Source organism: Pantoea sp. X-Soil-OKNW-713, from assembly GCF_059730685.1.
In genome coordinates this window covers 4185458-4243128 of the sequence record NZ_AP035995.1, presented here as the reverse complement: position 1 = coordinate 4243128, position 57671 = coordinate 4185458, and the positions used below count along the sequence as shown (strand labels likewise).

Annotated in this window: 51 protein-coding genes, 4 tRNA genes, 3 rRNA genes and 1 riboswitch (2 of these 59 running past the window's edge); of the genes, 37 read left to right on the top strand and 21 right to left on the bottom strand. The window is 56.3% G+C overall.

What is annotated here, in order from left to right:
* From AC6I8R_RS19845 to AC6I8R_RS19815, 7 genes are all read left to right on the top strand, one after another.
* Positions 1–859 (top strand): 16S ribosomal RNA (locus tag AC6I8R_RS19845) (it extends 683 nt beyond the left edge of the window).
* A 74-nt stretch (positions 860–933) separates the two neighbouring features.
* Positions 934–1010: transfer RNA gene (locus tag AC6I8R_RS19840), tRNA-Ile, on the top strand.
* Positions 1011–1118: 108 nt separating this feature from the next.
* Positions 1119–1194: transfer RNA gene (locus AC6I8R_RS19835), tRNA-Ala, on the top strand.
* 204 nt (positions 1195–1398) lie between these two features.
* A 23S ribosomal RNA gene (locus tag AC6I8R_RS19830) occupies positions 1399–4301 on the top strand.
* 105 nt (positions 4302–4406) lie between these two features.
* A 5S ribosomal RNA gene (gene rrf / locus AC6I8R_RS19825) occupies positions 4407–4522 on the top strand.
* The 16S, 23S and 5S rRNA genes sit together here with 4 tRNA genes alongside, the layout of an rRNA operon.
* 74 nt (positions 4523–4596) lie before the next feature.
* Positions 4597–4673 (top strand) — tRNA-Asp (locus AC6I8R_RS19820).
* Between the two features lie 9 nt (positions 4674–4682).
* Positions 4683–4758: transfer RNA gene (locus AC6I8R_RS19815), tRNA-Trp, on the top strand.
* Positions 4759–4927: 169 nt separating this feature from the next.
* On the opposite strand, the gene hdfR is transcribed toward AC6I8R_RS19815, so the two are convergent.
* Positions 4928–5749 (bottom strand): HTH-type transcriptional regulator HdfR, encoded by an 822-nt coding sequence (gene hdfR, locus AC6I8R_RS19810; RefSeq protein WP_021184985.1) that lies wholly within the window; start codon positions 5747–5749, stop codon positions 4928–4930.
* Positions 5750–5870: 121 nt separating this feature from the next.
* Between hdfR and AC6I8R_RS19805 the strand changes: the two genes are divergently transcribed.
* Entirely contained in the window at positions 5871–6209 is a 339-nt protein-coding gene (locus AC6I8R_RS19805; RefSeq protein ID WP_013510966.1) for a MaoP family protein, read from the top strand.
* Between the two features lie 25 nt (positions 6210–6234).
* Here the strand turns inward: AC6I8R_RS19805 and AC6I8R_RS19800 are convergent, their stop codons facing one another.
* On the bottom strand, positions 6235–7755 hold the full coding sequence (locus AC6I8R_RS19800; RefSeq protein WP_021184984.1) for a YifB family Mg chelatase-like AAA ATPase: 1521 nt from the start codon (positions 7753–7755) through the stop codon (positions 6235–6237).
* 328 nt (positions 7756–8083) lie between these two features.
* Between AC6I8R_RS19800 and ilvL the strand changes: the two genes are divergently transcribed.
* The 6 genes from ilvL (at position 8084) to ilvA (ending at position 14642) form a co-directional block, all read left to right on the top strand.
* A complete protein-coding gene (gene ilvL / locus AC6I8R_RS19795) occupies positions 8084–8182 on the top strand; it encodes an ilv operon leader peptide (RefSeq protein WP_071783595.1) in 99 nt (32 codons plus the stop codon).
* Between the two features lie 149 nt (positions 8183–8331).
* Entirely contained in the window at positions 8332–9978 is a 1647-nt protein-coding gene (gene ilvG / locus AC6I8R_RS19790; protein ID WP_208724385.1) for an acetolactate synthase 2 catalytic subunit, read from the top strand.
* Entirely contained in the window at positions 9975–10232 is a 258-nt protein-coding gene (gene ilvM / locus AC6I8R_RS19785) for an acetolactate synthase 2 small subunit (protein WP_013510963.1), read from the top strand. Before ilvG ends, ilvM begins: the two co-directional genes overlap by 4 nt.
* A gap of 18 nt (positions 10233–10250) precedes the next feature.
* Entirely contained in the window at positions 10251–11180 is a 930-nt protein-coding gene (gene ilvE / locus AC6I8R_RS19780) for a branched-chain-amino-acid transaminase (RefSeq protein ID WP_013510962.1), read from the top strand.
* Positions 11181–11240: 60 nt separating this feature from the next.
* Positions 11241–13091 carry a dihydroxy-acid dehydratase gene (gene ilvD, locus AC6I8R_RS19775; RefSeq protein WP_021184982.1) on the top strand — a complete coding sequence of 617 codons (1851 nt, stop codon included), beginning with the start codon at positions 11241–11243 and terminating at the stop codon, positions 13089–13091.
* 3 nt (positions 13092–13094) lie between these two features.
* Positions 13095–14642 (top strand): threonine ammonia-lyase, biosynthetic, encoded by a 1548-nt coding sequence (gene ilvA / locus AC6I8R_RS19770; RefSeq protein ID WP_021184981.1) that lies wholly within the window; start codon positions 13095–13097, stop codon positions 14640–14642.
* Here ilvA and ilvY read toward each other — a convergent pair whose 3' ends face one another.
* Entirely contained in the window at positions 14643–15524 is an 882-nt protein-coding gene (gene ilvY / locus AC6I8R_RS19765) for an HTH-type transcriptional activator IlvY (protein ID WP_013510959.1), read from the bottom strand. It abuts the gene before it with no gap.
* A 160-nt stretch (positions 15525–15684) separates the two neighbouring features.
* On the opposite strand from ilvY, the gene ilvC reads away from it, so the two are divergent.
* Entirely contained in the window at positions 15685–17160 is a 1476-nt protein-coding gene (gene ilvC, locus AC6I8R_RS19760) for a ketol-acid reductoisomerase (RefSeq protein ID WP_021184980.1), read from the top strand.
* Between the two features lie 248 nt (positions 17161–17408).
* On the opposite strand, the gene AC6I8R_RS19755 is transcribed toward ilvC, so the two are convergent.
* The 3 genes from AC6I8R_RS19755 to AC6I8R_RS19745 form a co-directional block, all read right to left on the bottom strand.
* Positions 17409–18743 carry an MFS transporter gene (locus AC6I8R_RS19755; protein ID WP_021184979.1) on the bottom strand — a complete coding sequence of 445 codons (1335 nt, stop codon included), beginning with the start codon at positions 18741–18743 and terminating at the stop codon, positions 17409–17411.
* Positions 18744–19019: 276 nt separating this feature from the next.
* Positions 19020–20027 (bottom strand): inner membrane protein YhjD, encoded by a 1008-nt coding sequence (gene yhjD, locus AC6I8R_RS19750; RefSeq protein ID WP_021184978.1) that lies wholly within the window; start codon positions 20025–20027, stop codon positions 19020–19022.
* Between the two features lie 39 nt (positions 20028–20066).
* Positions 20067–20966, bottom strand: coding sequence for a LysR family transcriptional regulator (locus tag AC6I8R_RS19745; RefSeq protein WP_497832715.1), 900 nt, complete (start codon positions 20964–20966; stop codon positions 20067–20069).
* 115 nt (positions 20967–21081) lie between these two features.
* On the opposite strand from AC6I8R_RS19745, the gene AC6I8R_RS19740 reads away from it, so the two are divergent.
* Complete coding sequence (locus AC6I8R_RS19740) at positions 21082–21840, top strand: SDR family NAD(P)-dependent oxidoreductase (protein WP_208724383.1); 759 nt, start codon at positions 21082–21084, stop codon at positions 21838–21840.
* 83 nt (positions 21841–21923) lie between these two features.
* Here AC6I8R_RS19740 and AC6I8R_RS19735 read toward each other — a convergent pair whose 3' ends face one another.
* Complete coding sequence (locus AC6I8R_RS19735) at positions 21924–22772, bottom strand: PhzF family phenazine biosynthesis protein (protein WP_415173610.1); 849 nt, start codon at positions 22770–22772, stop codon at positions 21924–21926.
* Between the two features lie 113 nt (positions 22773–22885).
* Between AC6I8R_RS19735 and AC6I8R_RS19730 the strand changes: the two genes are divergently transcribed.
* Positions 22886–23509, top strand: coding sequence for a glutathione S-transferase family protein (locus AC6I8R_RS19730; RefSeq protein WP_021184975.1), 624 nt, complete (start codon positions 22886–22888; stop codon positions 23507–23509).
* On the opposite strand, the gene AC6I8R_RS19725 is transcribed toward AC6I8R_RS19730, so the two are convergent.
* Entirely contained in the window at positions 23476–24966 is a 1491-nt protein-coding gene (locus AC6I8R_RS19725; protein WP_021184974.1) for an aminotransferase-like domain-containing protein, read from the bottom strand. The genes AC6I8R_RS19730 and AC6I8R_RS19725 overlap by 34 nt on opposite strands.
* A gap of 135 nt (positions 24967–25101) precedes the next feature.
* On the opposite strand from AC6I8R_RS19725, the gene AC6I8R_RS19720 reads away from it, so the two are divergent.
* The gene (locus AC6I8R_RS19720) at positions 25102–25689 is read left to right on the top strand and encodes a LysE family translocator (protein ID WP_208724381.1); all 588 of its coding nucleotides are present in this window, start codon (positions 25102–25104) and stop codon (positions 25687–25689) included.
* 40 nt (positions 25690–25729) lie between these two features.
* Here the strand turns inward: AC6I8R_RS19720 and mqo are convergent, their stop codons facing one another.
* Entirely contained in the window at positions 25730–27343 is a 1614-nt protein-coding gene (gene mqo, locus AC6I8R_RS19715; RefSeq protein WP_021184973.1) for a malate dehydrogenase (quinone), read from the bottom strand.
* Positions 27344–27852: 509 nt separating this feature from the next.
* Positions 27853–28308: a carboxymuconolactone decarboxylase family protein gene (locus tag AC6I8R_RS19710; RefSeq protein ID WP_021184972.1), complete on the bottom strand. Its 456-nt coding sequence runs from the start codon at positions 28306–28308 to the stop codon at positions 27853–27855.
* A 64-nt stretch (positions 28309–28372) separates the two neighbouring features.
* Here AC6I8R_RS19710 and pdxR point away from each other — a divergent pair, with 64 nt between their 5' ends.
* On the top strand, positions 28373–29815 hold the full coding sequence (gene pdxR, locus AC6I8R_RS19705) for a MocR-like pyridoxine biosynthesis transcription factor PdxR (protein WP_497832714.1): 1443 nt from the start codon (positions 28373–28375) through the stop codon (positions 29813–29815).
* An 81-nt stretch (positions 29816–29896) separates the two neighbouring features.
* Entirely contained in the window at positions 29897–30541 is a 645-nt protein-coding gene (locus tag AC6I8R_RS19700; protein WP_415173615.1) for an FMN-dependent NADH-azoreductase, read from the top strand.
* Here the strand turns inward: AC6I8R_RS19700 and AC6I8R_RS19695 are convergent.
* Positions 30531–30773: a DUF1158 domain-containing protein gene (locus tag AC6I8R_RS19695; RefSeq protein ID WP_036626745.1), complete on the bottom strand. Its 243-nt coding sequence runs from the start codon at positions 30771–30773 to the stop codon at positions 30531–30533. The two genes, AC6I8R_RS19700 and AC6I8R_RS19695, sit on opposite strands and share 11 nt — an antisense overlap.
* A 386-nt stretch (positions 30774–31159) precedes the next feature.
* Here AC6I8R_RS19695 and mntP point away from each other — a divergent pair, with 386 nt between their 5' ends.
* The 11 genes from mntP (at position 31160) to AC6I8R_RS19640 (ending at position 42494) form a co-directional block, all read left to right on the top strand.
* Complete coding sequence (gene mntP / locus AC6I8R_RS19690; RefSeq protein ID WP_415173616.1) at positions 31160–31732, top strand: manganese efflux pump MntP; 573 nt, start codon at positions 31160–31162, stop codon at positions 31730–31732.
* Positions 31651–31947: a hypothetical protein gene (locus AC6I8R_RS19685; RefSeq protein ID WP_497829719.1), complete on the top strand. Its 297-nt coding sequence runs from the start codon at positions 31651–31653 to the stop codon at positions 31945–31947. The genes mntP and AC6I8R_RS19685 overlap by 82 nt, the downstream gene beginning before the upstream one ends.
* A gap of 252 nt (positions 31948–32199) precedes the next feature.
* The gene (dgcN, locus tag AC6I8R_RS19680) at positions 32200–33207 is read left to right on the top strand and encodes an N-acetyltransferase DgcN (RefSeq protein ID WP_021184967.1); all 1008 of its coding nucleotides are present in this window, start codon (positions 32200–32202) and stop codon (positions 33205–33207) included.
* Position 33208: 1 nt separating this feature from the next.
* Entirely contained in the window at positions 33209–34174 is a 966-nt protein-coding gene (dgcA, locus tag AC6I8R_RS19675; protein WP_021184966.1) for an N-acetyl-D-Glu racemase DgcA, read from the top strand.
* A gap of 18 nt (positions 34175–34192) precedes the next feature.
* The gene (locus AC6I8R_RS19670) at positions 34193–36064 is read left to right on the top strand and encodes an ABC transporter ATP-binding protein (protein WP_036626743.1); all 1872 of its coding nucleotides are present in this window, start codon (positions 34193–34195) and stop codon (positions 36062–36064) included.
* A gap of 20 nt (positions 36065–36084) precedes the next feature.
* The gene (locus AC6I8R_RS19665) at positions 36085–37626 is read left to right on the top strand and encodes a glutathione ABC transporter substrate-binding protein (RefSeq protein WP_021184964.1); all 1542 of its coding nucleotides are present in this window, start codon (positions 36085–36087) and stop codon (positions 37624–37626) included.
* 145 nt (positions 37627–37771) lie between these two features.
* Positions 37772–38701: an ABC transporter permease gene (locus tag AC6I8R_RS19660; RefSeq protein WP_021184963.1), complete on the top strand. Its 930-nt coding sequence runs from the start codon at positions 37772–37774 to the stop codon at positions 38699–38701.
* Positions 38701–39585, top strand: coding sequence for an ABC transporter permease subunit (locus tag AC6I8R_RS19655; RefSeq protein ID WP_021184962.1), 885 nt, complete (start codon positions 38701–38703; stop codon positions 39583–39585). The genes AC6I8R_RS19660 and AC6I8R_RS19655 overlap by 1 nt, the downstream gene beginning before the upstream one ends.
* A gap of 2 nt (positions 39586–39587) precedes the next feature.
* A complete protein-coding gene (locus AC6I8R_RS19650; RefSeq protein WP_415173618.1) occupies positions 39588–40634 on the top strand; it encodes a DmpA family aminopeptidase in 1047 nt (348 codons plus the stop codon).
* Between the two features lie 118 nt (positions 40635–40752).
* Positions 40753–41574: a M55 family metallopeptidase gene (locus AC6I8R_RS19645; protein WP_021184960.1), complete on the top strand. Its 822-nt coding sequence runs from the start codon at positions 40753–40755 to the stop codon at positions 41572–41574.
* Between the two features lie 83 nt (positions 41575–41657).
* Entirely contained in the window at positions 41658–42494 is an 837-nt protein-coding gene (locus AC6I8R_RS19640; protein ID WP_497832713.1) for a fumarylacetoacetate hydrolase family protein, read from the top strand.
* 68 nt (positions 42495–42562) lie between these two features.
* Here AC6I8R_RS19640 and AC6I8R_RS19635 read toward each other — a convergent pair whose 3' ends face one another.
* The 7 genes from AC6I8R_RS19635 to AC6I8R_RS19605 form a co-directional block, all read right to left on the bottom strand.
* Entirely contained in the window at positions 42563–44074 is a 1512-nt protein-coding gene (locus AC6I8R_RS19635; protein ID WP_415173619.1) for a serine hydrolase domain-containing protein, read from the bottom strand.
* Positions 44071–44811 (bottom strand): ABC transporter ATP-binding protein, encoded by a 741-nt coding sequence (locus AC6I8R_RS19630; protein WP_415173620.1) that lies wholly within the window; start codon positions 44809–44811, stop codon positions 44071–44073. The genes AC6I8R_RS19635 and AC6I8R_RS19630 overlap by 4 nt, the downstream gene beginning before the upstream one ends.
* A gap of 113 nt (positions 44812–44924) precedes the next feature.
* Positions 44925–45752, bottom strand: coding sequence for an ABC transporter ATP-binding protein (locus AC6I8R_RS19625; RefSeq protein WP_021184956.1), 828 nt, complete (start codon positions 45750–45752; stop codon positions 44925–44927).
* On the bottom strand, positions 45753–46652 hold the full coding sequence (locus tag AC6I8R_RS19620; protein WP_021184955.1) for an ABC transporter permease: 900 nt from the start codon (positions 46650–46652) through the stop codon (positions 45753–45755).
* A complete protein-coding gene (locus tag AC6I8R_RS19615; RefSeq protein ID WP_021184954.1) occupies positions 46649–47659 on the bottom strand; it encodes an ABC transporter permease in 1011 nt (336 codons plus the stop codon). The genes AC6I8R_RS19620 and AC6I8R_RS19615 overlap by 4 nt, the downstream gene beginning before the upstream one ends.
* Positions 47659–49254: an ABC transporter substrate-binding protein gene (locus tag AC6I8R_RS19610; protein WP_036626742.1), complete on the bottom strand. Its 1596-nt coding sequence runs from the start codon at positions 49252–49254 to the stop codon at positions 47659–47661. The genes AC6I8R_RS19615 and AC6I8R_RS19610 overlap by 1 nt, the downstream gene beginning before the upstream one ends.
* 22 nt (positions 49255–49276) lie before the next feature.
* Positions 49277–49456, bottom strand: a complete 180-nt coding sequence (locus AC6I8R_RS19605; protein ID WP_036626739.1) for a hypothetical protein — start codon at positions 49454–49456, stop codon at positions 49277–49279.
* Here AC6I8R_RS19605 and AC6I8R_RS19600 point away from each other — a divergent pair.
* Both AC6I8R_RS19600 and AC6I8R_RS19595 read left to right on the top strand, forming a co-directional pair.
* On the top strand, positions 49455–50519 hold the full coding sequence (locus tag AC6I8R_RS19600) for a dipeptidase (RefSeq protein ID WP_021184952.1): 1065 nt from the start codon (positions 49455–49457) through the stop codon (positions 50517–50519). The two genes, AC6I8R_RS19605 and AC6I8R_RS19600, sit on opposite strands and share 2 nt — an antisense overlap.
* 2 nt (positions 50520–50521) lie before the next feature.
* The gene (locus AC6I8R_RS19595; protein ID WP_497832712.1) at positions 50522–51436 is read left to right on the top strand and encodes a LysR family transcriptional regulator; all 915 of its coding nucleotides are present in this window, start codon (positions 50522–50524) and stop codon (positions 51434–51436) included.
* 504 nt (positions 51437–51940) lie between these two features.
* Here AC6I8R_RS19595 and AC6I8R_RS19590 read toward each other — a convergent pair.
* On the bottom strand, positions 51941–53293 hold the full coding sequence (locus tag AC6I8R_RS19590; RefSeq protein ID WP_208724368.1) for an MFS transporter: 1353 nt from the start codon (positions 53291–53293) through the stop codon (positions 51941–51943).
* A 173-nt stretch (positions 53294–53466) separates the two neighbouring features.
* Positions 53467–54369 (bottom strand): GntR family transcriptional regulator, encoded by a 903-nt coding sequence (locus AC6I8R_RS19585; RefSeq protein ID WP_208724367.1) that lies wholly within the window; start codon positions 54367–54369, stop codon positions 53467–53469.
* 135 nt (positions 54370–54504) lie between these two features.
* Here AC6I8R_RS19585 and AC6I8R_RS19580 point away from each other — a divergent pair, with 135 nt between their 5' ends.
* Positions 54505–55533, top strand: a complete 1029-nt coding sequence (locus AC6I8R_RS19580; protein WP_021184948.1) for a zinc-binding alcohol dehydrogenase family protein — start codon at positions 54505–54507, stop codon at positions 55531–55533.
* A gap of 112 nt (positions 55534–55645) precedes the next feature.
* Here the strand turns inward: AC6I8R_RS19580 and AC6I8R_RS19575 are convergent, their stop codons facing one another.
* Positions 55646–56563 (bottom strand): nucleoside hydrolase, encoded by a 918-nt coding sequence (locus AC6I8R_RS19575; RefSeq protein ID WP_497832711.1) that lies wholly within the window; start codon positions 56561–56563, stop codon positions 55646–55648.
* 97 nt (positions 56564–56660) lie between these two features.
* Here AC6I8R_RS19575 and AC6I8R_RS19570 point away from each other — a divergent pair, with 97 nt between their 5' ends.
* The 3 genes from AC6I8R_RS19570 to crcB form a co-directional block, all read left to right on the top strand.
* On the top strand, positions 56661–56888 hold the full coding sequence (locus tag AC6I8R_RS19570; RefSeq protein WP_021184946.1) for a prevent-host-death family protein: 228 nt from the start codon (positions 56661–56663) through the stop codon (positions 56886–56888).
* 9 nt (positions 56889–56897) lie between these two features.
* The gene (locus AC6I8R_RS19565) at positions 56898–57239 is read left to right on the top strand and encodes a hypothetical protein (protein WP_021184945.1); all 342 of its coding nucleotides are present in this window, start codon (positions 56898–56900) and stop codon (positions 57237–57239) included.
* A gap of 44 nt (positions 57240–57283) precedes the next feature.
* A riboswitch (Fluoride riboswitch) is annotated at positions 57284–57359 on the top strand.
* 91 nt (positions 57360–57450) lie between these two features.
* Positions 57451–57671 carry the 5' portion of a fluoride efflux transporter CrcB gene (gene crcB, locus AC6I8R_RS19560; protein ID WP_021184944.1) on the top strand. 157 nt of this gene lie beyond the right edge of the window, so the window shows 221 of its 378 coding nt (coding positions 1–221); the start codon lies at positions 57451–57453; its stop codon lies off the right edge, out of view.

Sequence of the window (57671 nt, the reverse complement as noted above, 5' to 3'; positions counted from 1 at the left end):
TGTAGCGGTGAAATGCGTAGAGATCTGGAGGAATACCGGTGGCGAAGGCGGCCCCCTGGACAAAGACTGACGCTCAGGTGCGAAAGCGTGGGGAGCAAACAGGATTAGATACCCTGGTAGTCCACGCTGTAAACGATGTCGACTTGGAGGTTGTGCCCTTGAGGCGTGGCTTCCGGAGCTAACGCGTTAAGTCGACCGCCTGGGGAGTACGGCCGCAAGGTTAAAACTCAAATGAATTGACGGGGGCCCGCACAAGCGGTGGAGCATGTGGTTTAATTCGATGCAACGCGAAGAACCTTACCTGGCCTTGACATCCAGAGAATTTGGCAGAGATGCCTTAGTGCCTTCGGGAACTCTGAGACAGGTGCTGCATGGCTGTCGTCAGCTCGTGTTGTGAAATGTTGGGTTAAGTCCCGCAACGAGCGCAACCCTTATCCTTTGTTGCCAGCGATTCGGTCGGGAACTCAAAGGAGACTGCCGGTGATAAACCGGAGGAAGGTGGGGATGACGTCAAGTCATCATGGCCCTTACGGCCAGGGCTACACACGTGCTACAATGGCGCATACAAAGAGAAGCGACCTCGCGAGAGCAAGCGGACCTCATAAAGTGCGTCGTAGTCCGGATTGGAGTCTGCAACTCGACTCCATGAAGTCGGAATCGCTAGTAATCGTAGATCAGAATGCTACGGTGAATACGTTCCCGGGCCTTGTACACACCGCCCGTCACACCATGGGAGTGGGTTGCAAAAGAAGTAGGTAGCTTAACCTTCGGGAGGGCGCTTACCACTTTGTGATTCATGACTGGGGTGAAGTCGTAACAAGGTAACCGTAGGGGAACCTGCGGTTGGATCACCTCCTTACCTGAAGATACTTTCCTTCGAAGTGCTCACACAGATTGTCTGATGAAATTTAAAGAAGCAGTAAAACCCTCGGCAGGCTTGTAGCTCAGGTGGTTAGAGCGCACCCCTGATAAGGGTGAGGTCGGTGGTTCAAGTCCACTCAGGCCTACCAAATTCTCCCGATTTCTGCGTTGTGACAACGACCCGCATACCTGATGTATGCTTCGCGTCGTCACGCCTTGAACTCGAAAGAATTGGGTGAAGGGTTTTGCGAATCATTGGGGCTATAGCTCAGCTGGGAGAGCGCCTGCCTTGCACGCAGGAGGTCAGCGGTTCGATCCCGCTTAGCTCCACCATCAACGACCCCACGTTGATAAAAAAACTTCCGAATGCATTTTCGAGTGCATTGCGAAGTTATTGCTCTTTAACAATCCGGAACAAGCTGAAAATTTGAAACGACACGTTGTTTCATTTCTCCGTAATAAGAAATGAAAACGATGTGTTCGAGTCTCTCAAATGCTTGCAGTCTGCATGCGTTGCAAAACGTCTGTGGGTTGTGAGGTTAAGCGACTAAGCGTACACGGTGGATGCCCTGGCAGTCAGAGGCGATGAAGGACGTGCTAATCTGCGAAAAGCGTCGGTAAGGTGATATGAACCGCAACAGCCGACGATGTCCGAATGGGGAAACCCAGTGCACTTGTGCACTATCGTTAACTGAATACATAGGTTAACGAGGCGAACCGGGGGAACTGAAACATCTAAGTACCCCGAGGAAAAGAAATCAACCGAGATTCCCCCAGTAGCGGCGAGCGAACGGGGAACAGCCCAGGACCTGAATCAGTTTGTGTGTTAATGGAAGCGTCTGGAAAGTCGCGCGATACAGGGTGACAGCCCCGTACATGAAAATGCACATTCTGTGAGTCCGATGAGTAGGGCGGGACACGTGGTATCCTGTCTGAATATGGGGGGACCATCCTCCAAGGCTAAATACTCCTGACTGACCGATAGTGAACCAGTACCGTGAGGGAAAGGCGAAAAGAACCCCGGCGAGGGGAGTGAAACAGAACCTGAAACCGTGTACGTACAAGCAGTGGGAGCCTACTTGTTAGGTGACTGCGTACCTTTTGTATAATGGGTCAGCGACTTATATTCTGTAGCAAGGTTAACCGTATAGGGGAGCCGCAGGGAAACCGAGTCTTAATTGGGCGTTAAGTTGCAGGGTATAGACCCGAAACCCGGTGATCTAGCCATGGGCAGGTTGAAGGTTGGGTAACACTAACTGGAGGACCGAACCGACTAATGTTGAAAAATTAGCGGATGACTTGTGGCTGGGGGTGAAAGGCCAATCAAACCGGGAGATAGCTGGTTCTCCCCGAAAGCTATTTAGGTAGCGCCTCGTGAATTCATCTCCGGGGGTAGAGCACTGTTTCGGCTAGGGGGCCATCCCGGCTTACCAACCCGATGCAAACTGCGAATACCGGAGAATGTTATCACGGGAGACACACGGCGGGTGCTAACGTCCGTCGTGAAGAGGGAAACAACCCAGACCGCCAGCTAAGGTCCCAAAGTCATGGTTAAGTGGGAAACGATGTGGGAAGGCCCAGACAGCCAGGATGTTGGCTTAGAAGCAGCCATCATTTAAAGAAAGCGTAATAGCTCACTGGTCGAGTCGGCCTGCGCGGAAGATGTAACGGGGCTAAACCATGCACCGAAGCTGCGGCAGCGACACTATGTGTTGTTGGGTAGGGGAGCGTTCTGTAAGCCGCTGAAGGTGGACTGTGAGGTCTGCTGGAGGTATCAGAAGTGCGAATGCTGACATAAGTAACGATAAAGCGGGTGAAAAGCCCGCTCGCCGGAAGACCAAGGGTTCCTGTCCAACGTTAATCGGGGCAGGGTGAGTCGACCCCTAAGGCGAGGCTGAAAAGCGTAGTCGATGGGAAACAGGTTAATATTCCTGTACTTGGTGTTACTGCGAAGGGGGGACGGAGAAGGCTAGGTTATCCGGGCGACGGTTGTCCCGGTTTAAGCGTGTAGGCTTGCATTCCAGGCAAATCCGGAATGCTTTAAGGCTGAGGCGTGATGACGAGTCACTACGGTGATGAAGTAACTGATGCCCTGCTTCCAGGAAAAGCCTCTAAGCTCCAGGTAACACGAAATCGTACCCCAAACCGACACAGGTGGTCAGGTAGAGAATACCAAGGCGCTTGAGAGAACTCGGGTGAAGGAACTAGGCAAAATGGTGCCGTAACTTCGGGAGAAGGCACGCTGGCATTAGGTGAAGGGACTTGCTCCCGGAGCTGAAGCCAGTCGAAGATACCAGCTGGCTGCAACTGTTTATTAAAAACACAGCACTGTGCAAACACGAAAGTGGACGTATACGGTGTGACGCCTGCCCGGTGCCGGAAGGTTAATTGATGGGGTTATCCGTAAGGAGAAGCTCTTGATCGAAGCCCCGGTAAACGGCGGCCGTAACTATAACGGTCCTAAGGTAGCGAAATTCCTTGTCGGGTAAGTTCCGACCTGCACGAATGGCGTAATGATGGCCAGGCTGTCTCCACCCGAGACTCAGTGAAATTGAAATCGCTGTGAAGATGCAGTGTACCCGCGGCAAGACGGAAAGACCCCGTGAACCTTTACTATAGCTTGACACTGAACATTGAGCCTTGATGTGTAGGATAGGTGGGAGGCTTTGAAGTGTGGACGCCAGTCTGCATGGAGCCAACCTTGAAATACCACCCTTTAATGTTTGATGTTCTAACGTAGGCCCGTAATCCGGGCTGCGGACAGTGTCTGGTGGGTAGTTTGACTGGGGCGGTCTCCTCCCAAAGTGTAACGGAGGAGCACGAAGGTTGGCTAATCCTGGTCGGACATCAGGAGGTTAGTGCAATGGCATAAGCCAGCTTGACTGCGAGAGTGACGGCTCGAGCAGGTGCGAAAGCAGGTCATAGTGATCCGGTGGTTCTGAATGGAAGGGCCATCGCTCAACGGATAAAAGGTACTCCGGGGATAACAGGCTGATACCGCCCAAGAGTTCATATCGACGGCGGTGTTTGGCACCTCGATGTCGGCTCATCACATCCTGGGGCTGAAGTAGGTCCCAAGGGTACGGCTGTTCGCCGTTTAAAGTGGTACGCGAGCTGGGTTTAGAACGTCGTGAGACAGTTCGGTCCCTATCTGCCGTGGGCGCTGGAGAATTGAGGGGGGTTGCTCCTAGTACGAGAGGACCGGAGTGAACGCACCACTGGTGTTCGGGTTGTCATGCCAATGGCATTGCCCGGTAGCTAAGTGCGGAAAAGATAAGTGCTGAAAGCATCTAAGCACGAAACTTGCCCCGAGATGAGTTCTCCCTGACTCCTTGAGAGTCCTGAAGGGACGTTGAAGACGACGACGTTGATAGGCCGGATGTGTAAGTGCAGCGATGCATTGAGCTAACCGGTACTAATGACCCGTGAGGCTTAACCTTACAACGCCAGAGGCGTTTTGAGTTGAGAGACGCGAGAATTTTCAGCTTTGTTCGAACGGATTGATTCGTATGGCCTGCGAGGGCGGTACGGATAAACAGAATTTGCCTGGCGGCTGTAGCGCGGTGGTCCCACCTGACCCCATGCCGAACTCAGAAGTGAAACGCCGTAGCGCCGATGGTAGTGTGGGGTCTCCCCATGCGAGAGTAGGGAACTGCCAGGCATCAATTTAAGGTATTTACCTGAAAAGGTAACACCGGTTATCAGCGAGACCCCGCTGGTAATGCAGTATTCGGTGGTGCGGTAGTTCAGTCGGTTAGAATACCGGCCTGTCACGCCGGGGGTCGCGGGTTCGAGTCCCGTCCGCACCGCCACCCTCATTTAGGGGCGTAGTTCAATTGGTAGAGCACCGGTCTCCAAAACCGGGTGTTGGGGGTTCGAGTCCCTCCGCCCCTGCCAGAAAACAATCCTTTGCTTAGGCAAAGGATTTTTTTTGCCTAAAATAACCTGCATATTTTCACTATCCTCTCCTGGATACTTTTCTCCAGCACAAAATGCTCAGATCGTTTAGTGATGGAGGGAATTGAGCTTCACCAATATCCACTCAAACCCTTCTGATTTTATTACATCAATGTGTTAATACCGGATATTTGAGCAACTGGCGAATATGCGCCTGCTGATCACTATTTTGTAGCCAGACCGCATATAGTGGTCTGACAGCGACAGGCGTATCAGGAATAACCATCAGATCGCTGTAAATGCTATGCCAAAAATCAGGTAAAAACGCGCAAGCACCAGTCGTATGCAGCAATTCTCGGGTAACATGCGCCGATGTTGTCGTTAATACCGGAACGTCATCACTGGACAGATAGTTTTCATGTTGGTGAAAATCTGCTCCCCATTCCAGTTTGATGTAATCATATTTTTCACGCTTCTCAGTTTTACGCGCACGAAATAATGCGAGTGAAATGTGGCCAATTTGCTGGCTGGTCAATTCATCCATCTTTGGCGCTTCGGTGGTGATCAAAAGATCAAGCTGCCGCTCATGTAACTGCTTCACCAGCAAATGCCGTTGCGCAATACGCGCTTCAAGATGAAGGCTTTCTCTGTTCTCATAAAGCGATTGTAACCAGGGGGTTAGATAAGCCTCCCACAGCGATGCGCTGGCCCCAATAGAAAGCTCATGATGCTGCTGTGTATGGGAGACTTCCTTTTTTGCCATCAGCCAGGTACTCATCAGGCTTTCTGCGTAAGGTAATAAGCGCTCGCCCGCAGAAGTCAGCCGAATGTTATTACGATGGCGCGTAAAAAGGTTAACGCCCAGCTGGTTTTCCAGTTGGCGAATGCGAAAACTAACGGCAGATTGCGTGAGGTAAAGCGCTTCAGCAGCACGCCCGAAATGGCGAGTTCTGCTCACTTCGAGGAAAGTTTTCAGTAATTCCGTATCCACAGCATTCTCCCAAAAAATGTTTGTCGTATTGATTTAAATGTTTTGTTTTACACTCTGTCAAGCCTATCTAATACTCCGCGCCATAAATAGCACGGCCATATGAGAATCAGGAGCGTGTAAAATGGCGGATAGCTTCGCAACAACGAATCGTTTCTTTGATAACAAGCATTACCCTCGTGGTTTTTCGCGTCATGGTGATTTCACCATTAAAGAAGCTACGCTTCTTGAGCGCCACGGTTTTGCCTTTAATGAACTGGACCTGGCAAAGCGTGAGCCAGTGACGGAAGAAGAACGTTTATTTATTGAAGTATGTCGTGGTATTCGTGAGCCGCAAACGGAAGCGGAGCGTGTATGGTCGAAATATACCGCACGTATCAAGCGTCCTAAGCGTTTTCACACGCTTTCCGGCGGTAAGCCGCAGATGGACAGCGTCGAAGATTACAGCGACAGCGAAGACTAAGAAACGGGGCATTGGCCCCGTTTTTTTATTCCAGACTTTTGTGTAGAAAAATCATCAAGCGATCAATACTGCGATACCCCACCGCTTCCTGAATATGATGCCGGGTAATTCGCGCCTCTCCTGCCAAATCGGCTATCGTTCTCGCCACCTTCAGAATGCGTTGCCAGGCACGTACTGACAGGCCAAGTGAATTCAGCACCTCTTCAAGCCACTTTGCATCTTCGTCAACCAGCTCACACCAGCGCTGTATTTCTGCATTCGAAAGATGTGCGTTCACTTTCCCACTGCGGTTGATTTGACGTTGCCGTGCCGCAACCACACGTTGTAGCACCTCTGCGCTACTCTCACTGCGCTGCTGTTTCTGGCTGAGTGTACCGCTGGGTAACAGCGGCACTTCGAGGGAGAGATCAAAACGGTCAAGAAAAGGGCCGGAAAGACGGCTCAGATAGCGCAATACCTGCTGTGGAGTACATCGGTTATGGTTTCCCTGATAATGACCAGTTGGGCTGGGGTTCATTGCGCCAATTAACTGAAAACGCGCTGGATAGGTAACTTTGGCTCGGGTGCGAGAGATGGCAATCTCACCGGACTCAATCGGCTCGCGTAGCGCATCCAGAACCCGGCGTTCGAACTCAGGTAACTCATCCAGAAAAAGGACACCATTGTGCGCCAGCGAAATTTCACCCGGACGCGGTAAGGAACCGCCGCCAATCAATGCATACAGCGAAGCGCTATGATGTGGTGCGCGGAAGGGGCGTTTACGCCATTGTTGTTGAAGGTTGCCGCTACTGACAAGGCTGGCGATAGCCGCACATTCCAGTGCCTCCTGGTCATTCAACGGGGGCATAATGCCGGGCAAGCGTGTGGCCAGCATGGTTTTCCCGGTTCCCGGCGGACCCAGCAGCAGCAAATTGTGACCGCCTGCGGCGGTAATCTCCAATGCCCGTCGTCCTTGTTCCTGCCCAATAATATCGCTCAGATCCTGGCTGTCGTTGTCGATGCGGTCAGGCTGATAACGAGCAATGGGTAACTCCGTCTGATTATGCAGAAAGGCGCAAATCTCCAGCAGATGTTTACCAATCAGGGTTGTGCCTTGCTGAATTAAACCTACATCCTGTTGATTCTGTTCAGAGAGTACCATTTGTCTACCCGCCTGGAGGGCTGCCATAGCCGCAGGAATGGCAGCCTGAACGCCACACAGCGCCCCGTTCAGTGCTAATTCACCCAGGAATTCATATTGCGCGAGTTTCGCGTCAGGAAGCTGCTCTGAGGCGGCGAGAATCGCAATGGCGATCGGCAGGTCGTAGCGCCCACCTTCTTTAGGGAGATCGGCAGGGGCGAGATTGATGGTGACGCGCTTTGCCGGAAAGGTAAATCCGCTGTTGATGATAGCGCTGCGCACCCGCTCACGCGCTTCTTTCACCGTGGTTTCTGGTAAACCCACCAGCGTTAAGGCAGGCAGGCCGTTGCTAATATGCACTTCCACCGTTACCAGCGGTGCCTGCACACCCAGCGCCGCGCGTGTCAAAACCCTTGATAAAGACATAACCACTCCTTGTTGGTTCTATCTTGCAAGGCTTTATAAGGAAGGCCTAATCGGGATGATCAGAATTACGCGCAGGATTCCATCATTTCGCTGCGAATTTCTGCCTGTTCACATATTTTGGATGCGGGTTCTCAGAACGAAATCGAATGTTACGACGCGGTCGTAATGAATATTTATCACAAATACAAATAACCGTTTACTTACAAGGTGATAACCACTTTCGTGCCGTTGCGTCATAAAAATTTCTGATGAAAATTATTGTCAATGCCCGGATAACTATGGTAACTCTGTAGGTATTACTTCGAACAATCGAAAAAACGAACAACACATGAAAGCCCTTCTACAAGTGATTAGCCTAGTCGTGATTAGCGTGGTGGTGATTATTATCCCACCGTGCGGGGCTACGCTTGGAGAAAGAAAGGCTTAAAAATCAAGCCTGGAATTCGAAAAACCCCCGCACCGCAAGGTCCGGGGGTTTTTTTTCGACCAGGTAAAATATCAGCGAATCATCGAGGAACAGATAATGAACAGTAGCATAAAATTCTGTTGTTCCCGCAGGGATACAGGAGAATAACCATGACAGGTGCACAGTGGGTAGTTCAGGCTTTACGCGCGCAGGGTGTTGATACAGTGTTTGGTTATCCTGGCGGTGCCATCATGCCAGTGTACGATGCGCTCTACGATGGCGGCGTGGAACACCTACTGTGTCGGCATGAGCAAGGTGCAGTGATGGCGGCGATTGGTTATGCTCGCTCTACTGGCAAGACCGGCGTCTGTATTGCCACCTCTGGCCCTGGCGCAACTAACCTGATCACCGGCTTAGCCGATGCAATGATGGACTCCATCCCGGTGGTTGCCATTACCGGCCAGGTTGCTTCTCCGTTTATCGGCACCGATGCGTTCCAGGAAATTGACGTTCTCGGCTTGTCACTGGCCTGTACCAAACATAGCTTCCTCGTTGAATCCCTTGATGATTTACCTTCAGTCATGGCTGAAGCCTTCGCCATCGCCCAGTCTGGCCGTCCAGGCCCGGTATTGGTTGATATCCCGAAAGACATCCAAATCGCTCATGGCGATCTCACGCCGCACCTGCTGCCGGTTGAAGAGGCGTTGAGCCATTCACCGCAGCATATCGCGGAAGCGCGCGCCCTGATGGCGCAGGCGAAAAAACCGATGCTGTATATCGGCGGTGGCGTGGGTATGGCGCAGGCAGTCCCTGCGTTACGTGCGATGGCGATCGATACCGGCATCCCGATGGTCGCCACGCTGAAAGGTTTGGGTAGCGCGGATGCCAACAGCGATCTTTACCTCGGCATGCTGGGGATGCACGGCACCAAAGCGGCTAACCTGGCGGTCCAGGAGTGCGATTTGCTGATCGCGGTTGGTGCGCGTTTTGACGACCGCGTTACCGGTAAGCTCGACACCTTCGCGCCACACGCCAGCGTTATCCATATTGATATCGACCCCGCCGAACTGAACAAGCTGCGCCGTGCGCACGTCTCGTTGCAGGGGGATTTGAATCAGGTACTGCCCGCGCTGAGCATGCCGCTGCAAATCGATGCATGGCGCACCGAAGTTAAAGCGCTGAAGGCCGAATTCAACTGGCGTTACGACCATCCAGGCGAAGCAATCTATGCCCCGCTGCTGCTGAAGCAGTTGTCCGATCGTAAAGCCGACAGCGCAGTGGTGACCACTGACGTGGGTCAGCATCAAATGTGGGCAGCGCAGCATATGTCATTCAGCGCGCCGGAAAACTTTATTACCTCCAGCGGCCTTGGCACCATGGGCTTTGGCCTGCCGGCTGCGGTAGGTGCCCAGGTGGCCCGTCCGAACGATACCGTCATCTGCGTATCCGGTGACGGCTCAATCATGATGAACATTCAGGAGCTGGGTACCATCAAACGCGGCAAACTGCCGGTTAAAATCCTGCTGCTGGATAACCAGCGCCTCGGCATGGTACGCCAGTGGCAGCAGCTGTTCTTTGATGGACGCTACAGCGAAACCATCCTGACTGATAACCCCGATTTCCTCACGCTGGCCAGCGCTTTTGATATCCCCGGCCAGCGCATTAGCCGTAAAGATCAGGTCGACGCCGCCCTTGATGCTCTGCTGAACAGTGAAGGTCCATACTTCCTGCATGTTGCGATTGATGAGCATGAAAACGTCTGGCCTTTGGTACCGCCTGGTGCCAGCAACGCAAACATGATGGAGAAAACCGTATGAACCAGCATCAATTGTCTATCGAAGCGCGCTTCCGCCCTGAAATATTGGAGCGCATTTTGCGCGTCGTGCGCCACCGTGGTTTCCAGGTGTGCACCATGAACATGGCATCAGCCGCGAATGCCGAAAATATTAATATCGAAATGACCGTTGCCAGCCAGCGCTCTGTCGATTTACTGTCTTCGCAGTTAAGCAAACTGATGGATGTCGCTTGCGTCCAGATCCAACAACAGACAACACAACAAATCCGTGCCTAGTCGCGAAAGGAAATAACAATGAGTACGAAGAAAGCAGACTTTATTTGGTTCAATGGGGAGATGGTTAAGTGGGAAGACGCCAAGGTCAGCGTCATGTCTCACGCGTTGCATTACGGTACTTCGGTGTTTGAAGGCGTGCGTTGCTACGACTCACACAAAGGCCCGGTGGTGTTCCGTCATCGTGAACACATGCAGCGTCTGCACGACTCCGCCAAAATCTACCGCTTCCCGATCAAAGCCAGCGTAGATGAGCTGATGGAAGCCTGCCGTGAAGTGCTGCGCGTCAACAAACTGAAAAGCGCTTACATCCGTCCTCTGGCCTTCGTAGGCGACGTGGGCCTGGGTGTGAACCCGCCAGATGGCTACACCACCGATGTGATCATCGCTGCGTTCCCTTGGGGTGCTTACCTGGGTGCTGAAGCGCTGGAGCAGGGCATTGACGCGATGGTTTCTTCATGGAACCGCGTAGCCCCGAACACCCTGCCGACCGCAGCGAAAGCCGGTGGTAACTACCTTTCTTCTCTGCTGGTGGGTAGCGAAGCTCGTCGCCACGGCTATCAGGAAGGTATCGCTCTCGACACCAACGGCTATATTTCAGAAGGTGCTGGTGAAAACTTGTTCGAAGTGAAAGATGGCATTCTGTTCACGCCGCCGTTCACTTCTTCTGCGCTGCCGGGCATCACCCGTGACGCCATCATCAAACTGGCAAAAGACATGGGTATCGAAGTTCGCGAGCAGGTGCTGTCACGCGAATCACTGTACCTGGCTGACGAAGTGTTCATGTCTGGTACTGCGGCGGAAATCACTCCGGTTCGCAGCGTTGACGGAATCCAGGTGGGCGCAGGCAAATGTGGTCCGGTGACCAAACGCATTCAGCAGGCATTCTTTGGCCTGTTCACTGGCGAAACTGAAGACAAATGGGGCTGGCTGGACCAGGTTAACCCATAACACGTTTTTTCGCGGACGCAGTAGCGTCCGCGACATTATCCTTACTGGAGTAAATAGAGCATGCCTAAGTACCGTTCCGCCACCACCACCCATGGCCGTAACATGGCGGGTGCCCGTGCCTTGTGGCGCGCGACAGGAATGACCGACGCCGATTTCGGTAAGCCGATTATCGCCGTGGTCAACTCATTCACCCAATTCGTGCCTGGCCACGTCCACCTGCGCGATCTCGGCAAACTGGTCGCTGAACAAATCGAAGCGGCTGGCGGTGTGGCTAAAGAGTTCAACACCATTGCGGTGGATGACGGTATCGCCATGGGTCATGGCGGCATGCTGTATTCACTGCCTTCGCGCGAGTTGATCGCTGACTCCGTCGAGTACATGGTCAACGCCCACTGTGCCGATGCGATGGTCTGCATCTCCAACTGCGACAAGATCACCCCGGGAATGCTGATGGCCTCGCTGCGCCTCAACATTCCGGTGATCTTCGTTTCCGGTGGCCCGATGGAAGCGGGTAAAACCAAGCTGTCGGACAAAATCATCAAGCTGGATCTGGTAGATGCGATGATTCAGGGTGCTAACCCGAACGTCAGCGATGCCGATAGCGAGCAGATTGAACGTTCCGCCTGCCCGACCTGTGGTTCCTGTTCTGGTATGTTCACCGCCAACTCGATGAACTGCCTGACCGAAGCGCTGGGTTTGTCACAGCCAGGTAACGGTTCGCTGCTGGCGACCCATGCTGATCGTAAGGACCTGTTTATCAATGCCGGTAAGCGCATCGTTAACCTGACCAAACAATATTACGAGCAGGATGATGCCCGCGTACTGCCGCGTAATATCGCGAGCAAAGCCGCGTTTGAGAACGCCATGACGCTGGATATCGCGATGGGCGGCTCCACCAACACCGTACTGCACCTGCTGGCCGCCGCGCAGGAAGGCGAAATCGACTTCAACATTTCTGATATCGACCGTCTGTCACGCAAAGTGCCGCATCTGTGTAAGGTGGCCCCGAGCACCCAGAAATATCATATGGAAGATGTGCACCGCGCGGGTGGCGTAATCGGCATCCTCGGTGAACTGGATCGCGCTGGCCTGTTGCACACTGACGTGCGCAACGTGCTGGGTCTGAACCTGCGTGAAACCCTGGATCAGTACGACATCATGCTGACCAAAGACGAAGCGGTGAAAAAGATGTTCCGCGCTGGTCCGGCCGGTATTCGCACCACTCAGGCGTTCTCGCAGGATTGCCGTTGGGACACGCTGGATGACGACCGTCAGGAAGGTTGTATCCGCACCCGTGAATTCGCTTTCTCGCAAGACGGTGGTCTGGCGGTGCTGTACGGCAACCTGGCGGAAGATGGCTGTATCGTGAAAACCGCCGGTGTGGACAAAGAGATCCTCACCTTCAAAGGCCCGGCCAAAGTTTACGAAAGCCAGGACGATGCGGTTGAAGCGATTCTCGGCGGTAAAGTGGTCGCGGGCGATGTCGTGGTGATTCGCTACGAAGGGCCGAAAGGTGGACCGGGCATGCAGGAAATGCTCTATCCGACCACCTACCTGAAATCGATGGGCCTCGGCAAAAGCTGTGCGCTGATCACCGATGGTCGTTTCTCAGGCGGTACCTCCGGTCTGTCTATCGGCCACGCTTCACCGGAAGCGGCCAACGGCGGCACCATCGCGCTGGTGAAAGACGGCGACATCATCGAAATCGACATCCCGAACCGTGGCATCAAGCTGGCGGTGCCGGAAAACGAACTGCACGCACGTCGTGAAGAGGAAGAAGCCCGTGGTGATGCAGCGTATACGCCGCATGGCCGTGAGCGTCAGGTCTCCTTCGCCCTGCGTGCTTATGCATCACTCGCGACCAGCGCTGACAAAGGCGCGGTGCGCGATAAGTCTAAGCTGGGAGGCTAACAGATGGCTGAGTCTCAACCGCTACCCGCGGCGCCTTGCGGCGCGGAGTATTTGCGCGCGGTATTGCGTTCACCGGTGTACGAAATTGCACAGGTCACGCCGTTACAGAAAATGGAAAAAATTTCATCGCGTCTTGGCAACACCATTCTGGTGAAGCGTGAAGATCGTCAGCCGGTGCACAGCTTCAAGCTGCGCGGGGCTTACGCGATGATTGCCGGGCTGACTGAGGAGCAGAAAGCGCGCGGCGTGGTGACGGCATCCGCTGGCAACCACGCGCAGGGCGTAGCCCTCTCAGCCAGTACCTTAGGCATCAAATCACTGATTGTGATGCCGCTGGCCACGGCAGATATCAAGGTTGATGCGGTGCGCGCATTTGGCGGTGAGGCTTACCTGTTTGGTGCCAACTTCGACGAGGCAAAAGCCAAGGCGATTGAGCTGGCGGAGCAGCAAGGTTACACCTTCGTTCACCCGTTTGATCATCCGGCGGTGATCGCCGGGCAGGGCACGCTGGCGATGGAACTGTTGCAGCAGGATGCGCATCTCGATCGCGTTTTCGTGCCTGTCGGTGGCGGTGGTCTGGCGGCGGGTGTGGCGGTGCTGATCAAGCAACTGATGCCGCAGATTAAGGTGATTGCCGTTGAGTCAGAAGATTCAGCCTGCCTGAAGGCGGCACTGGATGCCGGTCATCCGGTTGATCTGGCGCGTGTCGGTTTGTTTGCTGAAGGTGTGGCGGTGAAGCGTATCGGCGACGAAACCTTCCGCCTGTGCCAGGAGTATCTGGACGACATCATCACCGTGGACAGCGATGCTATTTGCGCCGCGATGAAAGATCTGTTCGAGGATGTGCGTGCGGTGGCGGAGCCTTCCGGGGCGCTGGCGCTGGCCGGGATGAAAAAGTACATCCAGCAGCACAACATCAAGGGCGAACGTCTGGCGCATGTGTTGTCGGGGGCCAACGTCAACTTCCACGGTCTGCGCTACGTCTCCGAGCGCTGCGAACTGGGCGAGCAGCGTGAAGCGTTGCTGGCGGTCACCATCCCTGAGCAACAAGGCAGCTTCCTGAAGTTCTGCCAGACGCTGGGCGGTCGTTCCGTCACTGAGTTCAACTATCGTTACGCCGATGCCGACAACGCCTGCATCTTCGTTGGCGTGCGCTTAACGCGCGGGCTGGAGGAACGTAGCGAAATCATCAGCCAGCTCACGCAGGGTGGTTATAACGTGGTGGACCTCTCCGACGATGAGATGGCCAAGCTGCACGTCCGTTACATGGTCGGTGGTCGTCCATCCAAACCGTTGCGTGAGCGCCTGTTCAGCTTCGAGTTCCCGGAAGCACCCGGTGCGTTGCTGAAGTTCCTGCAAACGCTCGGTACGCACTGGAATATCTCGTTGTTCCACTATCGCAGCCACGGCACCGATTACGGTCGTGTGCTGGCGGCGTTTGAACTGGGTGATGATGAGCCGCGCTTTGAGGAGCATCTCACGGCGCTGGGTTATGACTTCCACGACGAAGCCAATAACCCGGCGTTCCGCTTCTTCCTCGCCGGTCAGTAACTACAGCAGGTTCCAGAAGGCATTGATAAGCGGCTCTCCGAGCCGCTTTTTTTGTACGCATACGCCCAGCTCGAGCGGCGCGACCGACTCGACGTTCTCCAGCACCAGCACGCGATTACGTACCGGTTCCGGGCTGTTTTCCAGTACCACGTCCGGCAGCAGCGCAATGCCACATCCCAGCGCCACCATCGACACAATCGCCTCATGGCCCGACACCGTGGCATAAATCAGCGGATTGGGAATGCGGCGGCGGCGAAACCACAGGTCGATCCCCCGGCGTGCAGGCCCTTGTTCCGGCAGGATAAACGGAATCAGCGACCAGTCAGGCTCGTCCTGGGTCGCCTGATTCCGCACCGGGCAGGGCAACGCCGGGGCGATCAGGACCAGCGGAATCAGCCCAAGTGGCGTAAAATCTATGCTGGCGGGCAGCGATTCAGGGCGACCGGCAATCGCCAGGTCGGCCTCACCAGACTGCACCATCTCAATCGCATCGGCGGCATCGCCGGTGGTGAGCTTGATCTCCACCTGCGGATGTTCAGCGCGAAAGCGGTCGAGAATCGGTGGCAAATGGCTATAGGCTGCCGTGACCGAACAAAACAGACGTAACTCGCCACTGAGCGAGGGGCCGTTCAGGTCCATCACATGACGCAGTTGTTGATATTGCAGCAGGGTTTGCTGGGCAAACTGACGCAACCGTTCACCGGCCTCGGTGAGTGTCACGGTCCGGTTATCACGCAGAAACAGCGCGTGGCCGACATCCTCCTCAAGGCGCTGGATTTGGCGCGACAGGGTGGATGGGCTGACATGCATGGCGCGTGCTGTGCGGCCAAAGTGGCAGCTCTCGGCCAGATGGAGGAAGAGTTTCAGGTCTCGTAAATCCATGCGCGGGTAACCTCAAAGTAATATTGCAAATCCTGCAATGTGACCTTGTAAATATATCAATTTAAGCAACAGATTTCCTGTCATATGATGGGGTCATTCGCGACACTGATAACAGCGTCGTTACTGAACAAAGCAAACACAACATCAAACCGGAGTACCCATGGCTAACTACTTCAACACTTTGAACCTGCGCAACCAGTTAGCGCAGTTAGGCAAATGTCGTTTCATGGCGCGCGATGAATTCGCGGATGGCGCCAGCTTCCTGAAAGGGAAAAAAGTCGTCATCGTTGGCTGTGGTGCTCAGGGCCTGAACCAGGGTCTGAACATGCGTGATTCCGGTCTGGATATTGCTTACGCCCTGCGTGCCGAAGCGATCGCTGAGAAGCGTGCTTCTTTCCGCAAAGCGACTGATAACGGCTTCAAAGTGGGTACTTACGAAGAGCTGATCCCGCAGGCTGACCTGGTGGTTAACCTGACGCCAGACAAGCAGCACTCTGCTGTCGTTCAGGCGGTACAACCGCTGATGAAAGACGGCGCAGCGCTGGGCTATTCACACGGTTTCAACATCGTTGAAGTGGGCGAAACCATCCGTAAAGACATCACCGTGGTCATGGTGGCACCGAAGTGCCCGGGTACTGAAGTGCGCGAAGAGTATAAGCGTGGCTTCGGTGTGCCGACCCTGATCGCAGTTCACCCGGAAAACGATCCGAAAGGCGAAGGCCTGGCGATTGCTAAAGCTTGGGCCTCTGCGACCGGTGGTGACCGTGCGGGCGTGCTGGAATCCTCTTTCGTTGCGGAAGTGAAATCTGACCTGATGGGTGAGCAGACCATCCTGTGCGGTATGTTGCAGGCCGGTTCTCTGCTGTGCTTCGACAAGCTGGTGGCAGAAGGCCACGATGCGGCTTACGTTGAAAAACTGATTCAGTTCGGCTGGGAAACCATCACCGAATCCCTGAAGTTCGGCGGCATCACCCTGATGATGGATCGTCTGTCTAACCCGGCTAAACTGCGTGCTTACGCGCTGTCTGAGCAGCTGAAAGGCATCATGGCTCCGCTGTTCCAGAAGCACATGGATGACATCATCTCTGGTGAATTCTCCTCCGGCATGATGGCTGACTGGGCCAACGACGACAAAAACCTGCTGACCTGGCGTGAAGAGACCGGTAAAACCGCGTTCGAAACCGCACCGCAGTTCGAAGGTAAAATCGAAGAGCAGGAATACTACGACAAAGGCGTTCTGATGGTTGCAATGGTGAAAGCGGGCGTTGAGCTGGCATTCGAAACCATGATCGACGCGGGCATCATTGAAGAGTCTGCTTACTATGAATCACTGCACGAGCTGCCGCTGATCGCTAACACCATCGCACGTAAGCGCCTGTATGAAATGAACGTGGTTATCTCTGATACCGCAGAATACGGTAACTACCTGTTCTCCTTCGCGGCTGTACCGCTGCTGAAAGAGTTCATGACCACCCTGCAACCGGGCGACCTGGGCAAAGCAGTGGAAGGCACTCAGGTAGACAACGCGCAGCTGCGTGACGTGAACGAAGCGATTCGTCAGCACCCGATCGAAGCGGTTGGCCGCAAACTGCGTGGCTACATGACCGACATGAAACGTATCGCCGTAGCGGGTTAATCCGTTCGCGACACAGTTTTCAGCAACGAAAAACCCCGGCTTGCCGGGGTTTTTTTTGGGGTTAAGGTGCGCGCTGTTACCCTCACCCTAACCCTCTCCCGCAAGCGGGAGAGGGAATTGATCGAGCATATGGCACACCTCCCTCTCCCTCATGGGAGAGGGCCGGGGTGAGGGTAACAGCACGCACCTAACCCCCCCCAATAAAAAACCCGGCCTGAGCCGGGTTTCGCATTTAACACTTCAACGCATCACACCGCTTCATACAGTGTCTGATTACGTGTCTCTTTGCAGGCAATTAACGCAATCAAGGTCAATGCCGCCATCGAAGCCAGATAGAAACCCACCGCCTGCAAACCGTAGTTCGCGTTCAGCCAGGTCGCGATATAAGGTGCAACGGATGCCCCGAGAATCGACGACAGGTTATAGGAGAACGAAGCACCGGTATAACGAACTTCAGTCGGGAACAGCTCTGGCAGCAACGCACCCATCGGGCCAAACGTCAGGCCCATAATGCTCAGGCCGAGCAGCAGGAAGCCCATCACCAGCACCTGCGAACCCGAACCAAGCAGCGCCGGGAACATAAAGGCGAACGCGATAATCATCAGGGTAATGGTGATCATGGTTTTACGGCGACCGAAACGGTCAGCCAGCAGGCCAGCAATCGGCACCATCACACCAAAACCAATCACCGCCACCATCAGCATCCACAGGAAGCTGTTACGTGAATAACCCAGGCCGACCGGCGCTGGCGCCGTGCCGTAGCTCATGGAATAGACGGTCATGATGTAGAACAGCGTATAGGTGGCGAGCATGATAAAGGTGCCGAGAATGGTCGCCACAAGATGTTTGCTCAGCAGGGTGCCAATCGGTACGCGTACCTGCTTCTTCTCTTTCTGCACTTTTGCGAATACCGGGCTTTCATGCAGCGATACGCGCACATACAAACCGATAATCACCAGTACGGCGGAGAGGATAAAAGGTACACGCCAGCCCCATTGCATAAACTGCTCGTCAGTCAGCAGCCAGGAGAGCAGCAGGAAGGTACCGTTAGCGAAGAAGAAGCCAATCGGTGCGCCAAGCTGCGGGAACGATCCGTACAGCGCACGCTTTTTCGCCGGGGCATTTTCGGTTGCCAGCAACGCAGCACCTCCCCATTCGCCCCCGAGGCCCAGACCCTGACCAAAACGTGCCAGCGCCAGCAGCAGCGGTGCAGCCACACCAATGGTTTGATAACCAGGCAGCAGGCCGATCAGTACGGTCGATACCCCCATGGTCAACAGGGAAGCCACCAGGGTGGCTTTACGGCCCACGCGGTCACCAAAGTGACCAAACACCGCTGAACCAATTGGACGCGCGACGAAGGCGATGGCAAACGTCGCCAGCGACTGTAGCGTCGCGACTGTGGCATCACCCTGTGGGAAGAAGATATGCGGGAAAACAATCACCGCCGCAGTGGCGTAAATATAGAAATCGAAGAATTCAATCGCGGTGCCGACAAGAGACGCTACGACCACTTTGCCGCGTGAATTGACTGGCGCATCGTCGTGTTTTTTGTCGAGTGGTTCTGTGATGGAGGCTTGCATAACTGTTTCTTAATTGTAAATTGAAACAAAGAATCTTACGCACCTGTTTTGCGTCATTCAATGGCGAAAAACCGCGTCACAACAGGCTTTTTCGGCGAAAAAGAGGATAATTTCTGAGTTCATGCAATCGGCGGCGGATGGGAAGGGGAACGGCGGCTTTTTTGGCGGGAATCTCTGCAAAAGGGCCAAATAAAAGTGACCCTTTAGCGATTCCTGCTGGGTTTTGCCGCAAAAACAGCCAATGGGGAACATTTTTGGCTGTTGCGGCAAATGTAACTAATGTTGCTGGTGGGGTTGCGGCATCTCTTTATCATCTTTATATCTGGCGGTGGCGATCCAGGCGGCGCAGAACAGCGTGAGACGCGCAAAGAAGTAGAAAAATGCCATCAGACCTAATACCGAACCAAATGCCGCACCGGAGGGGGAGGTCGCCAGTTTTGGCAAGGTAATGGTCATGACAAACTTAATCACCTCAAAGCCAACAGCCGCCAGCAGCGTACCGCGAAACAGCGCTTTCTTACGCGGCTTGTGGCGCGGCAAAATCCAGAAAATCCACAGGAAGAGTAAATAGTTAGCAAAGATAGAGATACTCAGGGTAATGATGGTCATCGCCGGGCGTAACCACTCAATATGATCCAGCCCCAGCGCCTGCACAATCGCGGCCTGCGCTGCCCCGGCCACCGAGGTCAGCGACAAGGTGATGACCAGCGCCAGCATCAGACCGGTGAGTGAGATAAAATCACGAATGTATCGCTTCCAGAATTTTTCCTGATCATCAGGTTTCCGTTCCCACACATCACGCGATTGCGCGCGAATCGCTTCGCGCAGGTTACCCATCCAGTTAATGCCTGAATACAGCGCCAGCAGCAGGCCGGTCAGGCCGACGGTCGCACGCTGTTGAATCGCCGTATTGACGGTGTTTTTCAGGGTATTGGCAAGGTTAGGATCGCTGATACTGTTGACGATTTTGTTGATCAACTCCGTGAGTAAATCCTGATTCGACGCCAGCACAAAACCGACCGCCGCAAAGGAGACCATCAAAATCGGTATCAATGAGAGAAACGAGAAGTAGGTAATGGCGGCACCAAACTGGCTGCCGAGACGATCATTGAACCGCTCCAGCGCGCGCAAAAAATGGGCTACCGCCGGGATGGCCTGAAACCAGGTCGCGAAGCGTGAGACATGCACAATCGAGCGGTCCACATGCTGGTTACCGGTTTTCAGATCAATGAGCGGCTTTTGCCCGGCCGCTTTTTCCTGATTTTTTTCGTCCGTCATAGACATTCATCATCCTGTTCACAGCGAAATTAAAATTATAGCCTGCTAAGTGACATACTCCTGCAAGACCTGGCTTAGCCACTCCATAAACACCCGCACCCGGCGTGCAACATTGCGTCGGTGCGGATAGAGCAGCGAAATCGGCATCGGTTTAGCCGGAAAATGATGCAGCACTTCCACCAGTTGCCCGGACTCCAGCAATGGCTGCACACCAATCGCCGGCACCTGAATAATCCCCAGCCCGGCAATACACGCCGCACGATAGGTTTCGGTGCTGTTGACGGTTACCACGCCGCCGGTTTGCACGTAATGCGTCTGCTTGCCATCAAAATATTCAAAGCCAGGCGATGGCTGGCCCAACTGCTGGGTATAGTGCACCATCGCATGTTGCGATAAATCTTCCAGGCGCACCGGCATACCGAAGCGGGAAAGGTAATCGGGGCTGGCGCAGTTAATCAAGGCATGAGTTCCGATTTTACGCGCGATCAGGCCGGAATCTTTCAGCTCCCCCACGCGTATCACGCAGTCAAATCCCTCACGGATTACATCCACCTGGCGATCGCTGCTGCTAAGCTCAATCTCAACGCCTGGATAGTGCTGCAAAAACTCCGGCAACCGCGGCAGGATAAAACCGGTCGCCATCGCTACCGACATATCCACGCGCAATTTGCCGCTCAGCGTCGCCGGATCGTGTTGAAACAGGCTGTCCATATCATCCAGCATCGACAACAAATCGAGGCAGCGATCGTAATAAACCAGCCCATCCTGGGTGAGATGGACACGGCGCGTAGTGCGATGCAGCAGCCGTGTACCCATTTGATTTTCCAGCGCCTGTAACTGGCGCGATACGCTGCCTTTTGGCAAACCAAGGCTCTCTGCCGCGCGGGTAAAACTGCCCATTTCTGCCACCCGCACAAAAACCTGCATTGCGTGAATTTTATCCATGTTGTTCACCGATTGTTGTTGTTAGTGAAACAGTGCAGCGCATTACAACGAGTTTATAGATCAAACCTCAGAGAATATCCTTGAAACGTGTTCAATTTTGCAACAGGAGCGAATCATGAGTCACAAAATTGCGTTGATTACTGGCGGCAATCGCGGTTTAGGCAAGAATGCCGCGCTAAAACTGGCCGCAAAAGGCACCGATATTATTTTTACTTACCGCAGCCATGCAGAAGAAGCTGAGGCGGTGGTGAAGGAGATTGAAGCGCTGGGTGCGCGTGCTGCCGCGCTGTTGCTGGATGTCGGCGATACGCGTCAGTTTGATGGCTTTGTCAGTCAGGTTAAAGAGACGCTGCAAAAGGTGTGGCAGCGAGACAACTTTGACTATTTAGTGAACAACGCCGGTCACGGTCACTACAAGCTGTTCAGCGAAACCACCGAGGACGAGTTTGATGCACTGGTCAACGTGCATTTCAAAGGGCCGTACTTTCTTACCCAGAAGCTGCTGCCGGTGATTATTGATGGTGGTCGTATCCTCAATATCTCCAGCGGCCTGACGCGTATCACTTATCCAGGGTCCAGCACCTATGCCTCCATGAAAGGGGCGATGGAAGTGTTGACGCGCTACCAGGCGAAGGAATTGGGCGAACGGCGTATCCGCGTCAACATCCTGGCACCAGGGGCGATTGAGACGGATTTTGGCGGTGGCCGCGTACGCGACACCAAAGAAATCAATGACACCATTGCCTCGCTGACGGCACTGGGCCGCGTGGGACTGCCGGATGATATCGGCGACGCGGTCAGCGCAATTCTGAGCGATGAAACTGGCTGGATCACCGCCCAGCGTATCGAAGCGTCCGGCGGGCAAGCACTGTAATCAACCGCGCAATAAATTGCGCCGCTACAAATATGTGCAGATACCGTAGCGGCGCGATTTATCGCGCAATTTGCCTCGGTGCGTTATACCTCGATGGTACCGTTAATCACCGTCACTGTCTGGCCGCCAATCCAGATGGCCTCTGGCGTGAAACTGACCTGAATGCGTCCGTCACGCTGAACCACGCTGCCCTGACGGGCGCGGTAGTCGCGGGTATCGCCCTGTGACGCCAAATAGCGCGCCAGGCAGGCATTGGCGCTGCCGGTCACCGGATCTTCCACCAGGCTGCCGTTCTCTATAAACAGCGCGCGCAATTCATATTGTTCGCTTTCACCTTGTGGTAACGGGCCAAACGGGGCGATGCCATTCACCTTGGCGTGTTTCTGCAAGCGCAGCAGATCACTGGCGTTGGCCTGAATCTCCCGCACTGCTGCGGCGCTGGTCATCGGTAACAGCAGCCAGCGGATCCCCATATCCACCACCGTAGGCGACTGGCTTTCATCCAGGGCGTCGCTATTAATGGCGCTGCCGATCAGCGCATCGCTGAAGGGCGTCAGGGTGGCTGCCGGGGCGGCGAAAGCCAGCGCTCCGTCAGTGCTGATCCTGACGTCCACCAGGCCAACGCCACACTCCTGCACGATTTTGCCCGGCGTCTTCAGCGGCCAGCCCGCCTCAAGCAGCGCATGCGCGGTGCCAAGCGTCGGATGCCCGGCAAACGGCAGCTCACCACCGGGGGTAAAGATGCGCACCCGATAATCCGCCGCGGCATCCTCCGGTGGCAGCACAAAGGTGGTTTCCGACAAATTGGTCCAGCGCGCAATCGCAGCCAATTGCGCATCGCTCAATCCCTGTGCATCCATAATCACCGCCAGCGGATTGCCGCGAAAGGCTGATGAGGTAAAGACATCCACTTGTTTAAACGCGACCTTCATTGTCACTCCTTCCTCGTTGAGGTGGTCTGAAATCCTGATTTACATGATGTTGATTGCTAAAGGTAATCATTAGGGCTATGAATAGATTAACAATTATGCAACCGGAGTTCGCTATGTTAAAAATTCTTGGCCGCACATCATCAATTAACGTGCGCAAAGTTTTGTGGCTATGTGCCGAGCTGGATATTCCTTACGAGCACGAAGTCTGGGGCGATGAAAACAAATCCCTGCACTCTCCCGAATTTTTGGCGCTTAACCCCAATGCCATGATCCCGGTGATTATCGAAGACGATTTCGTCATGTGGGAGTCCAATGCCATTCTGCGCTATCTCGCCACCAGTTACGGCGGCGAGTGGCTCTACCCGGAAAACCCGCGCGCCCGTGCGCCGATCGATCAATGGACTGACTGGCAAGCCACTGAACTTAACACCTCATGGCGCTACGCGTTTATGTCGCTGGTGCGCAATTCACCCGCCCACCAGGATGAACGTCTGCTGGCGGCAGCCTGCAAAGGCTGGAATCACACTATGGGTATTCTCAACCAGCAGTTGGAAAAAACCGGGCGCTACGTAGCAGGCCGTAACTTCACTCTGGCGGATATCCCGGTCGGTCTGGCGGTGAACCGCTGGTTTGAAACTCCGCTGGAACATGCCGACCTGCCAGCGGTACGCACCTATTACGAACGCCTGACCGAGCGCGAGGGTTACACCACCTGGGGCCGTAACGGCACGCCTTGATCCTGTCCTGGCGGCAGGCCGCTTAATTCACAGGCCAGCGCGCCAGTACGCTCCAGTGCCCAGGTATAACGCGCATCGAACGGATAGCAGCAGGAGAGGCGCAGCGCATGGGTGTAGCGCTCACTCAGTGAGTACAGCGCACCCGGCGTGACGCAAATTTGCTCCTGCAACAACCGATGAAACATCTCCACGGTATCCACTTTTCCCGGCAGTTCGACCCAAAACACAAAGCCACCGCGCGGCAGGGTAGCGCGCGTTCCCTGCGGGAAATGGCGGGCGATAATGCCACGCGCTGCATCAAGATTGGCAGCATAGCGGCGACGCAGGGTGCGCAGGTGGTGATCGTAGCCACCGCTGGCGAGAAACTCCGCCAGCACTTCGCTCAGCAGGCGGGACTCCGACATCGACGACACCGCCTTCAGCCGCGCAATTTTTTCGTGAAAACGCCCGGCGGCGGTCCAGCCGATGCGAAAATCGGGTGCGACGGTTTTGGTAAAGCTGGTGCAGTAAATCACCCAGCCATCGTTATCGAAGGCTTTAACCGGCGGTGACAACGGCCAGTCAAACTGCAATTCGTCGTACAGACCGTCTTCAATCAATGGAAGGTGGTAAGTGTTTACTAACTTCGCCAGACGTTTCTTATTCGCCAGCGGCATCACGTAGCCGAGCGGGTTCTGCGCGCCGGGCATGGCGATCAGCGCCTGAATACGCTGTTCCTGGAGCAGCATCTCCAGGGCATCCAGCGATAATCCCTGCTGTGGATCGGTGGGAATCTCCAGCGCTTTCAGCCCCAGTGAAGCCAGCAATGGGAAGAGAAAGAAGTAGGTAGGGGATTCCAGCCCGACACAGTCTCCGGGTTTGGTGACCGCGCGCAGCGCCAGTTGTAGTGCTTCCATGCAGCCATGAGTGAGAGTGATGTCCTGCGCGGTAAGGTTTATCCCGGTATGCAGACTGCGGCGGGCAATCTCCTCCCGTAAGCGCTCACTACCCGGCGGAAGCGCGTAACGACCAACTATTTGCGGGTTACGGCGTAAAACGCTGGCGGTTATCCGGCTCAGACGGGCTGACGGATACAATTCAGCATCCTGTGGGCAGGCCAGCGAGATATTGGTGTAGTCCGGGTTGTTCTGCGCGGCAAACACCTGCTCAATCAGCTCCAGCTTTTGTGTACTCGGGTCATCCACCTTCGCGCGCATTTTCTGTACCGGACGTGTCAACGCAGGTAACACGCTGCGTACATAATACCCGGACTGAGGACGTGCTTCGATCAGGCCGCGATCTTCCAGAATTTGCCAGGCATTGAGTACCGTATTGATACTCACCTGATGGGATTGCGCTACCCGACGTATGGCGGGCAGGCGTTTACCGGGCTTCAGTGTTCCCTGGTGGATAGATTCCGCAAAGCTGTCGGCGAGCTGCTGATACAGCGTCTGGCCGGATGAAAGAGGAAGGGACACAAAAGCCTCCGCATTTGATGGGTACAATTATCAATTTGGCAAACTGTAACCATAACAATAGTCATTTTGTGTCTCTGTTTCCATTGCGTTGTGACGATTAGCATGAAGTCATGTTGATCAATCAGGAACTGCATCATGCTCGATCCCTCTTTCTTCAGTTATGTCACCGTTATGTCGATCACCCCCGGCCCGAACAACCTGCTGCTTGCCACTTCCGGGGTGAATTTTGGCTTTAAGCGTACGTTGCCGATGGTGTTCGGCATTATGCTGGGCTGTGCGATGCAGGTGGTACTGGCGGGGGTAGCGCTGGAGGTGCTGCTGCACTGGATGAGCGCGATTCGCCTGCCGTTAACGCTGGTGGGATGTGGCTACCTGCTTTGGCTGTCGTGGAAGATTTTTCGTGCGGGAGCACCCGAGGCACGAGACAGCGTTCAGCCGATGACCATCCTGAGTGGTGCCTTGTTTCAGGCGGTCAATCCCAAAGCCTGGTTAATGGCGAGTAACGTGGCGTTGATGTATGCCAACAGCAATGGGGTGGCGGCGATCGTGGTGGGATTTGCGCTGCTGAACCTGCCGTGCATTTTGATCTGGGCGGCGCTGGGAGATCGCTTGCGCAACCACCTGCAAATTGCGTGGAAGCGCCAGGCCTTCAACAGCCTGATGGCGTTGTCGCTGGTGGTGACGACCGGGTGGATGTTGTACGACGCGTTGCAGTTGGTGTAAGAATACGAAACGGCGCGATCAACCGCGCCGTTACAGGTATTTACTTGCCGACGACGTGCGCGGTTTCGCGGCCTTCGTCGTTCGCGGCCATCGGTGTCACCGGTGCGTAATCGAGTTGCAGCACGCGACTGGTTTCTGCCAATACTTTCTCGGTCAGTGCCACGTCACCGTTGAGCTTACGGCCCCAGGATGGAATAACCGTGCGGATTTTGGTCTGCCACTCAGGCGAACGCATCTGCTCCGGGAAGGCCTTCGCCATCAGCTCCAGCATAATCGGTGCGGCAGTCGATGCCCCCGGTGATGCGCCCAGCAGCGCCGAAATCGTGCCATCTTGTGAGGTGACCACTTCGGTGCCAAGACGCAACACGCCGCCGTCTTTCTCATCGTTCTTGATGATCTGCACGCGTTGACCTGCCGTCACCAGACGCCAGTCTTCCTGCTTCGCCTGCGGTACATAGGCGCGCAGGGCGTCCATACGGTCGCTATCGCTTTGCAGCACCTGATCAACCAGATATTTCACCAGATCGAAGTTTTTCAGCCCAACCTGCATCATTGGCATCAGGTTGCTGCCATTCATCGCGCCGAACATATCCAGCAGCGAACCTTGCTTGAGGAATTTGGTGGAGAAGGTGGCGAAGGGACCAAACAGCAGCACCTGTTTGCCATCCAGCACGCGGGTATCAACGTGCGGCACGGACATCGGTGGTGCGCCGACAGAGGCTTTGCCATACACCTTCGCCATATGCTGCTGCACCACGTCCGGGTTCTCTGTCACCAGGAACGAGCCGCCCACCGGGAAACCGGCATAGCCTTTCACTTCCGGGATGCCCGATTTTTGCAGCAGCGGCAGTGCCGCGCCGCCTGCGCCGATAAACAGCTGACGGGCGTTGAGCACACGGCTTTCGCCACTGTCGGGATTAAACAGGCTAACCTGCCAGCGACCATCACTCAGGCGCTTGATATCACGCACTTCCTGGCGCATCCGCAGGCGGAAATTGGCTTTCTTCTCCAGGGCGGCGATCAGCTGGCGCGTCACTTCACCGAAGTTCACGTCGGTGCCCATTTCGGTCCAGGTGGCAGCCACTTTCTGTTTTTTGTCGCGACCATTCATCACCAGCGGAATCCACTGCGTGATTTGATCGCGTTCTTCTGAGTATTCCATGCCACGGAACAGGGTGCTTTTTTGCAGCGCCTGGAAACGTTTGCGCAGGAATTCGACGTTGTCGTCGCCCCAGACGAAGCTCATGTGCGGCGTACTGTGGATAAAGCTTTTCGGATTGCGCAGATTGCCTTTCTGAACGTGATACGCCCAGAACTGACGGGAAATCTGGAACGATTCGTTAATCGCCACCGCTTTAGAAATATCGATGCCGCCATCCGCCTTCTGCGGCGTGTAGTTCAGCTCCGCCAGCGCAGCGTGACCGGTACCAGCATTGTTCCAGCCATTGGATGACTCTTCCGCTACCGTTGCCAGGCGTTCGACCATCTCAATAGACCAATCCGGCTCCAGGTCTTGCAACCAGGTTCCTAAAGTAGCGCTCATGACGCCAGCGCCAATTAACAGCACATCAACGTCTTTTCGTTCCTGAAGGTTTGCGCTTTCCATGCCAGCGGCGCTTACTGCCAGCGCCAGATTTACCGCAGTTTTGCTCATGAGGCGACATCTCCTCTTCTGTTGACCTGAAGTTCAACAGGTTCGCAGGCGAAACAGCCACGCTTCTTTCGAGCGCGTCGCGCCGTTTCTCAAAGGTTAAGACTCAGGTTAAGTCGTGGGGGTGCTAACGGTTAACTGCACGTTATGCATAGTCATTCGAATATAACATTCTCGTATCGGAATTAAACGTTTGTTTATTTTTTAAAGGCAGAAATGATTCAGCATAAGAATTAATCGGCGTAACCCGCTTGTCATAAGGGATTTTTATCCCTTAATCAGACGGTTACGGCAATGTCTATGTTGCGGCATTGTGATGCTTTTGTGCGGATTTTTACGGGGTTAACACCAAAGGGTTAATGTTAACATTATGATAATATTGAATTTAAAGAAAATTGATTTTTTATGCGATTTTTATGTTGCGCGATATTTCGCCTGCTTGTGTAAAAATAATGTTACATTTGTGTGATGACTTATTCAGGCGCGAGCTACCGCGCCCGTCAGAAGAATTTTCAATCACGCGGTGCACTATCGGGTAACTTTTTCAGACTGATCGCCAGCCGGTTATAGGTATTCATCAAACCGATTGCCACGTTGAGATCCACAATCTCCTTATCGCTGAACACCGCTTTCACTTGCGCAAACAACGCCTCGGGCGCACCCTGGCTGGCAATCAGCGTCAGGCTCTCGGCCCACGCCAGCGCTGCCTGTTCGCGGGCATCAAACAGCGTGCCTGATTCATGCCATACCTGGGTTAACACAATTTTGTGCCACGGCATGTCGGCTTTGTGCAGTGCCTGGGTGTGCATATCGATGCAGTAAGCACAGCCGTTAATCTGCGAAACGCGCAGAAATACCAGCTCCAGCAGGCTGTGCGACAGGTCGGTTTGTGTCAGATAGCTATAAACGCCACCCAGGGCTTTCATCGCACCGGGCGCGGCGCTGTAAAAATCGATACGTTGGCTCATCTTTCGTTCCTCAATCAGTTAAGGTTTTCATCTGCATTGTTCACTGCCGTATGGAGCAACAAAAGTGCCAAAAAATGACAAAAGCAGTGGTCCATTCGCCCTGACATTGGATCGCAGCGATACGCGGGGGTTGAGTGAACAACTGCACCAGCAACTCAGCATGGCGATTGCCGAAGGGCAACTGGTGGCCGGTGCGCGCTTGCCATCATGCCGTGATCTGGCAGTGCAACTGGGCGTGGCGCGCGGCACGGTGCGTCGCGCGTATGACATGTTGGTAGATAGCCAATTGTTGGTGGCAAAAGGGGCGGCGGGCACCTTTGTGGCGGCTGCGGCGTTAAGCCAGCCGCCGCGCGCGGCGGTGGTTGCGACAGGGTCCGCTCTGCTCGACATGGTGTATGACTTCGACACGGCGCCGCTGACTTTCCAGATGGGCGTCCCCGCCAGCGACGCTTTTCCGGCCAAAGTCTGGACACGCGTAGTACAACGGCAGGCGCGCCAGCAGGCCAGCCAGTCACGCGGCTATCCCGATCCGCGTGGCAGCCTTGCGCTGCGCCAGGCGCTGGTGGGCTATCTGGCGGTGGCGCGCGGGATTCATTGCCAGGCAAGTCAGATCCTGGTAAGCAATGGCTACGCGGGCGCGCTGGGTTTGATTGCGCTGGCGCTCGGTTTACACGGTCAACAGGCATGGATGGAAGAACCCGGTTTTATGCTGGCACGCGCGGCATTGCAGCACATGCATGTAACGCCGGTCGGCATCCCGGTGGATGCTGAAGGCTTGCGGGTGGAGGAGGGGAAGGTACGCGCGCCTGATGCTGCATTTGCCCTGGTCACGGCCGGACAGCAGGCACCGCTTGGGGTAACGCTCTCGCTGGCACGCCGCCAGGCGTTGCTGGCATGGGCCAGCTCCCAACAGCGCTGGATCGTGGAAGATGACTATCTCGGCGAACTGCAACTCGGCAGCCGTGCCGCTCCGGCGCTGGCGGCGATGGATAGCGACGGGCGAGTGATCCACGTCGGTACCTTCAGTAAAACCCTCAGCCCCAGCCTGCGGCTGGGATTTGTCGTGGTGCCGCCCGGTCTGGCGGCGCGCTTTGCCGACACCAGCGCACTGCTGGCACCCGCCTCCTCTGCGCTGCTGCATGACGCGGTAGCGGAATTCCTGCGTGAGGGCCATTTCCTGCGCCATTTGCGGCGTATGAAGCGGGTCTATCATGAGCGGCTGGAGGGGATTGTTGCGGCATTACGCCCGCATTTTACTGATGTTCAACGCGCCGGTCTGGCAGTGATTGTCCGTTTGCCCGCAGGCACGCCAGACCAGCAAATTGCCCGTGAGGCGCTGGCCTATGGCCTGGCACCTTCACCGCTCTCCATCTGGTTTCAACACGAAACCGGGCGACAATATGGTTTCCTGCTGGGGGTGACCCAGTTACCGCGCGAAGGGTTTGCGCGCTGTGCCGAACGGCTGAAATGGCTGGTGGATGCGCATCAACCACGCATGGACCAGTAAAAAACCGCATTCTTGTGCCTTTTACTGGTCCAATGGGAGGATTAAGGTACGCCTCATTGCAACGAATAAGGAATCTGAGTGATGAAACTGTTACACGTTGATGTCAGCCCAAAAGGTGCCAAATCCAACTCTCGCGCGTTAAGTCGTTATTTTGTTGAGCGTTTGCAGGCGCAGCTGCCTGTGTTGCAGGTGGAGTATCTCGATCTGGACCAGCATCCGGTGAGCCATGTCAGCGGGGAGTTTGCCCAGGCGACTTACACACCGGAGGACCAACGCACGCCACGTATGAAAGCGGTGCTGGCAGATTCCGATCGCCTGTGTGCGCAACTGCTCGATGCCGATGCCTTGCTGTTCGCTATGCCGATGTACAACTGGAGTATGCCGTCGGCCTTCAAAGCCTATATTGATGCCATTATTCGCACCAATCTGACGTATCACTTTGATGAACAACAAAATGTGATTGGAAATCTGACGCGCCAGAAAGCGCTGTTTCTGACCACGCGTGGGGCAAGCCTGCAACCGGGTTCGCCCTATGCTGATATGGACGCCTTAACGCCCGCCCTGCGTGCTGCCTTTGGCTTTATCGGCATCCAGGCGCCGCAGTTTGTCAACGCGGAACCGCTGGCATTTGCGGACCAGGCCGCACGGGAAGCGGGCCTGGCGCAGGCGTATCGCGATCTGGATGCGGTGGTGACGCAATGGGCCGATGCTGCGGTTACTGCCTGAACCAGCGTCGCCAGACGAAGCGAATAACGAAAAATTCAATCGCGCCCAGCAGTAAAAACCACAGACAAAACACAATGGTGTAAAGCTGATTCAGATCCTGCAAATGAAAGCGGGTTTGCAGGCTCTTTGCCATCACCAGGCTAAAGGCTGGCGCAGGCAGCAGCAGCGCGGAGAGAAAGCCCAGCAGTAAAATGCCGCCAGGGATAATCAGGGTTTCTAACGGGTTTTTCATCGCAAAATTCCACAACAAGTCGCGCATATACCGTAGCGGCGCGATTTATCGCGCGGGTTTACATCACCCAGGAATACAGCGCGATAAATCGCGCCGCTACGAATTCGTGCAATAACATCAAGCCGCGCGGGCATTAGCGCACAAAGCCCCACAGGGCGCAATCCCTGGGACGACAGGCTGAATAATTTTCTTCTATTCCATCGACTTAGCAGCAGAAATAGCGAGAGTTAAGAGTTATAGCCTTTGCTATACTTAAAGCCCTGATTTTACTGTCTTTTTTTTAGTTAATTTGCGTGCTAGACTGCGCGCACTTTTTCATTACTGAACAATAAATGCGGACAAACTCCAGGCTTATACGCCTTTTGCTCCGCGTTGACTGAAAAATCATGACATTTTTCGCAACCCTGATTCTGGCCTTTGGTATGTCAATGGACGCTTTCGCCGCAGCACTTGGCAAAGGCGCGTCACTGCATCGTCCAGATTTTAAAGAGGCACTGCGCACCGGTCTGATTTTCGGTGTGATTGAAATGCTCACCCCGCTGATTGGTTGGGCAATTGGCCTGGCGGCCAGTCGTTATGTAATGGCATGGGATCACTGGCTGGCCTTTGGCCTGCTGACGCTGCTCGGTGGCCGTATGATGATGGCGGGCTTAAGTCAGACCGCCGGTGAACCCTGTGATCCGCCGCAGCGTCACGGTTTTATGGTGCTGGCGTTAACCGCGGTAGCCACCAGTCTGGATGCCCTGGCGGTGGGTGTTGGCCTGGCGTTTTTGCAGGTGAACATCGTGATGACCGCTATCACCATCGGCGCAGCCACCACCGTGATGGCGACCACCGGCGTGATGGTGGGACGCTTTATTGGCCCGGTATTGGGTAAATGGGCGGAAGTGCTGGGAGGCGTTGTCCTGATTTGTATCGGTTCCACCATTCTGGTGGAACATCTGGGTTGGTTCAGTTAAGGTCTTTCGTATCGGCAGATTGTGCAGATGCGAAAAACCTGCAATTTTGTGATCTGGTTCAAAGTTTCTTGCTTAAAAAACAGGCTGGGGATATACTTTTTTTAGTATTTCTCAACTTATTTTTAATCAGGTGCTTTATGAAACGGTTCTTCAAATACGTGTTTCGTGCTTATGTTGAAACTTACAAACACGTACCGCCGGGTGCTTTAAACTAAGCGCTCCGCACGCAACCCTCGATAATCGCGGTCAGGGATCGACCGGTGATTATCAATGATTTTCTTATCTCTCCCGCGCATTCTCTCCCCAATTTCTCCCTGAAAACGTCGTTTTACCCCTTCAGTCATCAGATTTAGATCTGGCTATAGCCTGAGGTTATACCCCGCCACTAAACAAGCATTCGTCACTCCCGCCAGCAGCATGGAATAGTCAGCTCTGGTCCTTTTCACCTGTCTGATACGAGAAACATCATGCTGATCCCGCAACCTTATTTGCTTTTCCTTGGCGACGTAACCGATCCACTGGCGGCTAAAACCGCGCGCGGCATCCACGTCTGGCGTCCTGAGCAGTGCGTTGGCGAAATCAAACTGCCTGGCTGCACCGTGAGCCTTGGTCTGGAAGAGATCGACATCGCCACCGCCAAAGCGCGTGGCGCGAAAACCCTGGTGCTCGGCACCGCCAACGCCGGTGGTTACCTGCCGCAGCACTGGCTGGATACCGTGCGCAACGCCATCAAAGCCGGTATGAACGTTGCCAGCGGCCTGCACCATCGTTTGGTGGATGAGCCTGAGCTGGTGGCGCTGGCGCAGGAGTTCGGCGTTGAACTGTTTGATATCCGCCATATGCGTCCGAAGCTGGACGTTGGCAGCGGCAAAAAACGTACCGGTAAGCGTGTACTTACTGTCGGCACCGACTGCTCAGTAGGCAAGATGTACACCTCGCTGGCGCTGGAAGCCGCAATGCGTGATATCGGCCTGAACGCAGATTTCCGCGCCACCGGTCAGACCGGTATCCTGGTTGCGGGTGCCGGTATCGCGATCGATGCGGTGATTGCTGACTTTATCGCGGGTGCGGTTGAAGCGTTGTCACCGGCTAACGAGGCTGATCACTGGGACATCGTTGAAGGCCAGGGTTCCTTGTTCCATCCGTCCTACGCCGGTGTTTCGATGGGTCTGATCCACGGTGCGCAGCCGCAGTGGCTGGTGATGTGTCATGAGATGGGCCGCCCACATATGCGCCATCTGCCGCATCAACCGATGGTCAGCCTGAAAGATTGCGTGGAAGCTAACCTGCGCGCCGCCACCGTCACCAGTGACTCGGTGCAACTGGCCGGTTTCGCTATCAACACCTCGAACTACAGCGAAGAAGAAGCGCGCGCCTACTGCGCCGAGGTCAGTGCCGAGTTTGGCGTACCTGCCACCGACCCGGTGCGCTTTGGTATCAGTGACATCGCGGCGCTGCTGAAGGAGCGTGGCTAAGATGCGGCGCATGCAGATTGAAGTGCTGGAGCTGCCGCTGGCGCGCCCGTTTGCCATCTCGCGTGGCACGCGCACCGCAGTGACGGTGATTCGCGTCACCCTGGAGCAGAATGGCTTTATTGGTCGCGGCGAATGTACACCCACGCCGCGTTACGACGAAACGCCAGAAAGCGTCAACGCCGAGCTGGAAGCGATGCGCGCTGACATCGAAGCGGGCCTCAGCCGTGTCGATCTGCAAACCCGTCTGCATGCCGGTTCAGCGCGTAATGCGCTGGACTGCGCGCTGTGGCGGCTCGACGCTGCGCTGGCGAAACAGTCAATCTGGCAGCTGACGCAGCAGGAGCAGCCAATTTCGGTGATCACCGCCGAAACTCTCAGCCTGGACAGCGTCGCCAATATGGCGGAAGCGGCAGCCGATGCGGTATCGCGTGGCGCGATCCTGCTGAAAATCAAACTTAATCGTGACGACATTCTGGAAAAAGTGGCGGCGATCCGCGCTGCGGCCCCGTACGCCACGCTGATTATTGATGCCAACGAAGCCTGGTCTGGTGTGGATCTGCACAGCCTGCTTAACGCGCTGCTGCCGTACAACATCGCGATGGTCGAGCAACCGCTACCGGCCGGTCAGGATCAGGATTTACAGCGTTTCACCCATCCGATTCCGGTGTGTGCTGACGAGAGTTGCCACACGCGGGAAGACATCGCGCAACTGCGCAATCGCTACGAAATGATCAACATCAAGCTGGATAAATGCGGCGGGTTAACCGAAGCGCTGGCGATGGTGGCCGAAGCACAAAAGCTGGATATGCGCCTGATGGTCGGCTGCATGCTGGGTTCATCGCTGGCGATGGAAGCGGCGCTGCCAGTGGCGATTGCGGCAGAACATGTCGATCTGGATGGCCCGATTTGGCTGGCGGCAGACAGCTCGCCATTCCTCTCCTATTCCCAGGGCCGAATCTGGCTATAACCCGCACGCGGAGCAACGATGACGGACACTTCACTTATGCACAACGCCGCCAGCGTTGCCGGTTCCGCGACTGCGCCGGTACTCGCTATTCAGGACCTCAGCGTCAGCTTTCGCGGCCGAAGCGGCGTTAGCCAGGCGCTGAAAGGCATCAATTTCGAAATACATCAGGGCGAAATCGTCGCCGTGGTTGGTGAGAGTGGATCGGGTAAATCGGTCACCTCGCTGGCGGTGATGGGGTTGCTGGCGGCGTCAGGCCGTATCGATCGCGGCAGCATCCAGTTCCGCGATCGTCGCGGTCAACTGCATCAGCTGGAAAAACTCAACGAAACCCAGCGCCGCGCTTTGCGTGGCCGCGAAATGTCGATGATTTTTCAGGAGCCGATGACCTCACTGAACCCGGTGTTACGCGTCGGCGATCAGCTGACGGAAGCGCTACGCGACCAGCAAATTTGTGGCAAAGCCGAGGCCGAAGCGCGTGCGCGCGAGCTGCTGCGCCAGGTGCGTATTGCCGATGTCGATCGCGTGATGAAAAGCTACCCGCACTCGTTGTCGGGTGGGATGCGGCAGCGTGTGATGATTGCGCAGGCGCTGGCCTGCGACCCGCAATTGTTGATCGCCGATGAGCCGACGACCGCGCTCGACGTTACGGTGCAGGCGCGCATTCTGCATATCCTGCGCGATCTGCAACGCGCCAAACAGATGGCGGTGCTGTTTATTACCCACGATATGGGCGTGGTGGCGGAAGTCGCCGACCGTGTGGTGGTGATGTATCGCGGCGATGTGGTGGAACAGGGCACGGTGGCGGAGATTTTCAATGCGCCGCAGCATCCTTACACCAAAGCCTTGTTGGCGGCGGTACCGAAACTCGGTGACATGCGTGAACACGCCTGGCCGCAACGCTTTCCGCTGCTCGGTGCCGCGCCAGCCGATAATGCCGAACAGCGCACCGCGCGTTATGACGACAAACCGCTGCTCGATGTCCGTGGCCTGAAAGTATATTACCCGATTCGCAGCGGCATCTTCTCGGCGCTGACTCACCAGGTACATGCGGTGGAGCAGATCGATTTCACGCTGTGGCCGGGAGAAACCCTGGCGATTGTTGGCGAGAGCGGCTGTGGCAAATCCACCACCGGTCGCGCGTTGATGCGTTTAATCAACAGCGATGCCGACAGTATCCATTTCCAGGGTAACGAAATTGCCAACCTGAAAGAGGCCCAGTTTCAGCCGCTCAGGCGTGAAATCCAGATGGTATTTCAGGACCCCTATGCCTCACTCAATCCGCGCTTAACCGTGGGGTTCACCATTGCCGAGCCGCTGCTGCTGCATGGCGTGGTGAAGTCACTGGAGGAGGCGACGCCGCAGGTGGAAGCGTTGCTGAAAAGTGTTGGCCTGCTGCCGGAACATGCGCGCCGTTATCCGCATGAGTTTTCCGGCGGCCAGCGTCAGCGCATCGCGATTGCCCGTGCAATGGCGCTGAAACCCAAAGTAATTATCGCTGACGAGGCGGTCTCTGCGCTGGATGTGTCGATTCAGGCACAGGTGGTGAACCTGATGATGGATCTGCAACAACAAACCGGTGTGTCGTGGATTTTTATCTCGCATGACATGGCGGTGGTGGAGCGTATCGCCAACCGCGTGGCGGTGATGTACCTCGGCCAGATTGTGGAGCTGGGGCCACGCCAGTCGGTGTTCAATAACCCGCAACATCCCTATACCCAACGGCTGCTGGCTTCGGTGCCGGTGGCAGATCCACAGAACCGTCCACAACGAACTTTCGAAGACAGCGAGATCCCCTCGCCGCTACGCAAGGTGGGAGAAACGGTCATTAAACCCCGTTATCGCCAGGTTGCTCCGCAGCACTGGGTCGCTGACGGCATTGTTTCGCGCTAACCCCAATACCAGGAGATTTTATGAACCCGTTTTTCCGTCGCACCTCGCTCGCTCTCGGACTTACCCTCTCCCTGGCGGCTGCCGCACAGGCGCAGGATCTGCACATCTCAATGTATGCCGATATCACTGGCCTTGATCCGCACGATACCTCGGACAACGTCAGCTATTCGGTGCAGAGCGGTATCTTTGAACGCCTGTTCCAGTTTGATGCCCAGATGAAGCTGCAACCCTGGCTGGCGACCGGCTACACCAGCAACGACAGTGCCACCGAATTCACCCTGACGCTGCGCAAAGGCGTGACCTTCCAGGACGGCACGCCGTTCGATGCGGAAGCGGTGAAAGCCAACCTTGAACGCCTCGCCGATCAGACCAAAGGCCTGAAGCGCAACAGCCTGTACAAGATGATCGCGAAAGTCACGGTACTGGCCCCGGATCAGGTCAAAGTTGAGCTGAACCAGTCGTTTGGTGCTTTTATCAACACCCTGGCGCATCCGTCGGCGGTGATGTGGAGCCCGGCAATCCTCAAGCAATACCCGGACGAAGCGCAGCTGCGTCTGCATCCGGTGGGGACCGGTCCGTTTAAGTTTGTTGACTGGCAGCCGGGGAAAGCGGTCAACCTGACCAAATACGATGGTTACTGGCAGAAAGGCTGGCCGAAAGTCGATAACGTCACCTTCTCACCCAGCCCTGAAGATGCCACGCGCGTGGCCGCGCTCAAGTCCGGTCAGGTGGATGCGATCTGGCCGTTGCCGTCCGATCTGATCAGCACCGTGCAGAACGACAGCAAGCTGGCGATCCAGCGCGATCCGAGCATTTACCTGTACTACATGGCGATCAACACCCAGCACAAACCGCTGGCGGATCTGCGCGTGCGTCAGGCGATCAACTACGCCATCGATCGCAATCTGTGGCTGAAAGTGGCGTTTGCCGGTATGGGCAAGCCAGCCAGCTCCGCCATCCCGGAAGGGGTGCAGTTCTGGCAGAAGCAGAGCGACCCGAACTACCGTTACGCACCGGATGAAGCCAAAGCGCTGCTGAAAGCGGCGGGTTATCCGAACGGTCTGGACCTGAAGCTGTGGACCACCAACGCCACTGCCAGCGTGCGTGCGGCGCAGTTCCTGAAAGCGCAGCTCGCGACCGCAGGCATTCGCGTCACCGTGACGCCAATGGATTCCGGGACGCGCAACGCCAAACTGTGGGGCGTGAAGGATCCGAAGCAGGCGGAATTTGACCTCTACTACGGCGGCTGGTCCACCTCTACCGGTGATGCGGATTGGGCACTGCGCCCGCTGTACGCCACCGAATCCTGGGTGCCGACCTCATACAACGTGTCGTACTACAGCAACCCGGCAGTGGATAAAGCGATTGCCGGTGGCCTGGCCACCGCTGACCCGGCAAAACGTGGTGTGGCGTATGCCGAAGCGCAGAAGCTGCTGTGGAAAGATGCCCCGGTCGCCTTCCTCGGTACGCCAGACAACCTGGTGGGTAAACGCAGCAACCTGAGCGGCGTGTCGATGCTGCCAGATGGCAACTTCCTGTATACCCAGGCGGCGTTTAAGTAAGACATCGCTGTGACCCTCACCCCGGCCCTCTCCCGCAAGACGGGAGAGGGAGGTAGTGATGGTGCTCGATCAGTCCCCTCTCCCGCTGGCGGGAGAGGGTTAGGGTGAGGGCCCCACCGCTCGCACCATCACAAAAAGGAAACGCATGTTCGCATACATCATTCGTCGTCTGCTGGAGATGATCCCGGTACTGCTGGTGGTCTCGCTGCTGGTATTCGGCTTCATCAAACTGCTACCGGGCGATCCGGCACGTATCTACGCCGGGCCGGATGCACCGCTGGCGGCGGTGGAAGCCGCGCGTCAGCATCTTGGTCTGAATGACCCGCTGCCGCAGCAATATCTGCACTGGCTGGGCGGCCTGTTTCGCGGCGATCTCGGCGTCACCTATCGCACGCAACAACCGGTGCTGGAAGTGATCAAAAAAGGCTTTATGCCGACCATGTGGCTGGCGCTGGCGGGCTTTGCCTGGTCGGTGATTCTCGGTCTGTTTCTGGGTGTACTGGCAGCGCTGAAACGCGGTAAATGGCAGGACTGGACGCTGATGAGCGTCGCGGTGGGCGGTATCTCAATGCCGACTTTCTGGCTGGGCCTGCTGCTGATTCAGTTTGTTGCCATGCCGTTTGGTTTGTTCTCGGTCAGCGGCTTCAACAAGCCCACCGATATCATCCTGCCCGCCATTACCCTTGGCTCCTCGGTGGCGGCGGTGATGGCGCGCTTTACCCGATCTGCGTTCCTGGAAGTGGCACAGGAGGATTACGTGCGCACTGCCAAAGCGAAGGGGCTACGTAATCGGCTGGTCACCTGGAAACATGTGATGCGCAATGCGCTGATCCCGGTGATCACCATGCTTGGTTTGCAGTTTGGTTTTCTGCTGGGTGGATCGATCGTCGTGGAAAGCGTGTTCAACTGGCCGGGATTAGGCTGGCTGCTGATCGAATCGATCAAAGCGCAGGATCAGCCGGTGATTCAGGCGCTGGTCATGCTGTTTGTCTTTGAATTTATTGTGATTAACCTGCTGGTGGATCTGCTGTACGCAGTGGTTAACCCGGCAATTCGCCTGCGACAGGAGCCGTGATGAGTCTGCAATCTCTGCCTGCCAACACGCAGGAGGCGATCCGTTCGCCGTGGCGCGATTTTCTCCACGCCTTTGTGCGCAATCCACTGGCGCTGGTATCGGGCGGTTTTGTGTTGCTGCTGGTACTGGTGGCGATTTTCGCCCCGTGGCTGGCCCCGTGGGACCCGATGGCACCAGACTGGATGGCGCTGTCGTCACCGCCGTCTGCCGCGCACTGGATGGGCACCGACGATCTCGGTCGTGACCTGCTCAGTCGCATTATCTTTGGCGCACGTATCTCGTTATATGTTGGCGTTGTGTCAGTCACGCTTGGCATGGTGGTGGGCGTGATGCTTGGCCTGCTGGCGGGCTACTATGGTCGCTGGATCGACATGCTGATCATGCGTGGTTCTGATGTGCTGTTCGCCTTCCCCGGTATGCTGCTGGCGATTGCGGTGGTGGCCATTCTCGGTCCAGGCCTGAATAACGTGATTATCGCGGTGGCGGTATTCAGCGTGCCGGTGTTTGCCCGCATCGTACGTGCGTCGACCCTATCGCTGAAGCAGGCCGCCTATGTGGAAGCGGTACGCTGCGCCGGTGCGCCGGACCGGGTGATCCTGCTGCGCCATATCCTGCCGGGTACGCTGTCGAACGTGATTGTCTACTTCACCATGCGCATCGGCACCAGTATTCTCACCGCAGCCGGACTGAGTTTTATTGGTCTTGGCCCGGAGCCGGACGTCCCGGAGTGGGGCAACATCCTCGCGATGAGCCGCAACATGATGATGGCGGGCATGTGGCACGTCAGCGTCTTCCCTGGACTGGCGATTTTTATCACGGTGCTGGCGTTTAACCTGCTGGGCGATGCCCTGCGCGATACGCTTGATCCCAAACTGAAGAGTTAAACATGGATTTTCAACAGATGCAGCGCGACCTGCTGCTGCAACGCTGGCGTGAAACGCGCCAGCTCGGTCAGCCGCGCAGCGCCTGTGGGCCGACCAACCTGATCAGCGATGTTCCCGGCGTGCGCGTCGGCCATGCCACGTTGGCCGAGGATGAGATCCAGACCGGCGTCACCGCGATTGTGCCGCCGGGCGACAATCTGTTCCAGCAACCGCTGCCCTGCGCGGCAGCGGTGTTTAACGGCTTTGCCAAGCCGGTTGGTCTGGTACAGGTGGAGGAGCTGGGCGTATTGCAGACGCCAATCCTGCTCAGCAACACCCTGGCAGTCGGCACGCTGTTTACCACCCTGGTGCGTGATGCCATCAGCCGCAACCCGGAACTGGGCCGCAGTTTGCCTACGGTTAATCCGCTGGCGCTGGAGTGCAACGACGGCTGGCTGAACGACATCCAGGCGCTGGCGGTGACGGAAGCGCTGGCGCAGCAAGCCCTGCACCAGGCGCAGCCCGATTTCCCCCGTGGCAGCGTGGGGGCCGGGCGCGGTATGAGCTGCTTCAGCCTGAAAGGCGGCATTGGCAGCGCCTCGCGTCTGATCCCTTCATTGAATGCCACGCTGGGCGTGCTGGTGCTGGCGAACTTTGGCGCACTGACGGCGTTAACGCTGGATGGCGTGCGCCTCGGCGAGATGATCGCCCCGTTGCTGCCGGAACTGACGCCACAGCGCGATGCGGGTTCCATCATCATCATTATGGCGACCGATGCGCCGCTGGATGCTCGTCAGTTGAAGCGCGTGGCAAAGCGCGCGGGTGCCGGCCTGGGACGTCTTGGTAGCTACTGGGGTCATGGTTCCGGCGATATCGCGGTAGCCTTTTCCACCCAGGGCCAACCACAGCCACCGGACGATGCGGCGCTGGAACCCTTGCTCGCTGCCGCCGCCGATGCCACTGAACACGCGGTGCTGGATGCGTTGCTGAGTGCCGAAGCCGTTACCGGCTTCCGCGGCCACCACCGCCCGGCATTGACGGATGTTTTAGACAAACTGGCGCAACCATAACTTCCCGGTATTCTTGCGCGATAAATCGCGTCGCTACGAATGAACGCACGTAATGTAGCGGCGCGATTTATCGCGCGGTTTTGGCTTGTAACATGATTAACGGAACAAACATCACCCTATGAAAATCTTTATCTCCGCCGATATCGAAGGCATCGCGGGCGTGATGCGCCCGGAACAATGTTCACCCGGCCATGCGGAATATCAGCTGGCGCGTGGATTAATGGAACAGGAAGTCAACGCCGCCATCGACGGGGCGTTTGCCGGTGGTGCCACTGAAGTGGTGGTGGCCGACAGCCACGCGCAAATGACCAACCTGCGCGCAGAAAATATCGATGCGCGTGCCCGGCTGGTACAGGGCAAACCGCGCGGTTTGTCGATGGTCGAAGGGCTGGAGCAGCAACCGTTCGATGGCCTGTTTTTTATCGGTTATCACAGTGCGGCAGGAGAGCCGGGCGTGCTGGCGCACACCATTAACGGTCGTGCGTTCTGGCGCATCCATATCAACGGCAAAGTGATGGGCGAGAGCGATATCTATGCCGCTGCGGCTGCCGAACAGGGCACACCGCTGTGGCTGGTGAGCGGCGACGATCAGCTCAAGGGTTGGATGGGCGAGCATTATCCATCGGTGGACTACGTCTGCGTAAAACGCGCGATTTCCCATACCTGCGCAGAATCCATCAGCCCGCAGGCGGCGCAAAACGCCATTCGCGCGGCGGCGACGGCGGCAGTGCAGCGTGCCAGTCAGGTCAGCACCACCCGCCTCAGCGCCCCTTATGAGATGCAGCTCCAGGCGAGCAAACCGGTGCTGGCCGATCTGTTCAGCCTGATCCCCGGAGTAACACGTATTGATGCGGTAACGGTGGGCTATCGTGCCGAGCAGATGGGGACACTGATCAGCCTGCTGAGTGCCTTCTCCTATCTGGCGAGTACGCAAAATTAAGCCACATCGCGCGCAGGTCGTACCGCTTTCCTGTGCGGCTTTTGGTAACCTGCGCGCGATTTTTTTATTCCAACGAGGCAGTCATGCAGCTTTGCAGTTTTTATCTTATTGACCAGGCAACAAAAAGTTATGGAATCGTGCAGGAACAGGGTGTGGTGGATCTCGGCAAACGCCTCGGTGCCGAATGTCCCGACCTGAAAACCCTGCTGCAACGTGGTGCGCAGAGCGACCTGGCAGCGTTCCACGCGCTGCCTGCCGATTACCCCTTCAGTGCTATCCGTTTTCTGCCGGTGATTGAGAATCCAGGTAAGGTGTTTTGCGTCGGGATGAATTATGCCGACAAACGCAAAGAGTTTGCTGAAACCCTTGAAGCGCCGACCTTATTTGTGCGCTTTGCCGACTCGCTGGCGTCTCATGAGCAGCCGCTGCTGAAACCGGTCACTACCCAGGAGTTCGACTATGAAGGCGAGCTGGCGGTGATCATCGGCAAACCGACGTATCAGGTCAAAGCGGATGAAGCGTTGGCCCACGTCGCCGGTTACAGCTGCTTTATGGATGCCACCGTGCGTGACATGCAGTTCACCTGGTTCACTGCCGGGAAAAACTGGCCGCAAACCGGAGGTTTTGGCCCGTGGATGACCACTGCGGATGAGATCCCCGATCCACAGCAGTTGGCGATTAAAACCTGGCTGAATCAGCGTGAAGTACAGAACGACACCACCGCCAGCATGGTGCATCCGGTAGCGAAGATCATCGAATACATCTCGGCATTCAGCCCGCTGGCGGCAGGGGATGTGATCATCACCGGTTCACCGGGCGGCGTGGGTAAGAAACGCACGCCACCGCTGTTTATGTTCCCCGGCGATGAGATTGAAGTGGAGATCGAAAAAATCGGACGCCTGCGTCACCCTATTGCGTGATAAATCACGCCGCTACTGATGGGTGCAATCATTGGTAGCGGCGCAATTCATCGCGCGGGTCTTGGTGCTTAGCGCGTAAACGTTACCACACGGCTGCGGTTCAGCAGCAGCCGCACGCTATCGCCGCTGCGCGCCAACACAAAACGTTTTTCCCACGGACCATCCAGCGCGGTAGCCAGCACGCGATCGCCGCCCAGCGATTGCAGCGTGGCACGAATCGCCGCCGGGCCGATGCCCATCGTCAGCTCATCCCCTTCAATCACCATTTCACTGCGCCACTGCGGCGCAAACCAGCGTCCTTGCAGGTTATCGAGGCTGGCGCTATCGGGTTGCACCGGCACAAAACGCCGCGCGGCATGGCCGATTTCACCAACAATCGCCGCACCGTCGTGGCGTAACTGCATGGGGAAGGTACTGGAAAGGGAGACGGCGTCGCCGTGACGCTCGTCGCGCCACAGAGTTTCACCGGCACCGAGCCAGGTGGCGGTAACACCGTTAATCTCCAGCCAGTCGGCGGCATCTGGTGCCACATACAAACCGGGCGTCAGATCGTGCCCCTTCTCCGGCAACGTCCGGCCCAACGCCGCCGCCAGGATACGCAGTGCACTTTCGGAGGTGGTGATATCTTCGCGGTTGGCGACCAGAGCCACCCCAATCTTCAGTTCCGGGTGCAGCAGGAAGTAACTTTTATAACCAGCATGGGAACCGCCATGACCAAACAGCGTCTGGCTACCGAGCGTCGAGCTGGTGATGCCAAGGCCATAACCGCTGGTGCGTCCATCGTTGAGATTGCGCGGCGCACTCAGCCGTTGCAGCACGCCTGCACCGGGACCGGTGTCTGCCAACAGCGTTTGCAGCCAGCGCGTCAAATCATGCAGGCTGCCGGTCACGCTGCCGGATGCCGACAGATGCAGACCGGCGCTGGAAAGCTGCCACTGCTGCCCATTATTCCAGTAACCCGGCACCAGGCCGGGGACGATATCAAACCAGCTTTCCGGGGCGAACAGGTTGATATCCAAAGGTTCGCAGACGTATTGCTGCAACAGGTCGTTGAACAGCACGCCTTTGGCTTTCAGCGCTTCTTCCACCAGACGATAACCGGTGTTGGTGTAGGAAATCTCGCTACCGGGTGGATAACTGAGATCGCCTTCGCGCGCCACGAAAGCCAACAGGTCGGCGGCGGTGGTGGCGTTGTAGACCGACAAACCGAGCAGCGACAGGGTTTCACGCACATCCGGCAAACCGCTGCTCATATCCAGCGCCTGGCCGACGGTTACTGAACCATTAGCGCCGGTCAATTGCGGCAGATGCTGGGCCAGGGTGTCTTCCAGTTGCAGATAGCGGCGGCCTGGCCCGGTCACCAGTGCGGCAAACAGATGTTTGGTGATGGAAGCAAAGCGCACCACGCTGTCGGCGGTGAACGGCGTTTGTTGGGCCAGATCGGCCAAACCGGCACAGTGGGTAGAGTGAATATGGTGAGCATCGAACAGCACGATGGCCCCGCCGGGTGCGCCGGGTTGTTGCCAGCTTTGCACAATTGAGTTTGCAACATCTGCGGCCTGTTGCCAGTGGGCTGTCATGCCGGTTCCTCCAGCGTCATGCTGAGATCAAAAAGTTGCGCGGTGTGCGGATGCTGGATGCGGCGGGCGCGCAGGTCATCGGCGCTTAGCTGCTCCACCATCTCGCCATGTTGCATCACGCCAATGCGCTGACACAGGTGCGTCACCACCGCGAGGTTGTGTGTCACCATAATGTAGGTCAGTTTGCGTTCGCTGCGAAGATCGCTAAGTAAATTAAGGATTTCCGCCTGTACCGACACATCAAGTGCGGAGGTCGGTTCATCCAGCAGCAGCACTTCCGGCTCGGCAATCAACGCGCGGGCAATCGCCACACGCTGACGCTGCCCACCGGAGAGCTGGTGGGGATAACGGAACCGCACCGCCGCAGGCAGGCCCACTTCGCTCAGAGCCTGGCTGATGCGTTGCTCGGCGCGATCGAGCTGATGTACCAGCAACGGTTCGTGCAGGATACGGTCAATGGTCTGGCGTGGATGCAGCGAACCGAACGGGTCCTGAAACACCATTTGCACCTGACGAAAAAAGGTCCGGCTGCGTTTGGCACTCAGCGCCTGACCACCGAAGGTCATGCTGCCTTGCCAGTGTTCATTCAGGCCCGCCAGCGCCCGCAGGATGGTGGATTTGCCGGAACCGCTTTCGCCGACCAGACCAAAACTTTCGCCGTTACCAACGGCAAAGCTGACGCCTTTCACCACGGTGTGCGCACCAAAGGCGATGCGCAGATTATCGATTTGAATCATGTGTTTTGCTCGTTTAGCTAATCATCCGATCCAACTCGCGCGATAAATCGCGCCGCTACAGGCTGCACCAGACCGTGGCGGCGCGATTCATCGCGCAATTTCGGAAACGCTTATTAATCCCGCCACGCCGCATCGCGCTGCAACACCGGCAACCGCTCGCGCGGATGGCGCAACGATGGCAGGCAGGCCAGCAATCCGCGGGTATAAGGATGCTGCGCTTGTTGTAGCTGCCCGGCTTCCAGCAATTCGACGATCCGTCCGGCGTACATCACCGCCACGCGATCGCAGAAATGCGACACCAATGGCAGATCGTGGCTGATCAGGATCAACCCCATGCCGCGCGCAGAAACCAGATCGTCAATCAGTTTCAGGATCTCGGCCTGCACCGTGGCATCCAGCGCGCTGGTGGGTTCGTCAGCAATCAGCAGCTCCGGATCCGGTGCCAGCATCATGGCGATCATCACGCGCTGGCCCATGCCGCCAGAAACTTCATGCGGATAGCGCTTCGCCACCGTCTCGGGATCGCGGATTTTGACCTGTTCCAGCAACTCAATCGCCGCCTGCATCGCCGCTTTTCTGCTGCCGCCTTTGTGCTCGCGCCAGGCTTCGGCAATCTGCTGGCCGATGGTCATCACCGGATTCAGCGAATATTTCGGGTCCTGCAAAATAAAACCAACGCGCTTGCCGCGAATCTGGCGCAGCACTTTTTCGCTGGCGCCGCGCAGATCGATACCATCAAAACGCAGCACATCTGCCGTGACTTCGGCATTGCCCGGCAGCAATTGCATCAGGCTGCGCGCCGTCAGCGATTTGCCGGAGCCGCTCTCGCCAACAATGGCGAACTTCTCGCGACCAACGCTAAAGCTGACGCCACGCACTGCTTCAAAAGTCTCAGCACGATTGCGGAAGGCAATGCGCAGATTTTCAATTTCCACCAACATTTAGCGCTCCTTCGGGTCCAGCACGTCGCGCAGACCGTCGCCAAGAAAGTTGAACGCCAGCGACGTCAGGAAAATAGCGATACACGGCATCAGCGGCACCCACCATTCGCTGAACAGGAAACGGCGCGCGGTGGCGATCATCGTGCCCCATTCCGGTGAAGGTGGCTGTGCCCCCATACCGAGAAAGCCAAGGCTGGCAGCGGTGATGATGATCGAACTCATGTCGAGGGTGACGCGCACAATCAGGCTTGGCACGCACAACGGCATGATATGGCGCAGAATAATGCGTAACGGCGCTGCCCCGGTCAGACGACTGGCTGCGATAAAATCGCTGTTGCGGAACTGCAACGTCTCCGCACGCGCCAGGCGCGCATAGGGCGGCCACGCGGTGAGGGCGATGGCCAGCACCGCACTTTCGACACCCGGTTTCAGCGCGGCGACAAATGCCAGCGCGAGAATCAGGCGCGGGAAGGCGAGGAAGATATCGGTCAGACGCATCAGCGCCTTGTCGACAAATCCACCGGCATACCCGGCGATACAGCCAATTAACAGGCCGAGCGGGGCGGTCAGCAACACCACGGCGATCACCATGCCAAGCGTGGTGCGCCCGCCATAAATGATGCGCGTCCAGACATCGCGCCCCAGTTCATCGGTGCCGAGCCAGTGTGCCCAGGACGGTAACGCAAGGCGGTTATCCAGATGCTGCGCGCCAGGATCGAACGGTGTCAGCAGCGGGGCAAACAGCGCCAGCAGCAACATCAGGAAAATGACCAGCAGCCCCGCCATCGCCAGCGGGTTGCTGCGCAGGCTGAGCCACAGACGATAGCGACGGCCCCACACCGCCTGACGGCGGTTAGCTGGCGTGTCATCAAGTAGCCAGTCACGAGAGAAAAAGATCATTTTACGCGCGGGTCCCAAAGTCGATAGAGAAGGTCAGCCAACTGGTTAAGCAGCACATACACGGTGCCGACCAGCAAGGTTGCGCCCACCACCGGGTTCATGTCGGCATTCATCAGCGAGGTGGTGAGATACTGCCCGAGGCCCGGCCAGGCAAAGACGTTTTCCGTTACCACCGCGCCTTCCAGCAGTCCGGCGTAGGTCAGCGCCAGCACCGTCACCAGTTGCACCGCCACGGTGGGGAAGGCGTGACGCCAGATCACCCGAGCCGCAGATAAGCCTTTGGCGCGTGCCGTAATCACGAACTCGCCGCTCAGGGCGTTGAGCATAAAAGTGCGCGTCATACGCGTGATGTAGGCCATGCTGAAATAAGCGAGGATCAACACCGGTTGCGCCATATGCGCCAGCGCATCGCGGAAAGCGTCATATTCACCTGCCAGCAGCGAGTCGATGGTGAGGAAACCGGTGACCTGCGGCACCATATCCTGCCAGATGATGTCCTGACGCCCCGGTCCTGGCGCGATACCCAGCACCGCGTAGAACACCAACAAACTGAGTAACGCCAGCACGAACACCGGCAGCGAGTGGCCGGCGAGGCACACTACGCGGATGGTTTGATCCACCCAGGTGCTTTGCCGCACCGCCGCCCACACGCCCAGCGGGATACCGATCAACGCGGCGATAATAATCGCCGCCGTTGCCAGCTCCATAGTGGCAGGGAAGAAACGTGCGATATCGGTGGTGACCGGATTGGAGGTCAGAATCGATTTGCCGAGATCGCCATGTAACAGCTGATTGAGGTAATGACCAAACTGGATGTAAAGGGGCTGATCCAGCCCCATCTCCGCACGTACGCGCTCCACAACGGACTGAGGCGCGTTATCACCGACCGCTGCCAGCACCGGATCGGTGGGCATCACGCGGCCAATGAAAAAGGTCAAAACCGACAGGCCAAACAGCGTCAGCACCAGGCTGCTCAGGGTGCTGACGATTTTCTTCAGTAACGGCATCAGGCTTTTTTCACCTGCTCATACGGCCATTGTTCCAGCACCGTCATATGGACATCGCTGATATTTTTGCCGACGGCGACGTTTTTGGTTTTCTGCATCATGTAGATAAACGGACTCTTCTCGCGACCCAACTGCTGAATCTGGTGATACAGCGCAATACGTTTGGCCGGATCGGCTTCGTGCAGCGCCTGCTCGGTCAGCTTGTTGAACTCATCATCAGACCAGCTACAACGCCAGGCCAGCGTGCGGTTGCGCGCGTTGTCGCTGTTGTCGGTGTTAACGCAGAAGGCTTCGGTATTGGAGTTCGGGTCGAAGTAATCCGCACCCCATACGGTCAGCGCCAGTTGATGCTGACGGGCGCGCATTTTGGTCAGTACCTGACGGTTTTCCGCCGCAATCAGCGACACTTTGATGCCAATCGCGCCCAGTTGGGTCTGAATCGCCTGGGCGATATCCGGGTAGGGCTGCATCGAGTAGTGGTCGAGGGTGATTTCAAACCCGTCCGGATAACCCGCTTCCGCCAGCAACGCTTTGGCTTTGGCGACATCTTTATGGAATGGGTTGTCGTCCAGCGCTGCCGGGAAACCGCTCGGCAGGAAACTCTGATGGGTGGTGAAGCTCATCGAAAGAATGTTTTTCTGGATGCTGTCGTAATCCAGCGCCCATTTCAGGGCCTGCCATACCTGCGGTTTTTTCAGGTATTCGTTATTGGTGTTGCACGACATCAACATCACGGACGAGAGGGACTGATTGACCAGATTGACCGCAGGATCGTTTTTTACCTGCAACAGTTGTTCGGTGGTCAGGTCATAAGCGGCATCGACATCGCCTTTTTTCAGCATCAGTGCCTGGGCCGCCGGGTCGGCGATATGTTTCAGGATCACGCGTTTAATTTTGCTTTGGTTAGCAAATTGCGGGCTGAGTTCCAGAATAACGGTTTCGCTGGCTTTCCAGGTGCGCAGGGTAAAGGCACCGGAACCGGCGCTGTGCTGTTTCAGCCAGGCGTTACCGAAGTCGTTGTTCTGCTGGTTCGCCAGGCACGCTTTCTTCGATACGATGCTGCCGACGGTGGCTGACAGGCAATACAACAGGAAGCTTTCAGCGGCCGGTGCGCCCAGTTTCATCTCCAGCGTATGGGTGTCTTTCGCTGTCACCAACTGGGTGACGTTATCTTTGGTAAAGCCAAATTGGTTAATGATAAACGCCGGGCTTTTATCCAGTTTCACGATACGTTCGATGGAGAACGCTGCATCTTCGGCAGTAACGGGCGTGCCGTCGGCGAATTTAGCCGCCGGATCGATGTGGAAGGTATAAACGCTGTTGTCGGCGTTCACTTCCCAGCTTTTTGCCAGCGCGCCAATCACTTTGTCGGCCTGCTGTGGGTCCGGCATGACCAGCTTCTGATACAGGTTGCCGCAGATCTGGCCGCCGATAGCTTCAAAGCTTTCATGCGGGTCGAGGCTGGTCATGTTATCCAGCTGCATCGCCATCACCAGCATGCTGGGGGGCGTGGCAGCAAAGGCAGAATTGAGGCTGAGATACGAAAGGAAGGGCACTGCGGTGCATCCTGCAAGAAAACGTCTTCTGGTTACCATGACAACTCCAACTTATTGATTATTAAAATAAAAAAATTATTATTTGCTGTTTTTTGTCTTGACATTCCCGCCGGGCAGGAGGATTAATAACAGGCATTAAGCCTTTTGTTTCATACGCAGCCGCTTGCCCTGTTTCGGTGCATTGTGCCCCGTCAACTGGCAGCGTTTGCGCTTTCCCCTGAACAAGAAACGGATACAACATGTCTGACTCGCCGAACGCCAACCGGATTGCCATCCCGGTTTTTGATGGTCACAACGATGTCCTCAACAAACTGTGGCAACACCATCAGCCCGATGCCGTGAATGTTTTTTTCAACGGCACTGAATCAGGCCAGATGGACTTTCCCCGCATCCGGCACGGAAATATGGTAGGTGGGATTTTTGCCACCTGGGTGCCATCACACCCGCTAGTTGCAAGAAGTGCGCCAGACCTCTCAGATTTTCCTCATGAAATTATCAGCACTGCGCGCGATGCCACCTTCTCCATGCTGGCGTTATTGCTGCGGATTGAGCAGGCGTCGCAGGGCCAGGTAAAAATCTGCCGCAGCGTGCGTGATATTCGTGAATGCATGAGTAAAGGGGTTCTGGCGGTGGTGATGCATGTTGAAGGGGCGGAAGCGCTGGATACGCATGGCGAGCTGCTGGACATCCTCTACGCCAGCGGGCTACGTACCCTGGGGCCGCTATGGAGCCGCCCGAACCAGTTTGGCGACGGCGTCCCCTTCCGTTATCCCTCCTCGCCTGATATCGGCAATGGTCTGACGGCGGCAGGTAAACAACTGGTGCGTGACTGTAATCAGCGCCGCATCATGGTGGATCTGTCACATATGGATGAAAAAGGTTTCTGGCACACCGCTGAGATCAGCGATGCGCCGCTGGTGGCGAGCCACTCCAATGCGCATGCGCTGAGCGCCCAGTCACGTAATCTCACCGATCGTCAACTGGCAGCGATTGCGGAAACTCAGGGTTTTGTCGGCGTGAACTTTGCGGTGCCGTTCCTGCGTGAAGACGGCGATCGTCACGCGCCCACCACGGTGGATGCCATCGTGCGGCATGTGGAATATCTGCTGGAAAAAGTGGGTGAAGATGGTGTCGGCTTTGGTTCCGATCTGGATGGCGCGACCATGCCGGGCGATATGAAAGACGTGGCCGGTTTCCCGCTGGTGGTGGATGCGCTGGCGGCGCGCGGTTATTCGCAAGAGTTGCTGGAGAAAATTTGCTACGGCAACTGGCTGCGTGTGCTTGAAGCCACCTGGGGCGAATAATCGTGCGATTGCGACATATTGAGGTGTTTCAGGCGATTGTGCAGACCGGCAGCATCAGCGGTGCGGCGCGCCTGCTTAATGTGTCGCAGCCGAATGTCAGCCGGGTGTTGAACCACGCCGAGCAGCAGCTTGGTTTTGCGCTGTTTGAACGGCGCGCCCAGGGGATGATTGTGACGGCGGAAGGGCGGCGTTTGCTACCGGAAGTGGAAGAGCTGTATCAACGCTTACAGTCCATCACCGAGCTGACGGAGCAACTGCGGCGTGGCGAAGGACAGACGGTGCGCGTTGGTGCGGCGCATGCTTTTGGTCAGATGGTGCTGGCCCCGGCGCTGGTCACCTGGCGACAACAGGTGGCATCGGTCAGCGTGGAGTTGGTCACCGAACATTTCAGCACCTTGTGTCGCAGCATTCTCGATAATCAGCTCGATTTCGCGCTGGTATTTGGTCAGCAGGTGGATGCTGACCTGCTGGCGGAACCTTTGTTTCAATCCTCAATGGTGGCGCTGCTGCCGCTGCATCATACCCACAACGAACCGGTCACCCTTGAATGGCTGTGCGCCAATAACCTGCTGATGATGCAAAGCCAGGACCCGTTGGGCCGTGTGCTGCATCGCGCGCTGCGGGATAAGGGGTTAAATCCCGGGGTGTCGTTGTCGATTAAAACCTACTCGGTGATTGCCGACATGGTGCTGGCGGGCGGCGGCGTGGGGATCGTGGATCTGTTTACCGCCTGTCGTTATGCCGATCAGCTGAAGCTGCTGCCAGTGGCGCAGCCGTTGCCGTTTGAGGTGATGCTGATTAGCCGCCGTGACCGGCCTCAGTCGCAATCGACCCTGCAACTGAAACAGGTGATTCGTAATAAGTTGTGGGAGATTGCGCGGCAGTGTGAATCACGGTTTTTTACGGTGAAACCGTAGCGCTGGTGGGTTTCAGTTCGCCAGTGTGGCGACCGAGCAAAGGGTGCCTGGCCGCACCCTTTGCAATCCCGGGCCCCGCGCCAGCCTCCCTCGCCGCTACGCGGTGTTTTTTGCGCGATAAATCGCGCCGCTACGGGTAACGTGCGGCCATTTGTAGCGGCGCGATTTATCGCGCAATTAAGAGAGCACCTGGCTTACAGGCGGTGAGGTGGGCGGCATCCGCAGCGCCGAGCGCAGAGGGAAGGCCAGGCCGAGCCGCATGGATGCGGCGAGAGAGCGGAATGAGCCAGGGATGGCGAATCCGCGCGTGCCGTAAGGCCTGAGTGATAAGCGAGGGAACAGCGCAGAGCGCTGCGCGAGGACGGCGCAGGGCGCGGATTGTTAAGGCCCGCGCCCTCGGGCCTTAACCCGTCCGCCTGCACGTTGCAGCTGAAACTCCACAATGCCCGGCGGGCGGAACCTACTCATAGTCAAACCGCTGCGGCGGGCGGAACCTTTCCAGAATCAAACCCCATCCGTAATCGGTTTACGCACCAACAACAGATACGCCAGCGCCCCTACCACCGTCACACCGGCACAAATCATCAGCGCCAGGCTGAAGGATTTGGTGGTATCCAGCACCCAGCCCGTCACCACCGGTGCAAAGGAGGCGAACACAAAGCTGGCAAAGTTCTGGATACTGCCGACCGACGCCGTCATGCGTGCAGTGACGTTGGCATGAATCAATCCCCAGCAGGACGTACCGGCAAAATGGATACAGAACAGCGCCATCCCAATCAGCGTCACCGCGCTGGTGGTGTCAGTGGCACGGGTGACGAAGGCGGTAAATGCCGCTGACAGCAACATACCGCTGACAATGCTCACCTTACGCACCTTCACTGCATTTATCCCACGACGCACCAGCGCATCCACCACATAGCCGTTGAGCAACATCCCGGCGGCACCGAACAGGAACGGAATCGCCGCCAGTAAACCGGTGCTTTTCAGGTCGAGGTTATAGGTGGATTGCAGGTAGCCCGGCAGCCAGGCGATATACAGCCACGCGGTGTAGTTGATGCCGCTGAAACCAATCATCATGCCCCACATGGTGCGTTGCTTAAACAGACCACGCCACTCGGCAAAACTGATCGGCTCCTTGCGTGATGCCACGCTACCCGCCTGTAAATAATGGATCTCTTCCGCGCTCAATTTGTTGTTGTCGCGATCGCGGTAGGTCAGATACCAGCCGATAGCGAGGAACATCCCCAATACGCCGATGGTGACAAACATACCGCGCCAGCCCAGCACCAGCATCATCGCTGCCAGAATGGGCGGGGCAATTGAAAGGCCAATCATCGAGGCGGCGTTAAACATCCCCATCGGCATACCGCGATCTTTGATGTTGAACCAGTCGTTGATCACCTTCACGCCGCACGGGTTCATCGGCGCTTCGCCAATACCCAGGCCGATACGCACGAGGATAAATTGGGTGAAGTTATGCACCATACCGGCGGCGGCCTGGAACAACGACCAGAAGAACATGCCAATCGCCAGCATAATGCGCGGGCCTTTGCGGTCCAGCAGTGCACCGCACGGCAGCTGCGCCAGACCATACGCCAGCGAAAACGCTGACAACAGTACGCCAATCTCGGTGGCCGACAAACCCAGCTCGCCGCGAATGGTCATATTGGCGACGGACAGGGAACTGCGGTCAAGATAGTTAATAATGGCGGCGAACAGCAGCAACAACATCGCTGTCATCTGAATCTTTCTGATGCGCGGTGAGCGCACCACATCGCCGCGTGCAGGGACAAATTCGCGTCCATCTGCGGCTGGGGCTGGCGCTGTCTCGCGACCACGAGCCGACGTATTTTCCATTGCAACCTCCCGGATCTGGGTACTTATCGTTATCAGTCAGTGTGGGGTTCTGTGGTCGCCAACCGATGCGACCTCAACAGATGGTTCCGAGACTAGAAGCAAAGATGACAGGATGTTGCAAAGATGTTTCTGATTCGTGCGGGAGCTAATGCTTTGTGGTTTTTAATCGGTTTTTAATTGTACTGACGGATCGATCGGATCATCGAGGTTTTGGCGGTGTCGAGATGGGCATGTAATGCACACAGCGCTTCCACATCCTGACGGCTAATCAACGCGGTGAGGATCGCCATATGTTCCTCCAGTGCCACGATATTACGCTGCTTTAAATCGCTTTCATCCCATTGATAATGCGAGTGAAAAATCACCGAGATAATCTCCAGCGATTGATTAAAAAATGGGTTGTTGGCGGCGGAAAGAATCAGCGAATGCATCTCCTTATCCAGTGCGGCGAAGTGGCGGTAATCGCTGGCGATGGTGTCTCGCATCGCACGGTGCCGGTCGAGTAAATCGCGAGCCTGAATCCAGCGCTCATCTTCCGATGCCAGATTGAGAAAGCGATTTAACGCGTGAGTTTCCAGCATTTCACGCAGCTCAAACAGTTTTTCCGCGTAATTCTGGTCGAACTTTTTCATGCGCCACTGACCGCGCTTCACCGGCTCCAGCAGGTTGTAGCGCATAAAACGCAGTAAAAACTCACGCACCACCACCGGGCTGACCTTCACCCGCTGCGCCAGTTGCAGCTCGGTAAAGGTATCACCCGGCATCAGCAGCCGCTGGTTGATCAAATTAAAAAATGCCTGCTCGAATTGCGTGGCCTGCTGCTCAATCGGTGGAGTGAGGGCACTGAAGCCATCTTCATCGCTGGGGTTACGCACGATGACATACGTCTCATCCACTTTATCCAGAATGCCGCGCTGGTGCAGGTAATGCAGGGTGTGGCGCACCGTGGTACGGCTGATATTGAACATCTCCGCCAGCGCCGCCTGCGGGGGTAAAGGCGAACGGATATGGCGCTGCGCGATGCCTTCCAGCATTTGGTTGATAACGTTCTGACGCAGATTCTGGCTTCGGCTCATAACAGGCTCCGGTTTTTTATTTATTAAAAACCATCGAAAGCCCAAAAAAATCGTTCTGCCTCACACTTTTGCGTGCGCAACAAGCCGTTAACATCGATTCTCGCCATAACTGTGACAACAGCACAGGAGAAACCTATGACAAGCATGAAAACCCTGGTGGTGGCGGAACCGCGTAGCATGGTGTGGCAGCAGCGTGCCAGACCGACCCCGGCCGCCCACGAGGTTCTGATCAAACCGATTACCGCCGGGATTTGCGGCACCGATATCCATGCCTGGGCGGGGAACCAGCCGTTTTTCAGTTATCCACGCGTGTTGGGCCATGAGCTATGCGGCGAAGTGGTGGCGCTGGGCGCTGAGGCGAGCGGCTTTACGCCGGGGCAACGTGTGGCGTTGATCCCGTACGTCGCCTGCCAGCAGTGCGACGCTTGTCAGAGCGGCAAAACCAACTGCTGTGAAAACATCTCGGTGATTGGCGTGCATCAGGATGGTGGTTTCTGCGAACTGCTCAGCGTACCGCAAAACAATTTACTGGCGGTGGATGATGTTGCACCGGAAGCGGCAGCCTTGATCGAGCCATTCGCCATCAGCGCCCACGCGGTGCGCCGGGCTGCGGTGATGCCGGATGAGCAGGTGCTGGTGGTCGGTGCCGGGCCGATTGGCCTGGGTGTGGCGGCAATTGCCGCAGCAGCCGGCGCGCAGGTGGTGGTGGCGGATACCAGCGAACAGCGGCGGGCGCATGTCGCGCAGCAACTGGGGCTGGCAACCATCAACCCGCTGGATGCGGATTTTGACGCCACGCTGCGCGCGCAGTTCGGTGGACGCCTGGCGGCCAAGGTGATCGATGCCACCGGTAGCCCGGCAGCAATGAACGGCGCGGTAAAACTGATTCGTCACGGCGGCACTATTGTGTTTGTCGGCCTGCACAAAGGCGACCTGGTGATCCCCGATACCGAATTCCACAAAAAAGAAACCACGTTGATGGGCAGCCGCAATGCCACGCGCGAAGATTTCGACAAAGTGCGCGCACTGATGGCGAGCGGCCAGCTACGTGCTGACATGATGCTCAATCGGCATTATGACTTCTCCACCCTGGCGGAAACCTTTGAACCCGAGGTGATCAACAATCGCGAGCTGATCAAAGGCGTCATCCACTTCGCCCGTTAAGTTTTCATCGGGCCCCGCACCGTGGGTGTGCGGTGCCGCAAAAATCGCGTGATAAATCACGCCGCTACAGGCCATCAATCATCCCAGTAGCGGCGCGATTTATCGCGCGTCTTTACGCCTGCAATGTGGCGAAAAAGTGCTGGCGCACTGCGTCAGCCTCCACCCCAAGACACAGGCGCTGGGCATGCAACCCGGCAAAGGGGTCATGGCGTGAGGCGAGGGCGTTGAGGCGGCGTAACGTCTGACCGCTGCTGATACCTTCCGTCACCACGCGTACCGGCGCTTCCGTGACGTGAAAGGCGTGCGGCAGCGCCAGCCAGGAAAGGGTCAAGGTGTCGTGCAGTGCCATACCCGCAAACCCCTCTTTTTCCAGGCTATACGCCAGATAGGGACGGCAGATGGCGCTCAACACCGGCTGATTAAGTTGATGTACTTCATTTGCGGTAATCAACACCTTATGGGTGACATCCAGCGGCAGTACCACCACTTTTAACGCCGAGGACAGCACCTGGTCGGCGGCATGCGGGTCTTTCCAGATATTAAACTCGGCGAACGGCGTGACGTTGCCGCTGTGTCCGTCGGTGCCGAATGCGCCACCCATGATCACCAACTCTTTCACCAGTGGAATAATATCCGGGGCCTGATTGATGGCGCTGGCAATATTGGTCAACGGGCCAATCGCCACCAGGGTGATGGTATGCGGGTGAGCGCGTACGCTGTCGATAATAAATTGTACCGCGCTGGGGGCCTGATCGCTGTGCGGGTTAGGGAAGGCATCGCCCAAACCATCTTCCCCATGCAGACGCGCCGGCTCAGAAGGGGTCAGCGCCAGCGGGCGTGAACACCCGCGATACACCGGGGCATCAATAGCCATTTTCTCGCAAAACAGCCGGGCGTTTTTCACCGCCTGGCCCACCGGAACATTGCCAAATACCGTGGTGATACCCAGCAATTTCTGGGTGCGCGCGGCATACGCCAGCGCAAAGGCGTCATCCACGCCGATATCAGTATCAAAAATCAGGGTGCGCATAGGGGTCTCCTCTTCAATTCCTGGAAAGGTAAAGCAAAAATCAGTGATTGCGAAGAGAATATAAAGAGTCTAAATTTAGACCATTGTGGAGGGCGACATGAAAATAGAAACTATCAGCTACATCAAGAAAAATGCAGCGACTCTTGAGCTTTCGGAACCAATTCTTGTGACACAAAATGGTACGCCAGCATACGTTATTGAGTCCTGGGAAGCGCGCCAGCAAAGAGACGAAACTCTGGCATTACTGAAGTTACTCGCTTTATCTGAAGAGGACAAAGCGGCTGGAAAAGGTATGACGCGGCAACAGCTATTAGAAGATCTCTGAGGATAAAATATGCAGCACAAGGATGAGCACTTTCATATCGTCTATCTGCCAACTGTGCGATTGAGTCTTCAGGAGATTGCATCTTTTCATCGCCGCCTGGGTAATGATCATAAACCTATTATTGCGAAAGCATTAGATGAATTTGAATCGCGAGTGAGCCAGTTCCCGTTAGGTTGTCAGATTTGTTCTGAATTGGCAGAACATGGTGTCACTCGTTATCGAGAATTTAATAGTTCAGACGGCTACAGGGTTTTGTTTTCCGTTGAACAGCAAACTGTTTACGCTCATGTTTTCTTGTCTCAACGACAGAGTATTCAGCAGTTACTTTTCAGACGTTTGATTGAGCACTGACCATTCTCTTGTTTGCACCATAATGCCAGCCATCGTATTATCAACCCCCTCAAGGTGATGGCGTGCCACCTTCCCCAACCGCCGTTCTGGCAACAGACGGCTGATGACGCCTGACAACACTCTTATCCCTGCGCGGGAGACGGCGGTGTGTCAGGTGTTTTTCTGTCCTGCCGCGGCCCTGCGCGTTTCAAACATCAGGAGCTACACATTTATGTTGAAGTCGCTGTTGGCTGTTATGCTCGGTGGTGCCGTGGGTTGCACACTGCGCTGGCTGATTTCCCTCCGTTTTAACACGCTATTCCCCAATCTGCCGCCCGGCACCTTAATGGTGAATCTGATTGGTGGATTTATTATTGGTGCTGCACTGGCCTGGTTTTTAAAGAATCCACAGCTTGATCCGGCCTGGAAATTGCTGATTGTCACCGGTTTGTG

Bases quoted from the DNA above. Each gene is read 5' to 3' on its own strand.
- AC6I8R_RS19805 (WP_013510966.1), top strand. From the start codon at position 5,871: ATGGCGGATAGCTTCGCAACAACGAATCGTTTCTTTGATAACAAGCAT.
- AC6I8R_RS19800 (WP_021184984.1), bottom strand. From the start codon at position 7,755: ATGTCTTTATCAAGGGTTTTGACACGCGCGGCGCTGGGTGTGCAGGCA.
- ilvL (WP_071783595.1), top strand. From the start codon at position 8,084: ATGAAAGCCCTTCTACAAGTGATTAGCCTAGTCGTGATTAGCGTGGTG.
- ilvG (WP_208724385.1), top strand. From the start codon at position 8,332: ATGACAGGTGCACAGTGGGTAGTTCAGGCTTTACGCGCGCAGGGTGTT.
- ilvM (WP_013510963.1), top strand. From the start codon at position 9,975: ATGAACCAGCATCAATTGTCTATCGAAGCGCGCTTCCGCCCTGAAATA.
- ilvE (WP_013510962.1), top strand. From the start codon at position 10,251: ATGAGTACGAAGAAAGCAGACTTTATTTGGTTCAATGGGGAGATGGTT.
- ilvD (WP_021184982.1), top strand. From the start codon at position 11,241: ATGCCTAAGTACCGTTCCGCCACCACCACCCATGGCCGTAACATGGCG.
- ilvA (WP_021184981.1), top strand. From the start codon at position 13,095: ATGGCTGAGTCTCAACCGCTACCCGCGGCGCCTTGCGGCGCGGAGTAT.
- ilvY (WP_013510959.1), bottom strand. From the start codon at position 15,524: ATGGATTTACGAGACCTGAAACTCTTCCTCCATCTGGCCGAGAGCTGC.
- ilvC (WP_021184980.1), top strand. From the start codon at position 15,685: ATGGCTAACTACTTCAACACTTTGAACCTGCGCAACCAGTTAGCGCAG.
- AC6I8R_RS19755 (WP_021184979.1), bottom strand. From the start codon at position 18,743: ATGCAAGCCTCCATCACAGAACCACTCGACAAAAAACACGACGATGCG.
- yhjD (WP_021184978.1), bottom strand. From the start codon at position 20,027: ATGTCTATGACGGACGAAAAAAATCAGGAAAAAGCGGCCGGGCAAAAG.
- AC6I8R_RS19745 (WP_497832715.1), bottom strand. From the start codon at position 20,966: ATGGATAAAATTCACGCAATGCAGGTTTTTGTGCGGGTGGCAGAAATG.
- AC6I8R_RS19740 (WP_208724383.1), top strand. From the start codon at position 21,082: ATGAGTCACAAAATTGCGTTGATTACTGGCGGCAATCGCGGTTTAGGC.
- AC6I8R_RS19735 (WP_415173610.1), bottom strand. From the start codon at position 22,772: ATGAAGGTCGCGTTTAAACAAGTGGATGTCTTTACCTCATCAGCCTTT.
- AC6I8R_RS19730 (WP_021184975.1), top strand. From the start codon at position 22,886: ATGTTAAAAATTCTTGGCCGCACATCATCAATTAACGTGCGCAAAGTT.
- AC6I8R_RS19720 (WP_208724381.1), top strand. From the start codon at position 25,102: ATGCTCGATCCCTCTTTCTTCAGTTATGTCACCGTTATGTCGATCACC.
- mqo (WP_021184973.1), bottom strand. From the start codon at position 27,343: ATGAGCAAAACTGCGGTAAATCTGGCGCTGGCAGTAAGCGCCGCTGGC.
- AC6I8R_RS19710 (WP_021184972.1), bottom strand. From the start codon at position 28,308: ATGAGCCAACGTATCGATTTTTACAGCGCCGCGCCCGGTGCGATGAAA.
- AC6I8R_RS19700 (WP_415173615.1), top strand. From the start codon at position 29,897: ATGAAACTGTTACACGTTGATGTCAGCCCAAAAGGTGCCAAATCCAAC.
- AC6I8R_RS19695 (WP_036626745.1), bottom strand. From the start codon at position 30,773: ATGAAAAACCCGTTAGAAACCCTGATTATCCCTGGCGGCATTTTACTG.
- mntP (WP_415173616.1), top strand. From the start codon at position 31,160: ATGACATTTTTCGCAACCCTGATTCTGGCCTTTGGTATGTCAATGGAC.
- AC6I8R_RS19685 (WP_497829719.1), top strand. From the start codon at position 31,651: ATGGGCGGAAGTGCTGGGAGGCGTTGTCCTGATTTGTATCGGTTCCAC.
- dgcN (WP_021184967.1), top strand. From the start codon at position 32,200: ATGCTGATCCCGCAACCTTATTTGCTTTTCCTTGGCGACGTAACCGAT.
- dgcA (WP_021184966.1), top strand. From the start codon at position 33,209: ATGCGGCGCATGCAGATTGAAGTGCTGGAGCTGCCGCTGGCGCGCCCG.
- AC6I8R_RS19670 (WP_036626743.1), top strand. From the start codon at position 34,193: ATGACGGACACTTCACTTATGCACAACGCCGCCAGCGTTGCCGGTTCC.
- AC6I8R_RS19665 (WP_021184964.1), top strand. From the start codon at position 36,085: ATGAACCCGTTTTTCCGTCGCACCTCGCTCGCTCTCGGACTTACCCTC.
- AC6I8R_RS19660 (WP_021184963.1), top strand. From the start codon at position 37,772: ATGTTCGCATACATCATTCGTCGTCTGCTGGAGATGATCCCGGTACTG.
- AC6I8R_RS19655 (WP_021184962.1), top strand. From the start codon at position 38,701: ATGAGTCTGCAATCTCTGCCTGCCAACACGCAGGAGGCGATCCGTTCG.
- AC6I8R_RS19650 (WP_415173618.1), top strand. From the start codon at position 39,588: ATGGATTTTCAACAGATGCAGCGCGACCTGCTGCTGCAACGCTGGCGT.
- AC6I8R_RS19645 (WP_021184960.1), top strand. From the start codon at position 40,753: ATGAAAATCTTTATCTCCGCCGATATCGAAGGCATCGCGGGCGTGATG.
- AC6I8R_RS19640 (WP_497832713.1), top strand. From the start codon at position 41,658: ATGCAGCTTTGCAGTTTTTATCTTATTGACCAGGCAACAAAAAGTTAT.
- AC6I8R_RS19635 (WP_415173619.1), bottom strand. From the start codon at position 44,074: ATGACAGCCCACTGGCAACAGGCCGCAGATGTTGCAAACTCAATTGTG.
- AC6I8R_RS19630 (WP_415173620.1), bottom strand. From the start codon at position 44,811: ATGATTCAAATCGATAATCTGCGCATCGCCTTTGGTGCGCACACCGTG.
- AC6I8R_RS19625 (WP_021184956.1), bottom strand. From the start codon at position 45,752: ATGTTGGTGGAAATTGAAAATCTGCGCATTGCCTTCCGCAATCGTGCT.
- AC6I8R_RS19620 (WP_021184955.1), bottom strand. From the start codon at position 46,652: ATGATCTTTTTCTCTCGTGACTGGCTACTTGATGACACGCCAGCTAAC.
- AC6I8R_RS19615 (WP_021184954.1), bottom strand. From the start codon at position 47,659: ATGCCGTTACTGAAGAAAATCGTCAGCACCCTGAGCAGCCTGGTGCTG.
- AC6I8R_RS19610 (WP_036626742.1), bottom strand. From the start codon at position 49,254: ATGGTAACCAGAAGACGTTTTCTTGCAGGATGCACCGCAGTGCCCTTC.
- AC6I8R_RS19600 (WP_021184952.1), top strand. From the start codon at position 49,455: ATGTCTGACTCGCCGAACGCCAACCGGATTGCCATCCCGGTTTTTGAT.
- AC6I8R_RS19605 (WP_036626739.1), bottom strand. From the start codon at position 49,456: ATGTTGTATCCGTTTCTTGTTCAGGGGAAAGCGCAAACGCTGCCAGTT.
- AC6I8R_RS19590 (WP_208724368.1), bottom strand. From the start codon at position 53,293: ATGGAAAATACGTCGGCTCGTGGTCGCGAGACAGCGCCAGCCCCAGCC.
- AC6I8R_RS19585 (WP_208724367.1), bottom strand. From the start codon at position 54,369: ATGAGCCGAAGCCAGAATCTGCGTCAGAACGTTATCAACCAAATGCTG.
- AC6I8R_RS19580 (WP_021184948.1), top strand. From the start codon at position 54,505: ATGACAAGCATGAAAACCCTGGTGGTGGCGGAACCGCGTAGCATGGTG.
- AC6I8R_RS19575 (WP_497832711.1), bottom strand. From the start codon at position 56,563: ATGCGCACCCTGATTTTTGATACTGATATCGGCGTGGATGACGCCTTT.
- AC6I8R_RS19570 (WP_021184946.1), top strand. From the start codon at position 56,661: ATGAAAATAGAAACTATCAGCTACATCAAGAAAAATGCAGCGACTCTT.
- AC6I8R_RS19565 (WP_021184945.1), top strand. From the start codon at position 56,898: ATGCAGCACAAGGATGAGCACTTTCATATCGTCTATCTGCCAACTGTG.